At 40.9% G+C, this 57671-nt stretch carries 51 protein-coding genes and 1 tRNA gene (1 of these 52 running past the window's edge); 26 read left to right on the plus strand and 26 right to left on the minus strand.

Annotated features, from left to right (window positions below):
- Window positions 1–319: 319 nt before the first annotated feature.
- From H5187_RS09080 to H5187_RS09110, 7 genes are all read right to left on the minus strand, one after another.
- Complete coding sequence (locus tag H5187_RS09080; protein WP_182797796.1) at window positions 320–1408, minus strand: IS91 family transposase; 1089 nt, start codon at window positions 1406–1408, stop codon at window positions 320–322.
- Window positions 1405–2241: a tyrosine-type recombinase/integrase gene (locus H5187_RS09085; protein ID WP_182797797.1), complete on the minus strand. Its 837-nt coding sequence runs from the start codon at window positions 2239–2241 to the stop codon at window positions 1405–1407. The genes H5187_RS09080 and H5187_RS09085 overlap by 4 nt, the downstream gene beginning before the upstream one ends.
- Before the next feature lie 429 nt (window positions 2242–2670).
- The gene (locus tag H5187_RS09090; RefSeq protein ID WP_145235009.1) at window positions 2671–3222 is read right to left on the minus strand and encodes a cytochrome b; all 552 of its coding nucleotides are present in this window, start codon (window positions 3220–3222) and stop codon (window positions 2671–2673) included.
- A 318-nt stretch (window positions 3223–3540) separates the two neighbouring features.
- Entirely contained in the window at window positions 3541–4002 is a 462-nt protein-coding gene (locus tag H5187_RS09095; protein ID WP_182761168.1) for a GNAT family N-acetyltransferase, read from the minus strand.
- A gap of 187 nt (window positions 4003–4189) precedes the next feature.
- Window positions 4190–6625 (minus strand): ABC transporter permease, encoded by a 2436-nt coding sequence (locus tag H5187_RS09100; RefSeq protein WP_182797798.1) that lies wholly within the window; start codon window positions 6623–6625, stop codon window positions 4190–4192.
- 87 nt (window positions 6626–6712) lie between these two features.
- Window positions 6713–7450: an ABC transporter ATP-binding protein gene (locus tag H5187_RS09105; protein ID WP_182794633.1), complete on the minus strand. Its 738-nt coding sequence runs from the start codon at window positions 7448–7450 to the stop codon at window positions 6713–6715.
- 17 nt (window positions 7451–7467) lie between these two features.
- The gene (locus H5187_RS09110; RefSeq protein ID WP_182794632.1) at window positions 7468–8718 is read right to left on the minus strand and encodes an HlyD family secretion protein; all 1251 of its coding nucleotides are present in this window, start codon (window positions 8716–8718) and stop codon (window positions 7468–7470) included.
- Between the two features lie 344 nt (window positions 8719–9062).
- On the opposite strand from H5187_RS09110, the gene H5187_RS09115 reads away from it, so the two are divergent.
- The 4 genes from H5187_RS09115 (at window position 9063) to H5187_RS09130 (ending at window position 14650) form a co-directional block, all read left to right on the plus strand.
- Entirely contained in the window at window positions 9063–10412 is a 1350-nt protein-coding gene (locus tag H5187_RS09115) for a sigma-54 dependent transcriptional regulator (RefSeq protein ID WP_182768243.1), read from the plus strand.
- Window positions 10409–11704 carry a PAS domain-containing sensor histidine kinase gene (locus H5187_RS09120; protein ID WP_259398885.1) on the plus strand — a complete coding sequence of 432 codons (1296 nt, stop codon included), beginning with the start codon at window positions 10409–10411 and terminating at the stop codon, window positions 11702–11704. The genes H5187_RS09115 and H5187_RS09120 overlap by 4 nt, the downstream gene beginning before the upstream one ends.
- 227 nt (window positions 11705–11931) lie before the next feature.
- Window positions 11932–12315: a DUF1842 domain-containing protein gene (locus tag H5187_RS09125; RefSeq protein WP_182719468.1), complete on the plus strand. Its 384-nt coding sequence runs from the start codon at window positions 11932–11934 to the stop codon at window positions 12313–12315.
- A gap of 430 nt (window positions 12316–12745) precedes the next feature.
- The gene (locus H5187_RS09130) at window positions 12746–14650 is read left to right on the plus strand and encodes a hypothetical protein (RefSeq protein ID WP_182719467.1); all 1905 of its coding nucleotides are present in this window, start codon (window positions 12746–12748) and stop codon (window positions 14648–14650) included.
- A gap of 133 nt (window positions 14651–14783) precedes the next feature.
- Here H5187_RS09130 and H5187_RS09135 read toward each other — a convergent pair.
- Window positions 14784–14868: transfer RNA gene (locus H5187_RS09135), tRNA-Leu, on the minus strand.
- Window positions 14869–15129: 261 nt separating this feature from the next.
- Here H5187_RS09135 and H5187_RS09140 point away from each other — a divergent pair.
- Window positions 15130–15624: an RDD family protein gene (locus tag H5187_RS09140; protein ID WP_182719466.1), complete on the plus strand. Its 495-nt coding sequence runs from the start codon at window positions 15130–15132 to the stop codon at window positions 15622–15624.
- Between the two features lie 32 nt (window positions 15625–15656).
- Here the strand turns inward: H5187_RS09140 and lptG are convergent, their stop codons facing one another.
- A complete protein-coding gene (gene lptG / locus H5187_RS09145) occupies window positions 15657–16724 on the minus strand; it encodes an LPS export ABC transporter permease LptG (RefSeq protein ID WP_182719465.1) in 1068 nt (355 codons plus the stop codon).
- Window positions 16721–17833: an LPS export ABC transporter permease LptF gene (gene lptF / locus H5187_RS09150; RefSeq protein WP_149981256.1), complete on the minus strand. Its 1113-nt coding sequence runs from the start codon at window positions 17831–17833 to the stop codon at window positions 16721–16723. Before lptF ends, lptG begins: the two co-directional genes overlap by 4 nt.
- A gap of 264 nt (window positions 17834–18097) precedes the next feature.
- On the opposite strand from lptF, the gene pepA reads away from it, so the two are divergent.
- From pepA to H5187_RS09165, 3 genes are all read left to right on the plus strand, one after another.
- Window positions 18098–19609: a leucyl aminopeptidase gene (gene pepA / locus H5187_RS09155; RefSeq protein ID WP_145234985.1), complete on the plus strand. Its 1512-nt coding sequence runs from the start codon at window positions 18098–18100 to the stop codon at window positions 19607–19609.
- 174 nt (window positions 19610–19783) lie between these two features.
- Window positions 19784–20230 carry a DNA polymerase III subunit chi gene (locus H5187_RS09160; protein ID WP_145234983.1) on the plus strand — a complete coding sequence of 149 codons (447 nt, stop codon included), beginning with the start codon at window positions 19784–19786 and terminating at the stop codon, window positions 20228–20230.
- A 60-nt stretch (window positions 20231–20290) separates the two neighbouring features.
- Window positions 20291–23146, plus strand: a complete 2856-nt coding sequence (locus H5187_RS09165; protein WP_182794631.1) for a valine--tRNA ligase — start codon at window positions 20291–20293, stop codon at window positions 23144–23146.
- A gap of 97 nt (window positions 23147–23243) precedes the next feature.
- Here H5187_RS09165 and H5187_RS09170 read toward each other — a convergent pair whose 3' ends face one another.
- Window positions 23244–24506 (minus strand): outer membrane protein transport protein, encoded by a 1263-nt coding sequence (locus H5187_RS09170; protein WP_145234979.1) that lies wholly within the window; start codon window positions 24504–24506, stop codon window positions 23244–23246.
- A gap of 289 nt (window positions 24507–24795) precedes the next feature.
- On the opposite strand from H5187_RS09170, the gene H5187_RS24595 reads away from it, so the two are divergent.
- Window positions 24796–25137, plus strand: a complete 342-nt coding sequence (locus H5187_RS24595) for a hypothetical protein (RefSeq protein WP_149981258.1) — start codon at window positions 24796–24798, stop codon at window positions 25135–25137.
- Here the strand turns inward: H5187_RS24595 and H5187_RS09175 are convergent.
- The 11 genes from H5187_RS09175 to H5187_RS09225 all read right to left on the minus strand — a co-directional run bounded on the left by H5187_RS09175 (window position 25097) and on the right by H5187_RS09225 (window position 37442).
- Window positions 25097–26314, minus strand: coding sequence for an HD-GYP domain-containing protein (locus tag H5187_RS09175; RefSeq protein WP_182797799.1), 1218 nt, complete (start codon window positions 26312–26314; stop codon window positions 25097–25099). The two genes, H5187_RS24595 and H5187_RS09175, sit on opposite strands and share 41 nt — an antisense overlap.
- Before the next feature lie 209 nt (window positions 26315–26523).
- Entirely contained in the window at window positions 26524–26859 is a 336-nt protein-coding gene (gene rraB, locus H5187_RS09180; protein WP_182718447.1) for a ribonuclease E inhibitor RraB, read from the minus strand.
- Window positions 26859–27572, minus strand: coding sequence for a 1-acylglycerol-3-phosphate O-acyltransferase (locus H5187_RS09185; RefSeq protein ID WP_149981260.1), 714 nt, complete (start codon window positions 27570–27572; stop codon window positions 26859–26861). Before H5187_RS09185 ends, rraB begins: the two co-directional genes overlap by 1 nt.
- 158 nt (window positions 27573–27730) lie before the next feature.
- Complete coding sequence (gene parC, locus H5187_RS09190) at window positions 27731–30022, minus strand: DNA topoisomerase IV subunit A (protein ID WP_182794630.1); 2292 nt, start codon at window positions 30020–30022, stop codon at window positions 27731–27733.
- Between the two features lie 10 nt (window positions 30023–30032).
- Window positions 30033–31127 (minus strand): sorbosone dehydrogenase family protein, encoded by a 1095-nt coding sequence (locus tag H5187_RS09195; RefSeq protein WP_149981262.1) that lies wholly within the window; start codon window positions 31125–31127, stop codon window positions 30033–30035.
- On the minus strand, window positions 31120–33048 hold the full coding sequence (locus H5187_RS09200) for a GGDEF domain-containing protein (RefSeq protein ID WP_182718450.1): 1929 nt from the start codon (window positions 33046–33048) through the stop codon (window positions 31120–31122). The genes H5187_RS09195 and H5187_RS09200 overlap by 8 nt, the downstream gene beginning before the upstream one ends.
- 20 nt (window positions 33049–33068) lie before the next feature.
- Window positions 33069–34958: a DNA topoisomerase IV subunit B gene (gene parE, locus H5187_RS09205; RefSeq protein ID WP_145234966.1), complete on the minus strand. Its 1890-nt coding sequence runs from the start codon at window positions 34956–34958 to the stop codon at window positions 33069–33071.
- Between the two features lie 31 nt (window positions 34959–34989).
- Complete coding sequence (locus H5187_RS09210) at window positions 34990–35550, minus strand: YqiA/YcfP family alpha/beta fold hydrolase (RefSeq protein ID WP_182784129.1); 561 nt, start codon at window positions 35548–35550, stop codon at window positions 34990–34992.
- Window positions 35535–36326 carry a metallophosphoesterase gene (locus H5187_RS09215; RefSeq protein WP_182797802.1) on the minus strand — a complete coding sequence of 264 codons (792 nt, stop codon included), beginning with the start codon at window positions 36324–36326 and terminating at the stop codon, window positions 35535–35537. Before H5187_RS09215 ends, H5187_RS09210 begins: the two co-directional genes overlap by 16 nt.
- On the minus strand, window positions 36313–36771 hold the full coding sequence (locus H5187_RS09220; protein WP_145234962.1) for a DUF1249 domain-containing protein: 459 nt from the start codon (window positions 36769–36771) through the stop codon (window positions 36313–36315). The genes H5187_RS09215 and H5187_RS09220 overlap by 14 nt, the downstream gene beginning before the upstream one ends.
- 44 nt (window positions 36772–36815) lie before the next feature.
- Window positions 36816–37442, minus strand: coding sequence for an NUDIX domain-containing protein (locus H5187_RS09225; RefSeq protein ID WP_149981265.1), 627 nt, complete (start codon window positions 37440–37442; stop codon window positions 36816–36818).
- Between the two features lie 440 nt (window positions 37443–37882).
- On the opposite strand from H5187_RS09225, the gene tolC reads away from it, so the two are divergent.
- The 3 genes from tolC (at window position 37883) to H5187_RS09240 (ending at window position 40885) form a co-directional block, all read left to right on the plus strand.
- Window positions 37883–39226 (plus strand): outer membrane channel protein TolC, encoded by a 1344-nt coding sequence (gene tolC, locus H5187_RS09230; protein WP_149981266.1) that lies wholly within the window; start codon window positions 37883–37885, stop codon window positions 39224–39226.
- Between the two features lie 105 nt (window positions 39227–39331).
- Window positions 39332–40258: an LpxL/LpxP family Kdo(2)-lipid IV(A) lauroyl/palmitoleoyl acyltransferase gene (gene lpxL / locus H5187_RS09235; RefSeq protein ID WP_149981267.1), complete on the plus strand. Its 927-nt coding sequence runs from the start codon at window positions 39332–39334 to the stop codon at window positions 40256–40258.
- A gap of 54 nt (window positions 40259–40312) precedes the next feature.
- Window positions 40313–40885, plus strand: a complete 573-nt coding sequence (locus H5187_RS09240) for a TcpQ domain-containing protein (protein ID WP_145234952.1) — start codon at window positions 40313–40315, stop codon at window positions 40883–40885.
- Here H5187_RS09240 and glnE read toward each other — a convergent pair.
- A complete protein-coding gene (gene glnE / locus H5187_RS09245; protein WP_182797803.1) occupies window positions 40882–43680 on the minus strand; it encodes a bifunctional [glutamate--ammonia ligase]-adenylyl-L-tyrosine phosphorylase/[glutamate--ammonia-ligase] adenylyltransferase in 2799 nt (932 codons plus the stop codon). The genes H5187_RS09240 and glnE overlap by 4 nt on opposite strands.
- 73 nt (window positions 43681–43753) lie before the next feature.
- Here glnE and H5187_RS09250 point away from each other — a divergent pair, with 73 nt between their 5' ends.
- The 6 genes from H5187_RS09250 (at window position 43754) to ruvX (ending at window position 48067) form a co-directional block, all read left to right on the plus strand.
- A complete protein-coding gene (locus H5187_RS09250) occupies window positions 43754–44647 on the plus strand; it encodes a hypothetical protein (protein WP_145234948.1) in 894 nt (297 codons plus the stop codon).
- 30 nt (window positions 44648–44677) lie between these two features.
- The gene (locus H5187_RS09255; RefSeq protein ID WP_145234946.1) at window positions 44678–45151 is read left to right on the plus strand and encodes a hypothetical protein; all 474 of its coding nucleotides are present in this window, start codon (window positions 44678–44680) and stop codon (window positions 45149–45151) included.
- Window positions 45152–45256: 105 nt separating this feature from the next.
- Window positions 45257–45991, plus strand: coding sequence for a 16S rRNA (uracil(1498)-N(3))-methyltransferase (gene rsmE / locus H5187_RS09260; RefSeq protein ID WP_145234944.1), 735 nt, complete (start codon window positions 45257–45259; stop codon window positions 45989–45991).
- Between the two features lie 54 nt (window positions 45992–46045).
- The gene (gene gshB, locus H5187_RS09265; RefSeq protein ID WP_145234942.1) at window positions 46046–46999 is read left to right on the plus strand and encodes a glutathione synthase; all 954 of its coding nucleotides are present in this window, start codon (window positions 46046–46048) and stop codon (window positions 46997–46999) included.
- A gap of 27 nt (window positions 47000–47026) precedes the next feature.
- Window positions 47027–47584, plus strand: a complete 558-nt coding sequence (locus H5187_RS09270) for a YqgE/AlgH family protein (protein WP_145234940.1) — start codon at window positions 47027–47029, stop codon at window positions 47582–47584.
- Between the two features lie 36 nt (window positions 47585–47620).
- Window positions 47621–48067, plus strand: coding sequence for a Holliday junction resolvase RuvX (gene ruvX / locus H5187_RS09275; protein WP_145234938.1), 447 nt, complete (start codon window positions 47621–47623; stop codon window positions 48065–48067).
- On the opposite strand, the gene H5187_RS09280 is transcribed toward ruvX, so the two are convergent.
- The 3 genes from H5187_RS09280 to H5187_RS09290 are packed head-to-tail and all read right to left on the minus strand — an operon-like array spanning window position 48030 to window position 51133.
- Complete coding sequence (locus H5187_RS09280) at window positions 48030–48941, minus strand: hypothetical protein (RefSeq protein WP_145234935.1); 912 nt, start codon at window positions 48939–48941, stop codon at window positions 48030–48032. The genes ruvX and H5187_RS09280 overlap by 38 nt on opposite strands.
- 1 nt (window position 48942) lies before the next feature.
- The gene (locus H5187_RS09285) at window positions 48943–50073 is read right to left on the minus strand and encodes a PilT/PilU family type 4a pilus ATPase (protein WP_145234933.1); all 1131 of its coding nucleotides are present in this window, start codon (window positions 50071–50073) and stop codon (window positions 48943–48945) included.
- Between the two features lie 19 nt (window positions 50074–50092).
- Window positions 50093–51133 carry a type IV pilus twitching motility protein PilT gene (locus H5187_RS09290; protein WP_145234931.1) on the minus strand — a complete coding sequence of 347 codons (1041 nt, stop codon included), beginning with the start codon at window positions 51131–51133 and terminating at the stop codon, window positions 50093–50095.
- Between the two features lie 2 nt (window positions 51134–51135).
- Here H5187_RS09290 and H5187_RS09295 point away from each other — a divergent pair, with 2 nt between their 5' ends.
- The 8 genes from H5187_RS09295 to H5187_RS09330 form a co-directional block, all read left to right on the plus strand.
- On the plus strand, window positions 51136–51849 hold the full coding sequence (locus H5187_RS09295) for a YggS family pyridoxal phosphate-dependent enzyme (protein WP_310736240.1): 714 nt from the start codon (window positions 51136–51138) through the stop codon (window positions 51847–51849).
- Window positions 51850–51864: 15 nt separating this feature from the next.
- Entirely contained in the window at window positions 51865–52686 is an 822-nt protein-coding gene (gene proC / locus H5187_RS09300) for a pyrroline-5-carboxylate reductase (RefSeq protein ID WP_182718460.1), read from the plus strand.
- 57 nt (window positions 52687–52743) lie between these two features.
- Complete coding sequence (locus H5187_RS09305; protein WP_182718461.1) at window positions 52744–53277, plus strand: YggT family protein; 534 nt, start codon at window positions 52744–52746, stop codon at window positions 53275–53277.
- 51 nt (window positions 53278–53328) lie between these two features.
- Window positions 53329–53772 carry a DUF4426 domain-containing protein gene (locus H5187_RS09310; RefSeq protein WP_145234922.1) on the plus strand — a complete coding sequence of 148 codons (444 nt, stop codon included), beginning with the start codon at window positions 53329–53331 and terminating at the stop codon, window positions 53770–53772.
- Between the two features lie 3 nt (window positions 53773–53775).
- Entirely contained in the window at window positions 53776–54375 is a 600-nt protein-coding gene (locus tag H5187_RS09315) for an XTP/dITP diphosphatase (protein ID WP_182794628.1), read from the plus strand.
- Window positions 54372–55508 (plus strand): radical SAM family heme chaperone HemW, encoded by a 1137-nt coding sequence (hemW, locus tag H5187_RS09320; RefSeq protein WP_182718463.1) that lies wholly within the window; start codon window positions 54372–54374, stop codon window positions 55506–55508. Before H5187_RS09315 ends, hemW begins: the two co-directional genes overlap by 4 nt.
- Before the next feature lie 81 nt (window positions 55509–55589).
- Window positions 55590–57422: a DUF885 family protein gene (locus H5187_RS09325; protein ID WP_182718464.1), complete on the plus strand. Its 1833-nt coding sequence runs from the start codon at window positions 55590–55592 to the stop codon at window positions 57420–57422.
- 138 nt (window positions 57423–57560) lie between these two features.
- Window positions 57561–57671 carry the 5' portion of a hypothetical protein gene (locus H5187_RS09330; protein WP_182718465.1) on the plus strand. It continues 588 nt past the right edge of the window, so the window shows 111 of its 699 coding nt (coding positions 1–111); the start codon lies at window positions 57561–57563; its stop codon lies off the right edge, out of view.

Here is a 57671-nt window from a genome sequence, read left to right on the forward strand (position 1 = left end):
CTAACATTTTAGTATTTATGCGACACGCAGTTTGTGTTGCATAATCGCTTGTTGGACTGAGGCGCTACCTGCTCGGTGTGTCAGAGTTGGTGTTACTTATGCTATGGGAATTTGCTTTTTATGGCCTAAGCGATATCAAGCCAACTTTACTGGCGTGTCTATCGTATCTAAGCTATCCCTGCGTTACTCAGCGTTTATTATGCACCTATTAAACCTAATGTTTCACCGTTAAGCAATGATCTTTTTCTCACGCACAATCGCGAGTAGCCTGAGCAGTTAAGCAGGTTAACTCATTGATTTAATGCAGCAAGCAAAGCTGCTAACTCGTTCGAACTATTTCATTCGTCGAAATATCTGAGGTTATCACACCAATAAACCGTAAGATACCAACCTTACATGACTGACAAGGCCAATACGGTATCAATGGTTCTTGCTCTGTTTTGGGCTTCACCGCTTTGCATGCGGTGGATACATGAGCCCTTATCAGGGCTAACTTTCGCTTACGACACGCATTAGCTAAAAAACCATAGTGGCGAATGCGCATAAACCCTTTCGGCAATACATGTTGTAAGTAGCGCCGTAAAAATTCATCACAACTCAGTGTCATTACTTTATCGCGGTTGTTATCTGCATAATCGCGATATTTAAAGCTCACTGACTGCTCATTCACTGACACTAATCGTGATTCTGACATCACGCCTTTTCGGGTATAACGAGCAAGGTAACTAACTAGCTTTTCACTGTACGTTAAACAGGCTTTGCTATACACGCACCATTTGGTTGGCGTGTTTATCTTCGCGAATGAACTATCGCATTCATTGAGCGCCGCCAGCATTTTTCCTCTAAAGACTGTTGATAACGCTTTTACGGGGTATAAATAGTCTTTTTCTATTTCATGCCAGTGCGTTTTTTCAAGTGCACCTGCGGGTATCAAACAATGCAAGTGGATATGCTGACTTAAGTTCTTCCCCCATGTATGCAGTACGCTTGTCATGCCTAACTGGCCATGCATCTTTCGTTTCGCAAATTTACACAGCGTTTGCCATACGGCTTTAAACAAACACTGGTACAACACACTTGGGTTATAGTGAGCAATGATATTCAACTCATGAGGGAGCGTAAAAACAAGGTGGAAATACCGACACGGTAATAAATCCTCTTGCTGTCTTCGCACCCACTTAGCCGTGGCCATGCCTTGGCAACGCGGACAGTGACGGTCTCGACAACTACACCCAATCTGCTGCGACTCCCCACAGCTATCACATTGCCATGCTTGATAACCGAGCTGACCTGTTCTGCATGATTGAAGGTGCTGACAGACACGCAGTTGTTGATAGCTCATCGTATGATGTTGCCGATAATTCTCAAGATTTGAGTTTAAAATATCAGCGAGGTGCAAAGCGCTCATTGTTTACTCCAACTCGCAAGCAAATCAATGCCGCCATGCCCTAACTCAGGTAACCAGTGTAAGTAACTTTGTGTCGTTTTAATATCACTATGACCAAGCTGATGTTGCAATTGATGAAGTGGCATTCCTGATTCAAGTTGATGTGTTGCATAAGCATGGCGTAGTGCATGTGGATTACAGTGTTTTAAACCACACGCTTGTGCGTGTTTTCTCAATGGCTTCCTGAAGGTCGATGCTGACATAGGTTTATCCATTAACAATCGCGAGTAAAACATCCAACCCGTTGGGTGATACATTTTCCAGTAACTGCGTAATTGGTTTAGTACGCTATCTGAAACTACAACATACCGTGACTTATCCCCTTTACCTTGTTCAATTAAAATGGTTTTACGCTGGCCATCGATGTCTTGCACTTTGATACGTAACAATTCGCCAATACGTAAACCGCACCCATAGCAAACCACTATTAACGTTTTTAGTCGCATATCATCCGTACAGCTTTCTATCAGCCGCCGCATATCATCACGTGATAAATAGGTAGGTCCGCGCGACTTCGCTTTTGGCAGTGCAATATCTAAGTTCAATGGCCGATGTAAAATATTCTTAAACAAGAACCAAATACTGTTTATTTGTATTTTCTGACTTGCTCTAGAAAGTTTACGAATAGCGGGATCGTTAAAAAAGGCGTTAAGCTCGTCATCCGTAATCGAGTCAAGCGGTTTATTAAAATAGTGACTGAGTTTAAGTAAATGTTCACAGTAGCTTTTACATGTACTTTGCGAATAACCTCGATAGGCTATTTCAGTTTTGACTTGTTCAATGAGTGTATTCATGACTTACCTCCAAGTTATGGGATAACCCCAAGGTAAGTGTGGCTCAAATGGTCAGAATAGGATCTCCGCGTAGCGGCTTAGTTCAACAATTTTATAGTGCGCGAAGGGCGGATCTTTCTACTACGACCACGCTCATTTTTTACTTTATATAGTTTTAACAAATTAGCTAAGGTATTACTATCACTAAGTTTTCTATTATCTTTAAGCAAAACTAAATAAAACAATATACACGCGCCGCACATATCCTTGAATATGTGCGCAAACAACAGTTTGAGCACTTAATTAGCTATTATATTTAGTCAATTTCAATTTCCTGTGATCACTTTTAGCCGAACTTCGTCAAAGTGGCAATAGCGTTAAGTCAAACAGAAAGTAGCAAAATTAAAAAAGGGAGACTGAATCTCCCTTTTTTAAAATTTTTATTCGCTGTTATTTTTTCGGCAAACGCATTCTTGCAACCGTATTATCAGATAAAACATAATGGTGGAATAAGGCGGCGGCGGCATGTAATCCAATCAAGTAATAACCAACTTCCCCTGCGGTTTCATGCAGCTCTTTGATGGTTTTAGCCAAGTCTAAATCTTTACTGGCCAATGGCGGCAGCTCTAGACCAAAAAACGGAATTGGTTTGCCTGCCGTGCTCAAAATTAACCATCCAGCAATAGGCATAGCAAACATGAAACCATACAAAATAACATGCACTAGTTTGGCCAGGTTATTTTGCCACTTAGCTGGTTCTGGTTTTATATCAGGAGCCGAGCCACCCACTACGCGAGCAATTAGCCTAACGCTTACTAAAGCTAAAACCGATAAACCAAGCATAAAATGCCACATTTTAAAGGCATCTCGGGTTGTAGTCCCTTTGTCGAATAATTCGCGCAGTTCAATACTTGCGTAAACAGCGACTATCAATATGAACATAAGCCAATGCAAAGCAATGGAGAGCGTATTGTAATGAGTTGTCGTGTTTTTTAAATTCATAATGCCTCTCGAAAAATGAAACGTCTCAACCTACCTCTTATGTTTTGAGAGCTTGAAGAGGTAACCTCTACCCTTGTACGTATTAAATACTCCACATACAGTAACCTATCGTTACTAAGTATTTAGTGATCTAAAACATAAAATTTGTATTTCAAAAATCATGTTTAAATATGGTTGGTTAAGCGTAAACAGTAAAACTTAAGTGATTGGCATAACAAAATAACAACCGTTGGTTACCTTTCGATAAGTATTTGCTAGTTAAACTAATAATTGAAAAGAAATTGAATTTACAACGTTTTTTACACTGTGGCTTTTGAATCAAACAATGCCAGTTCGAAGCATGGCCAGCTTTTCAATACCGTGTTCGGGCGTCCATCTTTTAAACTCAACAAAGTCATGCTTTTTATATAACTTAATAGCGGGCTCGTTAACTACTGCGGTTTCAACTATCGCTGTTGATGCTGTTTCAATAAAGTTAGTTAACGCATAGCGGATTAACTTATCGGCGATGCCTTTTCTAAAATGCTTTGGGTCAACCGTTAAGCTATTAATTTCTAATCGCTCATTGATAATTACCAGTTCAATAACCCCTGCAAGCTGAGTATCGTCATAAAATCCATAAAAAAGCGTTTGCGAATTGTGTATGTCATTAACAGTGCGCGATAAAGGCGGAAAATTCTGCGTACCTATTAATTCAGCTTCTATTTTATAAGAGCGTTGAAAGGTGGTGTAAATTTGCTTTGCGACTGCCTCATTTGCATTATCTAACTTTGCAATCATTGACTGAAATCCCTGTTGTAGCATTTTTAGTTGTATAGACTGCAGATAATAACATTCAGCCCGTACCATCTTTATAATTATTATTAACTTATCAACGTGCCAAATTTTATAAAGTGTTTTTAAAAGAGCTAGTTGAAGGAGCTGATTTAAGCCTTTTACTCAATCAGTCCCTCCTAAACTACACACTTTACTGTTGTGATCCTTGTACACCGTAAATTGCAGGGCGCTTTAGCTGGGCACTTAAAGGTAAATAACACGCCAGTGCGCCAAGGCCAATTACAAACAATAAAGTCATGAATAACATACCAAGCTGCATAATTTGCGGTACTCCATCCGCAATCAGTTGTAGTGGTTGTTGTAAAGCCAGCAATAACGCAATACTGAGTATTATACCCGTTACGATTGCGCTGCCCTTTTGCTTAAATACTAACAAAAACAATGCCAGTGGCTTTGCGCCAACACACAAATGAATACCAATTTCAGCACGCCTTAATAACACTGAGTAGCGCATAATACCTATCAAACCAATACTGGTTAAGGCAATAGTGGCAGCAATGATCATCAGCGTTGTCGCCGATACTACATATTGACGAAACAGTGCTGTATCGCGCTGTGCATTTAATGGCGCTAATTGATGAACTGATAAGCCTGAATCAATAGATTGTAATAAGGTGTTAAGCGTATTTTTTGTTAAGTGCTGAGCATTTTTAAACTCGATAATAAATGAATTATAACCAGCACGAGTCAAATAAGCTTTAGGCTCAAGCGACGTTTTCCCCGGTATAAGCATTGTTTTAACTATGCCTATTATTACTAAATCATTTTCGCGCCCTGAAGTTATATCAAAACTCAAATGCATACCCAATGCATTACCATCATTTGATAATTTTTCTGCTAGTACATCATTAATAATAATAACATTCGCATTACTTTTAGTATCCTCGTTTGTAAAACCACGTCCTTGTAATACGGGTTGTTTAAGTAATGAAAAATACTGCTCATCAACTGATTTACCATAAGGTAATACGTTTTGATTGCTTGCTACCTCAACCAATGACCAAGTAATTAAATTATCGTTTATAGGTGATGATGAACGACTTACTTGCCTAACCTCTGGCAGTAAAGCAAGCTCGTTAGCTACTTGCTCTAATAGCTGATTTGCTTTGTCTCTATCAGCCGCCACATGGCTTGCTACATTAACCTTTAAACTCGTTAATTGCTCAAGTGGCAGTGTGAAAGCCTCGTCAATATTACTTTTATTAACGCTAAAAACTAAAAAGTTAATAAACAATAATGTACACGCTACAGCTACTTGAAAAGCGACCAAGCCTTGCCATACGCGCTTGCCCACCTGCACTGTCGTCCCTTTTCCTGCTGACTTTAAACTACTTATCAGTTGTTGGTAATTTACTATTCGCGTACATAAAAAAGCGAACAGCGTCGTTAATATTAAGCCGCTAACCAGTGTGATAAGGAATGATACTGCATTAATAGAAAGCTCATTGGCGCGCGGTAATATTGCCATGGCAAAATCGCTTAAGGTTGCTAAAAAAATCGCCGCTAACGCAAGGCCTATTATACTTGCTAAGGCTATTAGTAAGGCAACCTCCAGCCAAAACTGTTTAAACAAAGTAAACCGTGTTGCGCCCAGCGCCGCACTCAGTGCTAATGTGTGTTTACGCGCTGCAGTTCTTACAATAAACACGTTACTAATGTTTACACAGGCAATAATAACCAACCCCGTTACAGCTAAAATGAGCCAATAAATATTCTGCGGTGTCTCTTTTAATATTACTGTTTGCAAGGTGTTTAGCTCAAGTTCGATATGCCAACCTGCAAAGAATGCTTCGGTCGTAATATGCTGTTGCCATACATCATCCACATACTGCGATAACCTTTTACTCGCCTGCTCAATGCTTACATCGCTTGGTAATTTAGCCACAAAATGGCTGCGCGAGTAACGGTTCCACCAAAATGGTTTAGCCTCTGCAGAGGTTAAATTATAATCCCACGGCAACCATACGTCAGTGACCTGCCCTGTTTTGATAAGTGCAGGCGATTTAAAGTTGGCTGCAGCCACACCTATAATTTTGAATTGCTGAGCGCCCACACTAAGTGTTTGACCTATTATGTTTTCTTTACTGGCAAAGTCATTTTGCCATGTTCGATAACTTATAACGGCAACGGGGTTAAAACTATCAAGAGCTTCAGTTTGCGTAAAACCTCGTCCTAAATGTAGCTTAATTGCAAACATTTCAAACCACTGAGGGGTAACAAATGAGGTGTTTACTATGGGTAAGCCCGCTACATCATCAAGGCGTTGTTCACCGTAATACACCAACGCAGCTTGCTCAAATAATTTATGATTTTTATATAAATCAATCAGTGCAGGGTAATTAAAAGCGCGGGTATTAAGCGCCCCGGTTTGGTCTATTTGAGCATATTCAGCTTTTACTAACCGCATTTGCTCAGGGTATGGCAATGGTTTTAACAGCATAATATAGGCAAGTGTTAATACAGTAATTAATGCAGCTAAAACAATACTTAACGTCGCTACAACACTTAAACTGTAAACTTTATGATTAGTTATATTAAGTAATGCATTTTTTAAATTATAAGTCATTATGGCACTCCGTTAAGTTATCCCTTAATAGCCATTGACGTTTTATTATTTTTGGATATTCCATTTTACTCTCACTAAACAGGTTATTTAAGCACTTAGCTGATCTTTTATACCCACAGCCCCTAGCATCTCACCATCCAATAGCTTTAGTTGCCTTGTAGCCATATCACAGTAACGCGGGTCATGTGTCACCATGCAAATAGTGGTGCCGGCTGCATGTAGCTCACTTAATACATGCATAACTTGATCTCCCGATTTTGAGTCTAAATTACCCGTTGGCTCATCAACTAATAATATTGCCGGTTCAGTCACCAGCGCTCGGGCTATCGCCACGCGTTGCTGCTGTCCACCAGATAATTGGTTAGGTTTATGACTCATACGATGCCCAAGCCCTACTTTTTCAAGGCACGCTTTTACTTTTTCAGCAATTATTTGCTTGTTTGGTTTATAGTGGTGATAACGCAGTGGTAATGCCACGTTGTCGAACACACTTAACTCATCAATTAAATTAAATGATTGAAAAATAAATCCTATTTTTGCATTGCGAGTTTCAGCAGCCTGATTCAGCGAAAGTGCAGAGACGTCTTTACCGTCAATTAAATATTCACCGCTGGTTGGCATATCAAGTAAACCCAATAATGAAAGTAATGTTGATTTACCACAGCCAGATGGCCCCGATATCGACAAGTATTCACCGCGATAAATACACAAATCAATACTACGCAGTGCATAGGTTTGTAACTCTTGGGTTTCAAATACCTTACTAATTCCTTTCATTGCTAATACGACATCGGCTTGGGTGTTCGTTATTTTTTGCTCTGTCATTATTTTTATCCTGTTCATTAGTTAATTAGAATTTCGCTATTGCTGCGAGTAAGGTTGGTTAAATCTGAAATAATCAATTGCTGATCTAACTGTGCGCCGCTTAGTATTTCGATAAAGCGCCCAGCCTCGCGACCAAATTTGATATCAACCAAGTGTGCGCTTTGCTGCTGTGAGTTTACCTGATACAGATCTCTTACACTGTGCGGTTTTACGTTTGCTGGGCGCTCGATATAAGTAACATCTTTTAGCTGTGCGACCTTAATATTGGCATCGACGGTTAATTGCGGCCGAACATTTTCAGGGAGCTCTTTAGGCAACGATAACTCTACCTCTACTGTATTATTACTCACCACAGGGCTGATGCGTGACACCTTTGCCATAACAACACCGCGGCGTGTATCTACTTCTGCGAGCTGCCCTAACCGAATATCATCTACTTGATTTTGTGGTACTTGAATAATTGCAATTAACGAATCAACCGAGCCGATAAGCGCAACTTCTTGCCCTGCATTTACGCTTTGCCCAAGCTCAATCGGTAAACGCTGTAATACCCCATCCATTCCCGCTACTACAGATAGATTGGCCAATTGTGTTTGTGCCATAACTACTAACCCTTGTTGCTGTTTAATTTGCTCAAGCTGAATGTTTTCAGATTCTATGTGCACGGCTTTTAGTTGCTCTGAACGTTGCTTAGCTATTGCTAATTGCTGGCGAAGTTGTTGCTCGTCTAACACGCTACGCTGATAATTAAGCGTTGAGACTATGCCCTGTTCAACCAAACTGGTTTCAGCTTTTAATTTTAGTTTGGCATTTTCGTAAGCGGCATGGCTTTGCGCCACATGAGAGCGCTCGTTTAATAACTCGCGAGTATTGTTTAATCTTAACTGGCGTAAGTTAGCATTGAGTTTATTAAGTTCTTGCTGCGCATTTTCGAGCTGTTGCTCAAGCGCTGGATTGGCTAACTGCACAATCACTGAGTCACTGGTCACTATTGCGCCTGGTTTTAATAAAATAGCCTGCACAGTGGCCAACGTTTTTGCCGTAAGCAATTGCTGCTGCGCAGATTTAAGTTCACCATAACCTGTAACCGTAATCGCAAGCGCGCCTTGGCGTACATCACTAATAATAATATTACTGCGCGATACTGACACACCTACTTGACTGCTGCGCTGATAAATCACTGCCACAATTAAAATAACAGCCAGTAATAAAATTAGCTTATGCCAAAGCGATAACTGCTTGACTACTTTTGTTTTTACTATGTCCATATTGCACCGCATTATGCTTTGTATATCTAAGCTATAGCGAAACACGTGCCAACATTAAAAATCAATAAATACAAACAATTACAAGTATGTACTATTTAAAAATTCTTATTGAGCGGCGATACCGGACTCCTCAGTATCAATTTGAGACTGGCCCTAGTTAAAGGCTTTCACTTCGACAGACACGCTAACCCAAAATCGGACGCAAGCAGTCCGTAATCGGACTGGAACACCTACTGAAATCACCTTTAAATAGCTAACAAGCTGAAATACAAAAATAAAATCACTGGCATAGAAATCGCTATACGCTACAATCAACCTGTGCTTATTCACCTATTTGGAAGTTTATGCCTGCCACTATTTTGATCATTGAAGATAGCCCCGAAATCCGCCTAAGCGCGCGCTTTATTTTAGAAGATAACGGCTACCAAGTGCTCGAATGCGACTCACCTTTTAGCGCGCAAGCAGTAGTTAAAGATAGCCAAGCGATTGACCTTATTTTGCTCGATATGAATTTTACCCGCGACACCACATCAGGTGACGAAGGTTTGGCGTTTTTACAGCACTTACATAAACAACAGTTAGATATCCCTGTCATCGCAATGACTGCGTGGTCGAGCGTAGATCTAGCGGTTCGCGCTATGCAACACGGTGCGTGTGACTTTATTGAAAAGCCATGGCAAAACCAGCGCTTATTAAAATTGCTCGATCAGCAACTCACACTTAAAAAGTTAAACAAACAAAATCAAAAGTTGCTGCAACAGCTTAACGATCGTGCCTCGCCTGCATTTGTGTATCAGTCACACGCTATGCAACAACTGATAAGTCAGTTAGCTAAGGTGGCTAAAACCGATGCTAACATTTTACTAACCGGTGAAAATGGTACGGGTAAGAGCCAATTAGCACAATGGCTTCATCAGCAGTCAACGCGCCATACACAACCGTTTATTGCAGTGAATATGGGGGCTATTGTTGAATCGTTATTTGAAAGCGAAATGTTTGGTCATAAAAAAGGTGCGTTTACTGATGCTAAAAATGAGCGCATTGGCCGCTTTGAACTGGCCGATAACGGCAGTTTATTTTTAGACGAAATAGCCAATATACCACTACCACAACAAGCAAAATTATTACGGGTACTCGAAAGCCAAGAGTTTGAGATGGTTGGCGCGAGTCACACTAAAAAAACCAATGTACGCTTGATCAGTGCCACCAATGGCGATATTGCCACACTGATAAAACAAGGCCAGTTTAGAGAAGATTTATACTATCGGATAAACACTTTGGAGTTTGTAATACCGCCACTACGCGAACGCATTGAAGATATAGTGCCTTTGTGCGAGCACTTTATAAATTTACATGCTAAAAAATACTCAAGCACCATACTTACATTGAGTGAATGCGCTAAACAGGAATTAAACCACTATACTTGGCCGGGCAATGTACGCGAGCTAAGCCATGTGATTGAACGGGCAATATTGTTAGCAACAACCGACACATTGACCGCCGATGACTTAAACCTGCACAGCAGTCAAATCAATAACACATTACCACTAATGACACTAGAGCACGCAGAGCGCCAATTAATTGATTTAGCCCTCAAGCAGACCCAAGGCCATATTCCTAACGCCGCTAAATTATTAGGTTTAGGTAAATCTTCTATGTATCGTCGCCTTGAAAAATACAGGATTACCGTATGAAAAGCAGTATGACACTTAGTTGTCTTTATCACTCATCGCTGGAACGCAGTTTAATTGGCTTTGCATTTTTTAGTAGCACTTTAGCAGCGTTGGGGTGCTATTTTATTGGCCAATATTTTGCTTTATCTGTTGTTACTTCTGCCGTTATCTCAATCCTATTTTTAGCTATTTATCTTAAGCTGTTTATTCGTACCTATAAAAAAGTGATCAACAGCTTTAACCGCAATTACGCCCACCTAGATGCCATTTTAAACGAAGATTATAACCAGCTCGTTAAGCCCAGCTATCAGGCGGGGAGTATTCACCAATTACAACAAAGCTTGATTGAGTTAAGTGAAGAGTTATTTAAAAAGAAGTCGCGATACGATCAGCATATTTTTTTGGTGTACCAATTAATTGAGCATTTTAATGTGCCGATCATGGTGCTCGATCAATATAATAAGCTCAGTTATGCCAATAATGCGTTTAGCGAATTTAAACAGACTCAATGGCAAACCTTACGCTATGCAAGCGCTGAACAATTAGGGCTTACAAAGCAAGACGCACATTGGCAATTTAGCGATGTTATTACAGCCCAGCAATGGCAAATACGCCACAGTGAATTTATAGAGCAAGGCAGCTGTCATCAACTTATTGTTATGATCGACATCACCTCAGCCCTTCGCGAAAGCCAACTGCAAGCATGGCAGCAAATTATTCGCGTACTCGGTCACGAAATTCGCAACTCACTCACACCAGTTACTGCAATGGCTGAAAATCTCGCCGTGAAGCTCACCGAGCCACGACAAATACAAGCACTTAATGTTATAAGTGAGCGCTGTAATTATCTTAATGAATTTGTCACGCGCTATGGCGATATAAATAAACCACTGGCACTTAATATAGTAGCAATAGACACCGACACATTTTTAAAACAAGTGTGCGCAATATACCCTGACGTTGCATTTAGCTGCGTAACAGACGCCGCAACTTTTAAGGCCGACCGCACGTTTATTCATCAAGTCATGATCAATCTAATAAAAAATGCCATCGAAGCAAGCACCCCGCCCGTTAAAATAACATTAGGTGTGCATAAGCAAGGAAAAGTAAGCTGCATCACCATTGATGATAACGGCCAAGGCCTTGCCAACCCCGATAACATATTCGTGCCGTTTTACACCACTAAACAACAAGGTCAAGGGATTGGTCTAAGCTTTTGTCGCAACGTGATAGAGCAGCATCATGGTAGTTTGAGCTTAGCGAATAAAGAAAAACACCAAGGTGCAGTCGCAACAATACTATTGCCAGTGTAGCTAGCTTCGAAAAGAAATACTAAAAAGAACATTTAGTTTAATCAGCGAATACTTTGTAAAAGCAACCCCTATTCTAAAAAACAACGATAAAAAAACCTGTACGCCCTCAAACTCAACTTCATGTAATACGCTGTAATATGTCTTTTGTGGTGGTCATTCTACAATTTCACTCGGTTACTTAGTATCCATATAACAGTGCGAATGCAATCTACAAAAGGAACAAGAAAATGTCTGATGAAAGCTTATATCTCGTTAAATTACAATTTCAATCTGGTGTTGTTGGTGGTGGCTCTATGGAAATTCAGTTTGCTGTAGATCCAAAAACAGGTTCATTAAATGGTCGAGCGAATGGCAGCATCCAAGAAGGAACGCAGCATTCACCTCATTTCACCGCTAGCGCATCGGGCCATATGCATGCAACTGGCTATAATGATGTAACTAAAGTTGGCGCGCTAACAGGTCAAGCAGTGGTGTCTTTTCCACCACCTGCAATTGGTAGTTACCAGTCACCTTTTACGGCAAGCTTTGGCGTTGATAACCAATGGAATGGCAAAGGCAGTTTTTCAGTGGGTGATAATACCTACCAATGCAAAGTGAGTCTAATCGACTAAGCTGATTAAAAATAGTTTTTCTATTAAATGGCATTCAATCCAGTTGAATGTCATTTAATAATTCACCAAGCAGCGTCATTACTACCCTTCTTCAAGCTCTCGCCAAAGCTTATGGCTTAGCACTTTATTTCAGGCATAAAAAACCGACCAATTTGGTCCGCTTCACGTTTATAAAAACGTTGAAAAACAGTGTCGACTTGCTTTGCTATGATTTAATTAGGATTGCCTAACTTTTTTATCATTTGTTTAAGCCTTTGTATTCATTTAACTAGGCATTCATATAACTAGCTTTAGTAGCAAAACTTCAATAGAAGAATCTTCAACAAAGCGCTTAATGACTTAAAGCATTTCCTTCTTAACTTTACCTACGTTTGGTCCATTCAAGTTAACCATCTGATATAATCGCATAAAATATTAAGGAAAATTAGTGATGAAACTAAAAACAACAGCTGTCTGCCTTTTAACCTTACTACTTTCTGCCTGTGGTGGGGGAAGTAGCTCTGAAGAACAACAAAAAGCAGCAAATAACAAACCTACTATAGCGGGTGAGTTCAGTTTTGAACTCGCTGCGGGATCTAGTTTAGAACATGCACTTACTGTAAGCGATAAAGACAACGACACAGTAACTGTCTCTGTAATAAACAAACCTGATTGGCTAAGCTATGAACTAAGTGAAAATACACTAACGCTCAGTGCTTCGCCTACTTTTTTTGACATAGCTGAACATCAAGTCGACCTATCAATTAGTGATGGTAAAGAGTCGAACCAGTTTAACCTAAGTATTGACGTTCACTATGATGCCGTTAACTTTCCTGGCGAAGCAATTACACTTGCAGATAAAGAATTAATCGGCACGTGGACTACAGCTGACTCTAGCTCACTATTTCATTTTTCAGCTGACCAAACAGGTTTTGCAAAAATTGACAGTGACAACTTTATGTTTAACTGGAATAACCCAGATGATGTTGAACTGCATACTCAAGAGTTTGAATGCATTGCAAATTGCATGCGTTCAAAGTTTATACCTCTCGAGATTTTAGCTAAGAAAGCTAATTCTATCCTAGCTAAAAAGTACATAAGTGAAACCGAATTCACTTGGCTTACCCTGATTAAAGGCGAGAAAAAAGCGCTTAGTTTTGATACTTATAGCGATCAACGCCAAGAGCAAACACTTAGACTAAGCCAACTAGGTAATGAAGAAGGCGTCAAATATACTTTCTTTGCCAATGTAGCGATTAAAGCAGAAGGTTACACTCAGTTGGCTGGATTTCACGAGAATGTAATTCTAACTGACGGTATATATCAATTTATTGAGCCTGAAGAGAAAGGTAATAGTATATTTGGGCAAGACTATACAAAAACGTTTCAAAATACTGATGGCTCATATCAACAAATCAGTTTTTCTGTTCAATTAAAACAAGCCGAACTCATTGCAAGCTTAGATGATTTTGCTGTTTTTGAAGTCACCTATCATTTTATCCCTCAAACATCTCAAGATACGGCTAATTGGCCTGAGCTTGAAAAAGAGCTTGTTGATCGCAAAACCTATAAAGTATTTAGAGGTGTTGCAGAGGCGCCAGTTCCTGAATTTTCAGCGGGTGATGTGTTATTCGGCTTATCTCCATTGTATTCAAGTGTGCAATTAGCTGATGGAAGTTCCTTTAAAATAATCAATGCACCTATCACGGTTGATTCAGAAACTTCAGGACATTACTCAGTGAAAGACGCACTTACTGGTGAAGAGTCTACTTATGATATTACGTTCAGCAACTTGGGCGATACTTTAGAATTCACCATAGGTATTGAAACTAGAAATGTACGCTATGTAAAACTCTACGATAATCGCATTGCTACTGTAGACGATTTTTACTCCAGCAAAAAACAATCAAGCTACTCTTACGCTAATCTAGCCCAAGCAGATACTACCTATAATGCGACTCAAGAAGATTATATGAAAACCTTCTATGTTAACGATTTAAACTTGTTAAATAACAACAAACATGCCGTTATAGAGCCTCACGATAACGGTACAGCCATTGTTTATAGCGGTGGTATTTTTGGCCCTAATGGCCGTTGGCAGTTTGAAGAAGACAATAGCATGAGCTTCGTAACTCCTTGTAGTCAAGATGAAACAATAAGCAGTTGTATCGATAATTCTGAAGAAGTTGATGTGATCAACTACAAACTTTTCAAAAAGGAAAAAGCCGGCTATTGGTTTTTAAGGTCTCATAGCAACCAAGACAAATACTCAGATGGAAAAATAGCCCAATCAGTAACACAAAGTATTCAATTCTTAAAACTATGCGATAGCGTCTGTATATACAGAAGTAATTAACTAAAAATCAAACGATTAATGCAGATTATACGGTATTAATCGTTTGCCACATCATATGGCTATAAACTAACAACTGACCACTTTATTTCAGGCATAAAAAAACCCCGACCAATGTGGTCAGGGTTATTAAAAGTGGTACCAGCGGCCGGACTTGAACCGGCACGCCTTGCGGCAGGGGATTTTGAATCCCCCATGTATACCAATTTCATCACGCTGGCATCATTTTTCTTTAACCTTCTAACATGAGAAGATAAAGAAAAACCACTTTAGAGCTAGGACTTATCAAGCTGTCTTTGTCTCTATGCCATGCATTATACAAACAATAAGAGGAGCAGCAAGCGTTTTTTACAAAACCACGATCAACCGCTTAACAATTGAGCAACCATTAACATTCACTCATAAAAGCTACTAACTGTGCGGCTAGTATTTGTCTCGCTATTTGCTAAACTAGCGCGCATATTAACTTTGTGAGTTTGTTTATGTCTGCTGAATTTCCGCGTGCGAGCTTTTGGCGTCGCTTTGCCTCTTTAATTTACGACTCTTTAGTTGTGATTTCGCTATCTATGCTTACTGCCATACTTTACTTTGCAGCCATTCAGGGGTTAATTGGCTTAGATCTAATTATGCAGACAGAAGATCCGGCCGCCTTAATTCAGGACTCTCCATTGCTGTACGGTATTCGCAGTGCATTATTCGTTGGTGTAAATATTATATTTTTTGTCTATTTTTGGACTAAGAGTGGCCAAACGATTGGTATGCGCGCATGGCGTTTAAAAGTACAAACTCGCGATGGTAAGCTAATTAGTTGGCCACAAGCCGTTATTCGCAGCGTAACCGCATTACTTGGCTTAGGTAATTTAGTGGTATTAGTTGATTTTAAAAACAAACGAGCGCTGCAAGATTACCTGTCTAAAACCGAGGTTGTTGCGCTAACAAAAGAAGAAAACAAACGAATTTATCGTTCTTTAGATTAGCAATAAGGAGCTAGGCTGCTAGCTCCCCGTTATCAATTTCGCTTATTAAGCAAGTAAGTCGCAAAACCTATAAATATTATGCTTGGTAAAGTCGCCCCGATTATCGCAGGGATTTGATACACCATCACCACAGGACCAAATATTTCATTGGTTAGGTGAAATGCAATACCGGTTACTACGCCCATTACAATCCGCGCGCCCATCGTCACCGTACGCAGTGGGCCAAATATAAACGACAGCGCCACTAATAACATCACCGCTATCGATACTGGCTGCATAATCTTACGCCATAAAGCAAGCTCGTAGGTGCTAGTATCTTGCTCATTTTGTTTCAAATAACCTAAATATGACCACAACCCTGTAAATGACAGAGACTCTGGTTTTACCGATACGACACCCAGCTTTTCAGCTGTAAGTTGTGATTCGTAAAACTCTTCTTTTTGCTGCTGTGTGCTGATCAACTCTTCACTGAGTTGCACTTTATTTACATCTCGAAGTAACCAACCGTCTTTACGGCCTACCGCTTCGCGGGCTTTGGTAATTTGTGTAAGTTGTAGTGAACTATCAAAATGATACATGTTCACGCCATGTAATACGCCGTTTTGGTCAACATCTTCTATATTAATAAAGTTATTGCCATCTTTGGCCCATACACCTTGCTGAGCGTTAAATACATCACCACCATGTATTGCTTGATTACGCATTTCTTTCGCTTTAAGTTGTGTCGCTGGTGCGCCCCACTCGCCTAATGCCATCATACAAAGCGCCATAAATATTGCGGTTTTCATTACTGAGAGAATAATTTGCAAACGCGACATACCGGCGGCTTGCATCACCACCAGTTCACTATTTGATGCAAGTGCCCCAAGCCCCGTTAAGCCACCAATTAAAGCGGCCATTGGGAAGAACACCACAAGATCATCTGGCATGCTATATAAGGTATATAGCAAAGCAGTTCCAATATCGTAGCTTCCGCGACCGACTGATTTAAGCTGCTCAATAAATTTAATCAGGGTACTGATCCCAACTAAGACCATCAAAGCAAAACCGGTGGTTTGTAAAACACTGCGGCCTAAATACCAATCAAGCGTTTTCATCATGCGCCTAACTCCCGCTTAGTTAATACTGCTTTTAACCATGCGCCGAGCGGTCGCCCTTTGATAATCAAAAAGCCGCCAATAAATAAAGCGCTTAAATGGATCCACCACAGGCCAATTGAAGGCGGAATTTTACCATCCTCAATCGCAAACTTTGCAGCATTCAATAAGATGAAATAACCTAAATACAAGCTGATGGCAGGCACTAATTTAGCAAACTTACCTTGGCGCGGATTAACGACACTCAATGGTACTGCTAATAAAGTAAGTAGTGGAATAGAAAGCGGTATAGCAAGACGCCACTGCCACTGAGCAATCGCGTCTGTCGTTTTCATCGCAAACAGATCTATGGTCGGCACAGCTTCAAGTTTACGGCGTTGATGTTCTATTTCTTGCTCACGAATTTGTACGCTATAGCCATCAAATTCGGTTAAATTTAGCGCAGGGGTTTTGCCGTCGGTTTCGTAACGCTTACCGTCACTGAGTACCAATTGCTGCTCACCGCTTTCTTGCTCGATCACTACACCCCGCTGCGCATATACTAACCGTGCGAGATTATCTTTTTCGCTGTCTGGTAGTTGCGCTACAAATACTTTGTGTAGTTCTTTGCCGCCTTTTTCGATGTTATGAATAAACACCACCGCTTTTTCGTTACCTGTTTGTTGAAAGCGCCCAGCCCGCAGCGCTGATAACCCGGCATCCGCTTTGGCTTGTTCTTTCAATTGATATTCTTGCTCACTCGCCCATGGGGCTATATATAAAGTCAGTACTCCTGCCAATAGCGCCAATACCACACTAGAAACTAAGGTTACACGCACTACGTACCATTCACTAACACCACAGGCTTTGAGAACGGTCATTTCACTGTCGGCATAAATGCGACTATAGGCGAGAATAATCCCTAAAAAGATACTTAGCGGTAATATTAATGATGCCAATTGCGGTAACTTTAGTGCAATCATTGACAGCACTAACTTAGCAGGAATGCCGCCTTCAGAGGCATCGCCAAGAATAACAACAAACTTTTGCGACAAAAAAATTGTCATCAAAGTTAAAAATACGGCGACCTGAGACTTTAAAACTTCAGTGGTCAAATAACGGAAAATTAGCAATGATCGCCCCTGTTAAACATGATGTTTTACTTCAAGAGTAAGAAAATTTGAGTAAACTTAGGGTTTTATTATATGTCATCAACATTAAATATCATACCTAGCAACTCGATATATTGTCGCATTAGTGGTATTGATGGCTACAAAAGTATAAAGTTCAAATACACATAATGAGTCAGCGTTTATAAGCTAATATTAAGCTAGTATCTGGATTTTTATTTTATTACCCTTATTTAAGGGTTAAATGACTCAAAATTAGGAGTGACAATGGAATTTAGCGTAAAAAGTGGTAGTCCTGAAAAGCAACGTAGCGCATGTATTGTAGTTGGCGTTTATGAGCCACGTCGTTTATCCCCCATTGGTGAACAACTCGATAAAATCAGTGATGGTTATATCTCTAATTTATTGCGTCGCGGCGACCTTGAAGGCAAGCCGGGACAAGTGCTGTTATTGCATCATGTACCCAATGTGTTAAGTGAACGCATACTATTGGTCGGCTGTGGTAAAGAGCGCGAGCTAGACGACAAACAATACAAACAAATTATTTCAAAAACTATCAATACCTTAAATGAAACTGGGTCGATGGAAGCGGTATGCTTTTTAACTGAGCAACATGTTAAAAGTCGCGACACCTACTGGAAAGTCCGCCAAGCGGTCGAAACCACCCAAGACTGCTTGTACACATTTAACCAATTAAAAAGCAAAAAAAGTGACCCGCGTCGCCCGCTGCGTAAAATTGTGTTTAACGTACCAACTCGCCGCGAACTTACCATTGGTGAAAGCGCCATTGAACATGGCCTAGCGATTGCTGCAGGTAGTAAGTTATGTAAAGACGTAGCGAACATGCCACCAAACATATGTAATCCTGCATATTTAGGTGAACAAGCGCAAGAACTTGCAGCTAACTTTGACAACGTTACGGTTGATATAATTGGCGAAGATAAAATGGCAGAGTTAGGTATGAATTCATACTTAGCAGTTGGTCGTGGTAGTGATAACGAATCTATTATGTCGGTAATTAACTACCAAGGCGGCGCGAAAGATCAAGCCCCAATCGTGCTAGTTGGTAAAGGTTTAACCTTTGACTCAGGTGGTATTTCACTCAAACCAGGCGAAGCCATGGATGAAATGAAATACGACATGGGCGGTGCAGCCGGTGTTATTGGCGCAATGCGTGCTTTGGTGCAAATGCAATTACCGATTAACGTAATTGGTGTACTCGCAGGTTGTGAAAACATGCCAAGCTCGAATGCTTATCGTCCGGGTGATATTTTGACCACTATGTCAGGGCAAACAGTTGAAGTACTAAATACCGACGCTGAAGGCCGCCTAGTATTATGTGATGCACTCACTTATGTCGAGCGCTTTGAACCTGAAACCGTGATTGATGTCGCTACTTTAACTGGCGCTTGTATTGTTGCCCTTGGCGCTCATGCAACGGGGTTATTATCTAACCACAACCCACTGGCACATGACTTGTTAAAAGCATCTGAGCAAAGTGGCGACCGTGCGTGGCAGTTACCACTGTGGGATGATTATCAAGATCAACTAGAAAGTCCATTTGCTGATTTTACTAACTTAGGCGGCCGCTCTGCGGGAACGATAACAGCAGCATGCTTCTTATCTAAGTTTACTAAAAAGTATAACTGGGCCCATTTAGATATCGCAGGCACTGCTTGGCGCAGTGGTAAAAACAAAGGCGCAACAGGTCGACCGGTGCCAATGCTTACGCAATATTTACTCAACCGTGCCGGTGTAAGCGAAACCAGCCAAGATTAAACCCCGCGTTTAACAATACATTGTAAATTTAAATAAGGCGCTTTTTAGCGCCTTATTTATTCCCCACTTATTAACGTATAAATTAGCGTATTAATTGAAGCAAAACGCGTTATATGGCAAAATCCCTGCTTTGATTTAAGTATTATTTTCAATACTGTGGGAAGCCCCGATACAATGAGCATGAACGCCCAGTTTTTCGTTCTAAAGCAACAAGATGAGTCATTAGCCAAGGCTGATGATCACTTTAGCTTAGCGGCTGATATTGCTGCTGAACAGTATCGTCTTGGTCATCGTATCTTTATTTACGTTGATGATCTTGAAATTGCCCATGCCATTGATGAAACTATTTGGTCATTCGACCCCGACAGTTTTGTGCCTCACAATCTCCAAGGTGAAGGTCCAAAAGGTGGTGCGCCCGTTGAAATAGGTACTACCCCGCCAGTCGGTAATCGTAAAGTTTTAATTAACTTGGCTGCACAATTGCCGGACTTTATTCGTCGGTTTAACCAAGTTTTTGATTTTGTGCCCGTTGAAGCCACTGCTAAACAAGCTGCCCGTGAGCGCTTTAAAAAGCTACGCCAACTCGGTGCTAATATCACCACGCAAGATATTAATAGCTAACATACCTTTTGTATAAATAGCTAACTAACTCATTTAAGTACTTATTTAAGGTTCTGTGTAATGGATAAAACCTACAATCCGCAAGATATTGAACAGTCGTTATACCAAGACTGGGAACAAAAAGGCTACTTCAAACCATCAGGTAAAGGCGATGCATATTCAATTATGATCCCGCCACCCAATGTCACTGGTAGCTTACACATGGGCCACGCTTTCCAAGACACCATTATGGATACCTTAACGCGTTTTAAACGTATGCAAGGTAATAACACATTATGGCAAGTAGGTACTGACCACGCAGGTATTGCTACGCAAATGCTGGTTGAACGTAAACTCTCTGCTGAAGAAGGTAAAACACGCCACGACTTAGGCCGTGAAGCTTTCATCGACAAAATTTGGCAGTGGAAAGAACAATCTGGCGGGACTATCACAAAACAACTTCGTCGCCTTGGCGCATCGGTTGACTGGGATCGTGAACGTTTCACTATGGATGACGGCTTATCAGAAGCAGTTAAAGAAGTGTTTGTACGCTTACACAAAGAAGATTTAATTTATCGTGGTAAGCGCCTAGTAAACTGGGATCCAAAGCTACACACGGCTATCTCTGATCTTGAAGTTGAAAACAAAGACAAACAAGGCCACATGTGGCACCTACGTTACCCATTGGCTGATGGTGTTACAACCCAAGACGGTAAAAACTACATTGTAGTGGCAACGACTCGCCCAGAGACCATGCTTGGTGACTCAGGCGTTGCAGTAAACCCAGATGACGAACGCTATCAAGACTTGATCGGTAAAGAGATTTTACTGCCGATTGTTAATCGTCGAATTAAAATTGTTGCTGATGAACATGCCGATAAAGACAAAGGCACTGGTTGTGTAAAAATCACGCCAGCACACGACTTTAACGATAACGAAGTTGGTAAGCGTCATCAAATGCCGTTGATCAATATCTTCGATAAAGATGCCGCAATTCTAAGCCAAGGCGAAACCTACACCTTTGATGGTAAAGAGCTTGAGTTTGATGCACCAATTCCTGAGCGCCTGCATGGTCTTGACCGCTTCGATGCACGTAAAGCAATTGTGGCTGAATTTGAACAATTAGGCTTACTTGAAAAAATTGAAGATCACGCTCTAACCGTACCTTACGGCGACCGCTCTGGTGTGGTTATTGAACCGCTACTTACTGACCAATGGTATGTACGTGTTGCACCACTGGCTGAGCCTGCAAAAGACGCAGTAAAAAATGGCGATATTCAATTTGTACCTAAGCAATACGAGAACATGTATTTCTCGTGGATGAACGACGTACAAGATTGGTGTATTTCGCGCCAGTTGTGGTGGGGTCACCGCATTCCAGCTTGGTACGACAGCGAAGGCAACGTTTTTGTTGGCCGTGATGAAGCAGAAGTACGTCGTGAAAACAACATTGCTGATAGCGTAACACTTAGCCAAGACGAAGATGTACTCGATACCTGGTTCTCATCAGCACTTTGGACTTTTTCAACCCAAGGCTGGCCTGCGAACACAGATGATTTGAAAACTTTCCACCCGTCTGACGTATTGGTAACTGGTTTTGATATTATCTTCTTCTGGGTAGCGCGCATGATCATGATGACCATGCATTTCATCAAAGATGATAACGGCAATCCACAAGTGCCCTTTAAAACGGTTTACGTTACGGGTCTTATTCGCGATGAAAATGGCGATAAAATGTCAAAATCTAAAGGTAACGTACTTGATCCAATCGATATGATTGACGGTATCGACCTTGAAAGCTTAGTAACAAAACGCACCAGTAACCTGATGCAAGAAAAAGTCGCTAAGAAAATCGAAAAAGATACTCGTAAAACCTTTGATAACGGCATTGAAGCCCACGGTACAGATGCACTGCGCTTTACTTTAGCGGCAATGGCATCGACTGGTCGTGACATCAACTGGGATATGAACCGCCTTGAAGGTTACCGCAACTTCTGTAATAAGTTGTGGAACGCCAGCCGTTATGTACTAATGAACACCGAAGAGCAAGATTGTGGCTTTACAAATGATGCAGTTAAAGAGTATTCACTTGCTGATCGTTGGATCTTAGGCCAATTTGAAGCAACTGTTAAAACCTATACTGAGCACTTAGATAACTACCGTTTTGACCTTGCAGCAAATACGCTTTATGAGTTCACTTGGAACCAATTTTGCGATTGGTACTTAGAGCTGACAAAGCCTGTATTATTCAAAGGCAATGAAGCACAACAACGTGGTACGCGTCATACACTGATCACTGTGCTTGAAAGCCTACTGCGCTTAATGCACCCAATGATGCCATACATTACCGAAACGATTTGGCAACGTGTTGCGCCACTGGCAGGTCTTGAAACAGCGAACACTAGTATCATGGTACAAGCCTTCCCTGTTTACAATGAAGCTAACGTTGATGCAAAAGCAATGGATGATTTAGAGTGGGTTAAGCAATTCATTTTAGCCATTCGTAACATTCGTGGTGAAATGGATATTAGCCCAAGCAAGCCGTTATCAGTATTACTAGCAAATGCATCTGCGGATGATGTACGTCGTATTGAAGAAAATAAATCTTTCTTAGCATCACTTGCTAAAATTGAAGAATTTACGCTGCTTGATAACAAAGATGACGCACCTGCATGTGCAACATCTTATGTTGGTAACCTTGAGATCATGATCCCAATGGCAGGTCTAATCGATGTTGACGCCGAACTTGCACGTATTGCTAAGCAGCTTGAAAAAGCCGAAAAAGGCCTAGCTCAAGTGCAAAATAAACTAGCAAACGAAAAGTTTGTTAACAATGCACCTGAAGCAGTCCTTGCTAAAGAAAATGAGAAACTTGCAGAGTTCTCAGATGCGAAAGCAAAACTACTTGAGCAAAAAGCCAAGATCGAAAACTTGTAACTAGATGCGGGGAACCCCGCACAGCTAGACACAAAAAAAGCCGCGTTAATAAATAACGCGGCTTTTTATTTGCGCGGGATAAACCCGCGCCTACAAATTAAAACGTGTAGTTATACTGCGCACCAAATAAGTATGCATGGCCTTTTGATTCAAAGCCCCACTGCTGACCTAAGCCATCAGATTCAGTAAAGTTTTGTGTTTTACCACGGAGAATACTCATACCAATATCTAGGTTTGCTTGTTCGCTCATGGTGTAGTTAACACCAAACGAGTACCAAAAACGGTCAGTATCAGGGATAGAAATTGACAGGTGTTTTTGATCGGCTGGTGATTCATCATAAGCAATACCAGCACGTAATAGTACAGCATCGTTAAACTGATAATCGCCACCGATTGAGTAACGCATTGAGTTTGAGAAGTGCTCATCTTTAGAGAATACAGGTGTATCTTTGCCTGGAACATAAGCTTCTAGCTTTTGGAAACTATCCCAACCAGTCCATAATACACTGTAGTGTAAGCCTGTTTTCTCATCTAACTGGTGTGTACCAGAGAACTCAGCAATCGCAGGGAGAGTGATTTCAACACTTCCAGGTACACTTACGCCAGCTAGGCCACCGATTTGTGCAGGTAATTGGTTAGAAAACTCGCCATCAAATGTGATATCTGTCTCGCTACGATAGTTAAAACCAAAGCGACTATTTTCATCAATCTGATAGCTAGCTCCTAAGTTCCAACCAAAGCCAGTATCATCGCCTTCTAAATGTACTGCTTGAGTTTGTGCTGGTAAACCTAATGGATTGGCACCAAAGTTACGAATGATTTTCGCATCTGCATAAACATAGTTTAAGCCAAGGCCAACACTAAATTGCTCATTGATTTTGTATGAACCACTTACGTTCATATTTACAGTAACAATCTCTGTTTCACCTGCAAGCTGGCCTGCAGGGTAATCTGCTTCAAATTCAGTTGATAAACCAAAATTTGAAAACGCACCAAAACCAACAGCAAACTTGTCATCGATAGGCATTACAAAATAACCTGCAGGAACAAAAGCGGCTGGCGCAATACTGCTGTCGTTTAGTTGACCAGGGTTAACTGATTGATTACTAGCTTCAGTGCCACGAAGGCTGACATCTGGAATGACAGCAATACCTGCAATACTTAGCTGCTGCTCTTTAAATACAGACATAAGAGCTGGATTACGCGCAACTACAGAGGCATCATCAGCCACTGCTGCTTCACCAGCATATGCACGCCCTAAGCCAGAGGCATTTTGCTCTGCAAGCTGGAAAGCCGCTGCAAACGTATCTGCAGACATAACAGCAAGTGATGCTGCAATTAAAGTTTTTGTAAATTTCATTGTGTTTCCTTAACCAAACAAAATGCTTGGGTTCCCATGTGTTGTCTCTAATTATTAGGAGTAAGTTACTTCAAAACCTTTGCACAGTACCTTACTTTTAAATAAAAAACTGTAACAAAGCGTTAAAAAACCCCATAAAAACCATTTCTTAACAGCAAAGTAACAGTTTTTTAAAACTCATCGGATAAGCTGCTGCGAAAAACCAATTTGCAATTAATTATCATTTAGATTGACTTGTTTAATATGCACTATTAGACTGCCAAACAGGACTAGCAAAGGAGATGAAGCGGTGGAAATAGGATTAATTATTGCTGCGTTGGCTTTTTGTGGGGTAAGTGTATATTGCTTTTGCAAAGCTAATTTTTGTGCCTGCACTAGAGCTGGTGAATGCGATAACCCTGTTAACCATTATTGGTTAGGTGCTATTGTTTGTGCTTTAGTCGCACTAGTGTGCTGCTGCAGTGCGTTACATTCAGAGAATGGGACTTTATTGTGGCTATTATTAATGGTGAGTTGCTTCAGTGGTGCGCTATTATCGGCTAAGCAATCAACTAAAAAACACTGTAACAAAGCAATAACCAAAAAACCGCTTAAACCAACAGATGCTCTTTTAACAAACGAGCCAAATTAAGCTGATAATCTAATGGTTTGATACTCGCTAAAATCTTTAAGTCATGATCTGGTGAAGTTAAATCAACATCTTTTGCCGTAATATGATGACTATGCTTAGCATTATAGAAAACTTTAACTTTAGGTTGAATGGGGTTCTGATGATTACCTTCGGTTACTAATGCCAACCGTTCATTAGTTAATTTAACAATCGTGCCGACTGGATGTACACCTAAACACTTAATAAACCGCTGTACTAGCTCGCCATCAAACATGTGTTTATTAGCAAGTAAATAGCGCAGTGCGTTGACCGGTTCATCACCTAATTGATGGGGCCTGTCCGCTGTCATGGCGTCATACACATCAACTATCGCCATAATTCGTGCTGGTCGACTAAGTTTTTCACCCAGAAGACCTCGAGGATAACCACTGCCATCTAAGCGCTCATGGTGATTAACTATCATATCAAGCATTAATGGGGTAATGCCTTTTTCGCCTTTTACCAATCCTAAACTTTGCGCTACATGCTTTTTAATCGCTTGCATCTCAAGTTTATTTACTTTTTCAGATTTAGAAAAAATCCCTTGTGGTAATTTAGCTTGTCCCAAATCGTGCAGCAAGGCACCCATGGCCAGCTCTTGCACAACACTTTCTTTGTAACCTAAGTACTTGGCAAATACAGTGACAAAAATGGCGCAGTTAGTCATATGTCGCCAGTTGTACATATGCTTATCTTTAATGCGGGTTAAAATAGTCATTGCATTATGATTACGAAATACCGATGCCACAATATCTTTAGCTATACCATCAAGCAGTGCGATATTCATCTTTAAGCCTGAGGTAACGTCGCCATATAAACTTTGTAAATTACGATTATGTTGCTCATAGCTCACACTCGCTTTAGCAAACTCTTGCTCAACTGAAATAACCTTTTTTATCTTTAATTTATTAGGGTTATTGGCCGTTGCAGCAGCGACTTCAGGTTTGAGCTGATATTTGGCAGGAACACTCACATCACTTTGCGTAAAATCTATCAGCAGCTCTTGAACTCCTTCGGATACCAAGCGCTTAATGATCGATTTATCGCGAACTAGGCCGCGAGTTTTGATTTTTATACTATCAACCCCCTCAAACTGCTTGCTAACACTGTCAACAAACATTCCTGGTACGAGTTCAGAAATTGGAAGGGTAATAAGCATATAAAGTGATTAATTCATTTCAAAAAATAATAATTACTGATTATCAACGATCCACTACAAATGTCTATAACAAAAGTAACGAATACGAAATAAGCACTAGGAAATGATGAATTGGTGAGTTGGTGAGTTGGCGAGTTGGCGAGTTGGCGAGTCAATAATAGTTATGGATTACACTAGGTCCTAGTGGTTAGGACCTAGTGGCTAACACATTACTCTTGGAAGTAAGTGCCCCAGCCGTCGTATTCTACGTCGGTGTCGATCGCAAGTTGTGCTAGTTTATCAACATCTTCCATTATTACCTCAACATCTAACTCAGCTTCAACAACGATGTCAAAGCCCCAAATCTTACTGCCGTCTTCAAGCTCAAGCTCTGCAGGCTCTTCAACGTCATAGCCTAGTTTAAACGCAGCGAGTGCAGCTTGCTCAAGCTTGACAAAGTCTTCGCAAACAAAGTGATGTTCTACTTCGTATAAGATCTCAGGATCAGAACCATCTTCTAATAACGAAGTTACAATGTCTTCACTAATTTCACGCCAATTTTCCATTACTTTTCTCTCACTTGAGCATCTAATTCAGTTATTCTAGCAGCCATTTTGCTATGAATACGCTTTGCGTGTTCACGTGCTCCAATCGTTTTATCAAGTGGTTCTGGCGCTAACATGTCTATGTAGATTATACCATTGTCCCAGCGATTTAGCTTAATGGTTTTATATGTTGTGCTCATACATACAGGTACTACAGGTACATCCGCATTTAAAGCCGTGTGAAATGCACCTGTTTTAAATGGTAATAAGCCACGTCCGTAACTGCGGGTTCCCTCTGGGAAAATCCACACTGACAGGCCTTTTTGTTTGATTTTATCGGCCGATTTAGTGATCGTGCCAGCCGCTTTAGAGCGATTACCCCGATCAATTAGAATATTGCCCGAAAGCCAATATAGCTGTCCAAAAAATGGGATCCACTTAAGACTTTTTTTACCTAAACTGACACAGTTTTTTGGTACCGCCGCCGGTAAAGTGAAAATATCGTAATTATTTTGATGGTTTGCAACATATACTGCAGGGCCACAACTTTGCGCGTCAGGATGGCGTGTAATAACCACGTTTACACCAAGCATTTTAGCCACTGTACCAAACCAACTTGAAATAATATGTACATTATTTATATGAAAAGGTTTTACTAAACAAAGGAGTAAACCAAATACACAGCTTAATAAAATAAACAATGCCATAATAACAATACGAATAATAGCTAACAAAGAAAACGCTCCAAAAATAATAACGTCGGCATTATAGCGTTATTTTTACCGCTAAACGAGTGTTTAGCGAACACATGTAAGCTTAAAATAATTTTCTGCTTTAAAAACAAACGACCTGCAATAGCAGGCCGTTTTATTCATAGATATAAAAAAAATACTTACTCAGTTTCTGTCGGCTCAATGTCATCATCAATCGCCGTCAACTCTACAACCGCTTCATCGACACGCTGTAAACCACGCGGTAATTTATTACCTCGACGACCACGCTCACCATGATAATGCTCTAAATCACTGGGTTTAAGAGTCAGCTTACGCTTACCTGCATGCAGGGTAACACTGGTACCTTCAGGCACCACTGCCAGCACTTTAACAAACTCTTCACGCGCTTGTACTTTGGCACTTGGGATAGAGATTATCTTGTTACCCTTACCTTTACCTAGTTTTGGTAAATCACGTAATGGGAATAACAACATCCGGCCTTCATTCGATATCGCCATACAGTAATCGTTAGCAACATCATTAACCCTAATTGGCGCTAATAATTGCCCACCTTTAGGCACACTAACCAAGGCTTTACCGTTTTTGTTTTTACTTACTAGATCTACAAAATCAGTAATAAAACCATAACCTGCATCTGATGCCATTAACAGTACTTGTTTGTCTTCGCCCATCACTACATGCTCAAAATTAGCACCTGCAGTGAGGTTAAACCGCCCTGTCATTGGTTCACCTTGGCTTCGTGCCGACGGTAACCCATGCGCATCAGTGGCAAATGCACGCCCAGCAGAATCTAAGAACACCGCAGGTTGATTACTCTTACCACGGGCAGAGGCTTTATATGCATCGCCAGCTCGATAACTGAGCCCTTCAACATCTAAATCATGGCCTTTACCAACACGCGCCCAACCTTTTTCAGACAACACAACGGTTACTGATTCTGATGGGATTAAATCTTTTTCGCTTAATGCTTTCGCTTCAAGACGTTCGACAATCGGTGAACGGCGATCGTCACCATACAGCTCTGCTGCTTCTTGAATCTCTTTTTTTAGTAACGTCGACATACGACGTTCAGAGCCTAAAGTCAGCTGTAATTTATCGCGCTCTTTGGCAAGCTCATCTTGCTCCCCACGAATTTTAAACTCTTCAAGTTTCGCTAAATGACGTAGTTTTAATTCAAGGATTGCTTCGGCTTGGATGTCTGTAATACCAAAGCGTTCCATTAATACCGGCTTTGGCTTGTCTTCGGCACGAATAATTTCGATCACTTCGTCAATATTTAAGAAGGCTGCCAATAAACCTTCTAAAATATGTAAACGAGCCAATACTTTATCTAAACGGTATTGCAGGCGACGGCGCACTGTTTCACGGCGGAACACCAGCCACTCAGTTAAAATGGTTCGTAAATCTTTTACCTGCGGACGGCCATCAAGGCCAAGCATATTGATATTAACGCGGTAATTTTTTTCCAAGTCTGTAGTGGCAAATAAATGAGCCATTAACGGCTCCACTTTAATGCGATTAGAACGCGGAATGATGACAATCCGGGTTGGATTTTCATGATCTGATTCGTCACGTAAATCAGCCACCATAGGCAGCTTTTTGGCATTCATTTGCGCTGCGATTTGCTCAAGTACTTTACCACCAGAACATTGATGTGGCAGTGCAGTAATGACAATATCGCCGTGCTCCTCTGTATAAATAGCGCGCATTTTTATCGAACCACGGCCGGTTTGATAAATTTTACGAATATCCGCTTTTGAAGTAATTATTTCAGCTTCAGTTGGGTAATCGGGAGCTTGTACATGCTCAAGCAATTGATCTAGTTCAGCTTTAGGGTTATCCAATAGCAAACAACAGGCACTGGCTACTTCGCGTACGTTATGTGGCGGAATGTCAGTTGCCATACCCACTGCAATACCCGTAATACCATTGAGTAAAATATGTGGTAAGCGTGATGGTAATACTTGTGGCTCGTCCATTGTGCCATCAAAGTTTGGCGTCCAATCAACAGTCCCTTGGCCAAGTTCTTTTAACAGTACTTCTGAGAACTTAGATAAACGCGCTTCGGTATAACGCATTGCCGCAAATGACTTTGGATCATCTGCAGCACCCCAGTTCCCTTGCCCATCAACTAATGGGTAACGATAAGAAAACGGTTGTGCCATTAACACCATGGCTTCATAACAAGCGCTATCACCATGAGGATGGTACTTACCGAGTACATCACCAACGGTACGGGCTGACTTTTTATATTTAGCCGTTGCCGATAAACCCAGTTCGCTCATGGCGTAAATAATACGACGTTGTACTGGTTTTAGACCATCGCCAATATGTGGCAATGCCCTATCCATGATCACATACATGGAATAATTCAAATAGGCGTCTTCGGTAAAACGCCCCATTGTTTGTTGCTCAATTCCTTGCAATAGCAAGGTATCTGTATCACTCATCAAAGCCTACCTAATTTTTTTTATAGCTTACACGGTAGATCACATTGGCATAATCATCGGAGATCAATAAGCTGCCATCGGCAAGTTCTGCAAAAGCAACCGGACGACCCAATGTTTCTTCGTTTTTCATAAAGCCCGTAATAAACGGCGTGTATTTTATCACACGTCCTTGCTCAATAGTGGCAACTGCCACTTTATATCCAGATTTTTTACTACGGTTCCAAGAGCCGTGTTCAGCAACAAATAATTGTTGCTTATAATTAGCAGGAAATTGTTTACCTTGATAAAAATGAATCCCTAATGGGGCTACATGCGCACCCAAGGCTAAAGCTGGGGCACTGTAATCGGCAATATTTTTACCTTTACCAAATTCAGGATCTAAGATGGCACCTGCATGCACATAGGGAAAACCAAAATGTTCACCTTCGGTTGTTAAGCGGTTTAGTTCATCCGGTGGAAGATCATCACCCATCATGTCTCTGCCATTATCACTAAACCACATAGCTTGGGTGCTAGGATGAAAGTCAAAGCCAACAGAGTTACGCACACCTTGTGCTAACGTGGTCATTTGTTTGGTGTTTACATCCAATGAAAATATTCGCCCATAGCGCTCATCTTCAGCGCAAATATTACAAGGTACACCCACAGGAATGATCAGCTCGCCGGTTGGTGAGAAGCGTAAAAACTTCCAACCGTGATGACGCTCTGTCGGTAATGCGTCGTAAACCACTTCATATTTAGGTGCTTTCAATTGTGTATCAATATTTTTGAAGCGAATAATACGTTGTACTTCAGCAACATATAAGTCGCCATCTTTGATCGCTAAACCTGAAGGCATAGTTAAACCACTGGCCACCAAAATTTGTTTATCAGCAACCCCATCACTATTGTGATCAATCAGTGCATACACATTTCCCGCGTTTCGCGAGCCAACATACACAATACCTTTTTTAGATACTGCTAATTGCCGTGCATTTTCCACATCACTGGCAAATATGTTTACAGTAAAGCCATCAGGAACACTGAGTTCTTTAAGGATTTCTTTTGCTGCTAAGGGAGTACTTAGCAAGCCTAATGTTAATACAGAAACTAGTAATTTATTCATCGATTTCTACCCTATTACGGCCATGATCTTTTGCGGCATATAACGCTTTGTCTGCTTTTTTAAATAAATCTTTAAATGAGCCTAGTTGCGCTTGCTTTTGCGCCACACCAAAACTTGCAGTGACTTTGATCTCATTTCCATCACTGATTATACGTTCTTTTTCAATCTCAGTTTTAATTCGATAAGCAATTTCAGTGGCTTCAGCTAAAGTGGTATTGTTGAGTACCACTAAAAACTCTTCGCCACCAATGCGCCCTAGAATATCATTCTCTCTGATCGCTCGCAGAGATGTATTCGTGATCGCTTGTAACACTAAATCCCCTGCCGGGTGGCCAAAATCATCATTAATGTTTTTAAAGTGGTCTAAATCAAAAGCAATCAAACAAAAATTGTGATCATCTTTTTTTAACTGTTGCCACTGTAACTGAGCAAACTCTATTATTTTACGTCGATTAGCCACACCAGTTAAAACGTCCGTATTGGCTAGCACACTAAATTTGCGCTTTAAACGATATTGTCGCCATGAAAAGATTAACAGCAATAAAAATAATAATAGTACGCTTAGCATAATGGTTTTTTGTAATGCTTGCTGTTGCTTAATTTCTTGTAATGCAAATTCGCTAAGTTCTTTATCTTTTTCAAGCAGCTGTCGTTCAATTTCTACTTGTTTAGTATCAAACTGAACTTGATAGCGAGAACGGGATAACTCGCGCACTTTATTATAATGTTGAGCATTTAAAGCGATAAGATCTTGCTGATGTAAGTACGCCTGCTGATAATCTTGTTGCTGCACCGCAAGCTGAGTAAGCAAGCGGGTTAACTTCAATAGTGATGTGATACTGTTTTCTATCGGAATTTGCTTCGACAACTGCTGCGCTTTAGTTAAGGTTATCGTGGCTTGCTCAGGCAAATTCAGTGCTAACTCAATACCTGCTTGAGTATAGAAGTGGTTAGCAATGGTAACTACATCTTCAAGCCTGTCAAAATATTGATTACTCAATGACAAATAATGGCTAGCTTGAGCCATATCTTGTTCTAATAAATATGCTTCCGCTAAGATAATATAACCGTAGTACACTAATTTTTCATTGGCTAACTTTTTGCTCAACGTCAGTAATTTCTGACTACTTGCAATCGCCTCTTGGCTGCGCCCCATCTTTAAATAAACTTTAGCTAAATGAAAATACGACACTAAACTGTCAAACGCTAAGTCATGTTTTAAAAAATAATCTAATGCCTTAGTTTGCACTTCAATTGCTTTGTTGTAATCAAACAAATATTCGTACGATTTTGCCATTGTTGATTCTATGTAGGCTAAATCAAGTAAACTTCCACTACGCTTAATAATTACATAACTTTTATAGAAGTAATCTAATGCCCGAATATCATCATGGTTATACACATAAAAATTAGCTAAAGCGCCATATACATCACTTTTTAGCTTATCATTATCAAGTTGTTCAACTAGCTCTTTAGCTGTCATTAAAACTGCTAATGATTTTTCAGTTTGCCCAGTAAAATTGTAAATATCCGATTTTACTAAGTAGTAGCTTATCAGCGCATCACTACTTAGTGAGTTTAGCTGCTTCGCTATTTGCTGTTCCAATTCAATGGATTTAGTTATTTCACCATTTAATAAGTAATTTTCAGCTAAATTGAGTTGTAACCTTGTGCGTTGTAACACTGTTAAGCGACTCGTATGCTCTACTAATAATAGCGCTACAAACTCAATGGCTTGGCCTGGATCCTGAATGCTTTTTTCGTGGGCGGTATGCAGTTGTGTTGTTAACCATTGCTCATCAAAAGCGGTTTTTTGCTGTGCTTTTAAAGGTGCGCAGTACAAGTACAAACAAGTAACAAGAATCGTTAATAAAACTAAACTGTTTAAATGTTTAAAACAACTCCCTTGCTGTACTTGCATGGCATTACACCCTTGAAAAATCACACTTGAGCACGATTACCGTGGTCTTCTAACCATTGACGACGATCTGATGAGCGCTTTTTCGCCAGCAACATATCCATCATTTCCATGGTTTCAACTTCATCTTCTAAGGTTAGCTGGACTAAGCGGCGAGTATTAGGATCCATGGTCGTTTCGCGTAGTTGCAGTGGGTTCATTTCACCCAAGCCTTTGAAACGCTGTACGTTTACTTTACCGCGTTTTTTCTCTGCTTCAATACGCGCTAGGATGCCGGATTTTTCATCTTCATCAAGGGCATAATAAACATCTTTACCAATGTCGATTCTAAACAACGGCGGCATAGCTACATATACGTGACCCGTTTTCACCAACGTTGGGAAATGACGAACAAATAGTGCACACAACAAAGTCGCAATATGCAGTCCATCGGAGTCAGCATCCGCTAAGATGCAAATTTTATTATAGCGTAAAGAAGAGATATCAGTTGAGTCAGGGTCGATACCCAGCGCCACAGAAATATCGTGCACCTCTTGTGATGCTAAAATTTGCCCTGATTCAACTTCCCACGTATTCAAAATTTTACCACGTAGTGGCATTATTGCCTGAAACTCACGATCACGTGCTTGTTTAGCTGAGCCACCAGCTGAGTCACCTTCTACTAAAAATAGCTCGGTACGGTCGTTATCTGCAGCGCTACAGTCGGTTAATTTGCCCGGTAATGCGGGACCTGCGGTAACACGCTTACGCACCACTTTTTTGGCTGCGCGAAGACGTTTCTGTGCATTAGAAATACATAACTCTGACAGTAACTCAGCAGTATCGGTGTGCTCATTTAACCATAAACTGAATGCATCTTTTACCACCCCAGATACAAATGCCGAGCACGAACGAGAAGATAATTTCTCTTTGGTTTGACCGGCAAATTGTGGATCTTGCATTTTCACTGATAAAACGTAGCTACACCGTTCCCAAATGTCATCGGGGGTGAGCTTAACGCCACGCGGCAGTAAGTTTCTAAATTCACAAAACTCACGCATAGCCTCGAGTAAACCTTGTCGCAAACCATTTACGTGAGTACCGCCTTGCGCAGTTGGTATTAAGTTAACGTAACTTTCAGCTATCGATTCACCGCCTTCAGGTAACCAAACAACCGCCCAATCAGCACCTTCCGTTGAACTTGAAAACTCACCGGTAAATGGGTCTTTTGGCAGTACTTCGTAACCTTTAACAGCTTCGTTTAAGTAGTCTTTAAGGCCTGTTTCGTAATACCACTCTTGGGTTTCTTTGGTTTGTTTATTAACAAACTTAATACGTAAACCTGGGCAAAGTACGGCTTTAGCTTTTAATAAATGATGTAATTTAGTCAACGAGAAATTAGCTGAATCAAAGTAGCTTACATCAGGCCAAAAACGTACAGTTGTACCTGTATTACGTTTACCTACGGTGCCTATAACATGAAGATCTTCAACTTTATCACCGCTTTCAAACGCCATCATGTATTGTTGTGCATCGCGGCGCACAACCACTTCAACGCGCGTTGATAATGCATTAACCACGGAGATCCCTACCCCGTGCAAACCACCTGAAAATTGGTAGTTTTTATTAGAGAACTTGCCACCAGCATGCAGCTTGGTAAAAATCAATTCGACCCCAGGAATACCTTCTTCTGGGTGAATATCGATAGGCATACCACGGCCATCATCGCTAACTTCTAGCGAATTATCTTCATGCAAAATGACATCAATTCTAGTGGCATGTCCGGCCATGGCTTCATCGACACTGTTATCAATAACCTCTTGTCCTAAGTGATTAGGACGGGTGGTGTCGGTGTACATACCAGGGCGGCGTTTAACAGGTTCTAACCCATTTAATACTTCAATGGCTTCGGCGTTATAATTTTGCTGACTCATAGTTTTTATCTTTTATGCGCTTAGCTAAGTTTTACGTGATTTTAAGAAAATCTACAATACTAGCAATGGAGTCATCAAAGCCAACAAAGCTATGATCACCACCAAATTCTATCTGTTGCTTGCATTGTGAATAATATTTAACGGCCTGCTGATAATCCAGTACTTCATCACCCGTTTGCTGTAATAAGTACAGTAATGATGGGCGCTCTAAGCTAGGTATCGACAGTGATTTTAACGCGTTAATATGACTATTGTTGAGCTCGTAATGGCTATCCTGATAGGGATTATAGTTCGGCCCTAACAAAGAACTCAACAATAAATAAGGCTTAACCGCAGGGTTTATAACCACTGCTGGTAACTGATATTTTTGCGATAAATAAGTGGCGTAAAAACCACCTAAAGAACTGCCAAGTAATACAGTATTTGGCGTTAATAATTGTTCAATTTGAATTATCGCATGAAACGGTTCATGGCTTAGCCGTGGCACACAATAATCAACGTCATAGTGTGCCATATACTCACCAAAGCGGACAGCTTTAAATGAATGTTCACTGCTATTAAAACCATGAATATAAATTACTCGTTGGGCCACATCAGTTCCGAGTTAATTAATAGTTTTGCACTGTTTGTTGGCTTTGATATTGTCAACAATCGATAACCAGGCCCCGCATTGTGTTGCTGCCAGTCATCGGTGTGTTTAGTAAACTGCACTGAGCTTGCTGGCGTGGCAAAAATCTCAATACTTCTGAATTTAAATTGATAGTCATTGTGAACATGACCATGAAATAACTGCCTTACTAGCGCGCTATTATGCAATACATTAAGTAGTTGCGGGCCATTTTCGAGCATATGCTTGTCTAGGTAACCATTAATAGGTAATGGATTATGGTGGCAAAAAGCCACGCTCGGCGACTGTGTAGTCGCTAATAAATCAGCGAGTTCATTTAAATCGGCTTCGCTTACCCAACCTGCTGGTGTTGGCCCTTTAGAGCTAATTAACAACACTTCAAAGCCATCGGCAATTAACCGTTTTGCACTATTGATTTGACCACCAGAAATACGCTGCATCGCACTGATATCATCATGATTACCAGGCAGCCAAAAAACAGGGCAAGTAAGCGCTGAGTCGGCAATCAGCTGAGCAAACAACAAATATGATGCAAAACTGTGATCTTGGGTTAAATCGCCACCAAAGATCACAGCGTCTAATGACTGGTGTGCCATATCAGCAAGCGCGCGAGAAAAGTGCTCAGCGGTATTGACCGCAAAATACTCCCCTTGTGGGTCTGCAAATAAGTGACAATCGGTAATATGCGCTAAGCGCAGCTGAGTATTATTGAACTGCGCCGACTCATCAAACCAGGCCATCATTTATATCCCAGTTAAGTACCGCTCGACCACTTTCAACACACGCCACTAACCAATCATACAAAAACGCATTAAGTTGATATTTTTCATCTTTTTGATGCATTTGCGGATTAGGGTAACCATATGAAGGTTTGATCCTTTGATGGTAATCATGGTGAATTATTTCAGCAACTTTTGCATCGTGATATAAACGCACAGTTAAAAACAGCGGATTAAACCCTTTTAACATACCGGTTAATTGGGTTATTGAAATATCCATCGTGTATTTAGCACAGCCATCCACCTTAATTACAAACTGGTTATTACCCAATTGTACTTGACGTGTATTGCCTTCTTTGCGCTCATTGGGCAGCAATTTTAAAGCACGTAAGTAGTTATGCTCACATAACGTCAAGTATTTAGGAAGACTCTGAATATATCGTTGTTTCACTGCAAGTGCTGTCACATTACCGCCATAAAGTTAGAGGTTAAGGGTAGTCTATTACTATTTTAGCTGCGCTGATTAATTATACGTTCGCGATTAAGCGCTAACCACTGCAATGAAATTACCGAGGCAGCATTATCTATCTCACCGGTTGCTAAACGCGCCATTGCATCATCAAAACTGAGAATATGCGTTTTAATATCTTCACCTTCAGTTGCAAGTCCATACACGTCACTTTGTAGCTGACTTAAATCAGTTTTTGCAAGATAAAGATGTAACCGCTCAGTAGTCCCTCCTGGGCTTGACAGGTACGATAGCATAAATTCCAATTCGCTCAGTACTAAGCCCGCTTCTTCAAATGCTTCGCGCCTAGCGACATCTTCATAATTAGTACTGCCATCGGTCATGCCTGCTATACATTCTAATAACCAAGGTGACTGTTTAGTTCTTATCGCGCCAATACGTATTTGTTCTATCAATAAAATACTATCTGCTATGGGATCATACGGTAAAACTGCAACCGCGTCACCGCGTTCGAGTATCTCACGACGGATAGTCTCTGATTGACCCCCCGCAAATAATGCATGTTCAAACTGATATAAGTTAATATTAAAAAAGCCGCTATAAAGTACTTCTATAGGAGCAATTTTAACGTCTTGTTTGGTAAATTTTGTGAGCTTTTCATCAGCCATGAAGTTTCCTATTACACATGCTATTACTTGAATTTAAACCTAGATACTTACTATCATGTCCGGGGATTATACCCAAACCACCTCAAGATGCAGAATCCAGCGTTTCACAGGGGCTTAATATCAAGGCGTTACTTTGCAACAATGGCAGTCCCTTTTAAGAAGTAACAACGATGAGAGTAAGTTCCTGTGAAACGCCCAGGGGGTTGGTTTAAAAGCGATTTATACTGCGTTATTGATTTTAATAATAGAACCACTATAACTTACAATCAATGCCTTGCCTAAATCGCTTTTAATTCCAACTGAAACTGACATATTGAGGTGGTTTGGGTATATATTCTGTTACACTTGTTTACGCTGTTTTACGCAAATTTTTTTTTGTTCTTAAGTAAAACAGGTTACCATGCTTTTAGAACGTAAATTGTCTAAGGACTGAACGAATAATGAAAAAAAACATTCTTGCTGCGCTGATTGGTATATCTTGCGCATTAACTGCCACAGCGTCAAATGCTGAAGACTTATTACAAGTTTATGAAATTGCCACAGCTAACGATCCTACTGTTTTAAAAGCAAAAGCCCAAGCAAACGCACAAGCTTATAACAGTGACCGTGCAATGAGCGCATTATTGCCACAAATCGGTTTTTCTATGGGGTATGATAAAACCGATAGCACATCATTTAATGGTACTGATGCGGCAGGTTACACCAAGGTCGATAGCGATTCAGATACATTCAGCCGTGGTCTTAAACTAAGCCAGACACTGTTTGATTTAGGTGCATGGAATTCACTCGGTATTGCAGACAAACAAGCGTTGCAAGCAGCTGCTCAATATGACTTTGCCAAGCAAGATCTCATTGTTCGTGTTGCTGATGGCTATTTCAACGTATTAAGTTCGATTGATAACTTAGAATTTGTACAATCTGAAAAACGCGCTATTGAACGTCAACTTGAGCAAACCAAACAGCGTTATGCAGTAGGCTTAACGGCAATTACCGATGTGCATGAAGCGCAAGCACAATTCGATAACTCGGTTGCCCGCGAAATCGTTGCCAGAAACGGCGTTGAAACCGCCCGTGAGCAGCTTCGCGAAATCACCGGTAAATATCACGCTAAGCTGGATATGTTAAACACTGAGACTTTCTCTACCGTTCAACCAGCAAAAAAATCACCCGATTATATTAAGCTTGCAGAACAAAATAATTTAACTCTGCAGGTCTCTAAAGTAACGGTTGATATCGCTAAAGATCAAATTGATTTAGCACAAGCGGGTCATTACCCTAAGCTGACTTTAGATGCCAGCTACGGTGATACACTAACTGATAGCAATAGCAACACTGCGCGCCCACGTGGTGATAGTACAAATATTGGCATTAACTTTAGTGTGCCAATATATTCAGGCGGTGCTACTACTGCAGCGACTGAGCAAGCACGTGCTTTTTATGTTGCTGCAAGTGAAGATTTAGAAGCAAGTCTACGTGGCGTAACCCGTTCGGTGATCACCTCTTATAATCAAGTAGTATCAGATATTGCGACCTTTAAAGCCCTTGAACAAGCAGTAGTTTCTGCTGAAAGTGCATTAAAAGCCACTGAAGCTGGTTTTGAAGTGGGTACTCGTACTATTGTTGACGTACTGGTCAGTACACAAAACTTATTTAACGCCAAACGTAACCTCGCTGATGTACGCTATCGCTACGTTGTATCAACGCTACGCTTAAAACAAGCAGCGGGCACGTTAACAAGTAATGATTTACAAGCCATCAACCAAGGTTTAAAAGAAATCCAATAAAGATAAGCTTAACATTACTCATTTAAAAGCCAGCAACTTGCTGGCTTTTTTGTATTTTTTTATTCATCCAGTTAAACTAGCTTCTTTTGCATATGAGATACTTCTGTGGTCAACAACTCCCCATTTAAATGGTCTTTCTTGGGCCCTCGTTATTGGTTTACTTGGTTTGGCGTATTTATTTTGTATATAATTTCTTGGCTACCGCAGAAATTACAACTTGCATTGGGCCGACTGCTAGGTCGCTTAGTCCATCGTTTTATGAAAAGTCGTCGCCATATTGCTGAAGTCAATATTAAACGCTGCTTTCCAGATATGCCCGCAGCCGAACAACAAGCATTAGTACTTTCTAACTTAGAAAATACCGGTATAGGTATGATTGAAACAGCCATGTCATGGTGGTGGCCTGATTGGCGTGTAAAAAAAGTTTGCGGCTCGGTTAAAGGGCTTGAATACTTTGAGCAAATACAACAATCTGGTAAAGGGATTCTAATGATAGTCCCACACATACTGCATCTTGAAATGGCAAGCCGTGTCATGGGATTACACTATCAAGGTATTGGTTTTTACCGCCCCCATAATAATCCGCTAATGGAATATTTTATTACTAATGGTCGTTTACGCTCAAATGAATTTGTGGTTGGCAAACGCGATGTTAAAGGCCTACTCAAAGCCTTAAAAAATAAAAAATTATGTTATTACTTACCCGATCAAGATTATGGCCGCCAACGCTGTGAATTTGCACCTTTTTTTGCAGTTCAAGATACCGCAACTACCACTGGGACTTTGCTATTTGCAGCCAGTAAGCACTGTGAAACCGTCAGTCTTATAAGTCGACGTGACGAACAGGGAAAATATCATTTAGAAGTACGCCCTATGCTTGAAAACTTTCCATCTGGCGATAACCTCGCCGATGTGACTCGTGTAAATCAACGCATTGAAGAAGCTATTAATGCCGCACCAGAACAATATATGTGGGTTCATCGACGCTTTAAAACTAGGCCGGATGAGAACGCCCCCTCTTATTACAAGTGACAACGCCGCTGTAATATGCTTTTATTAGTAAATATAAATACAAGAGTATGAGCCATGTGGTTTTGGGTTAAGCATTTATCACTAGCTGCTATTTTAATTGCCGCAGCGATTTATTTTTTATTAGGTCATGGCCCAGTCATGGACATGAAAGATACTAAAAATGCGGCTGCGCAAGGTTTATCACGTTTTTATTCATCGTTACGCAACCAGGTAAATAAAAGCAATGAACGCGATAAATACGTACTTAAATTAGCTAATCCGGATATAAATATAGATGCGGCGCTGACCGAGCGCGCTAAAGTTGTTGAACCATCCTCACCAAATTGGACTGGTGAGTTAATGCCGAGACGCTTTGAAAATGGCTCGACTTTAAAAAAAGTATTAACTGATTACGCACGCGATGAAGATATCGTTCTGTATTGGTATTTAAGTAAAGACTATGTGATCAAAGAACACTTTCGAGTGGATAGCAATTTTAATTCAACGCTTTATCAAGTTGGCCGGGCGATAAATGATGACTTTGAAAACGAAGTTTATACCTTCTTTTGTTTTAAACAGCGAGCAGCCGTGATCACCGAGCTGCCCTCTGAATATGTGCGCGAAAACTGTAAGCGCCTAAGAAGTTAAGCGCTTAACTCAAATATCTGCTGCCATGCTTGTGTAACAAATGCGATGTCTTTCGCAAATTCAGCTTTTGTTACACAACGTCCCTGCTGATCTAGACTCAACACATGATAACGCGAGCGATAATCAATATAGGCTGTAATAAGCCCTTGCTTGATCTCATCACTAATACAACCAAGCCTTGCTGCATCGGTTAAAATCCTTACGTTGTCTGAGTAAGTAGTTAGTTGCTCCAAGCTATAAGCGTTATCAAGCACTAAATATTGAGTCAGAAACTCAATATCAGCAATGCCGCCAGTATCTTGTTTTAAATCAAACTCAATATCGTTGCCTTTCGCTAAATGTGTGCGCATTTTTTCACGCATGGTGATCACATCGTCTTTAAGCTTTTGCGGGTCGCGCTGCTGGCACAAAATGCCTAAGCGAATTTGCGCAAAGCGCTGCTGTAATTCGGGTTGCCCAAAAATCATCCGAGAACGCACTAGCGCTTGATGTTCCCATGTCCAAGCTTGCGTTTGCTGATAGTGGTTAAAGCTCTCAAGATTGATTGCCATTAACCCTGAGGCACCTTCTGGGCGTAACCGCGTATCTAGTTCATATAAAATACCCGACGCCGTTCGAGTATTAAATAAATGCATTAGTCGCTGTGCTAATTTTAAATAAAACTGCCGTGAATCAATCGCTTTAGTGCCATTAGTTTGCTCTGAGCCATCACTATTATGTACAAAGACTAAATCGAGATCAGAATCATAACCCACTTCAAAACCACCGGTTTTACCATAAGCTATTACGGCAAAGCCCTTGTGCTCTTCATCAGTATTAGGCGGAATACCAAAACGCTGCGCCATTTGCTGCCAAGCAAGGTTCACCGCTTGCTCAACTATCGCTTCGGCTAATGCTGTTAAATGATCGCTTACTTTCATTACATCTAACACACCGGTTGCATCAGCGGCAGCAATACGTAGTTGATGGGTTTGTTTAAACTGACGCAGTGCTTCCATTTGCTGTTCTAAGTCTGCGCTATCAATACGTAAAAAATACTGTCGTATTTCGTCTTTATATGCAGTCAGTGGTGTAGGCTTATACAGCACCGCAGGATCGATAAGCTCATCAAGTAAAATCGGGTAACGCGAAATATGCTCACCAATCCATTTACTATGACAACACAACGAAACAAGCTGTTTTAACGCGCCTTGGTTTTCAAACAGCAACTCTAAATAGGCTGTTCGTGAAATAACCTTGCTTAATACTTGGCAGATCATACTAAATACGTCACCACTTGCTTGACTGTCTGATAGTTGCTTTAGCATTAATGGCATGAGTTTATCGAGAATATCACGGCCACGATGACCAATTTTAGTTTTCGTTAAGCGGGCTTTAAAATCTTCTAATGGTATTTGCCATGCATCATTTGGGTCGGTTAAAACACTAATATCGGTGTGTTCCCAAGCACTTATAAAAGCACTTTCGCAAGGATCGACTGGCTCACTTTCATAACCAATAACTTGTTCAAATTCACTGTGGATGCCAGCCATTATGTCATTTATTTGCGCTAAAGATGCGCTGAAGTCACTCTGCTCTAACAGGTAATTTAGCCGTTGTTGGTTCAGGCCATCATCTGGCAATGTTTGCGTTTGTTGATCTGCAAAAATCTGCAAATATTGCTCAACTCGCCTTAAAAACAAATAATTGTGGCGTAATAGTTTTGCTTCATCTGCGCCAATAACTTGAATATTTACTAATTCAGCTAACGCTTTTTGTAATGATTGTGTTTGTAAATTGGCTTCACGCCCACCTCGTACCATTTGCAATGCTTGCACCACAAACTCGACCTCACGAATCCCACCAGCGCCTAGTTTTATATTGTTGGTTAAGCGCTTACGGCGTACTTCTTGAGCTATCATTTGCTTCATTTTACGCAGCGATTCAATCACTGAAAAATCGATATAGCGACGATACACAAAAGGCTTTAATAACTGATAAAATTCATCACAGTAGCGCGTTTGAGGGCCAATTAAACGTCCTTTGAGCATCGCATAGCGTTCCCACTCACGGCCTTGATCTTGGTAGTAATCTTCCATGGCATTAAAACTCATCACCAAGGGGCCGCTTTCACCAAAAGGTCGCAGCCGCATATCGACCCTAAATACTTGTCCATCAACCGTTGTTTGATTAAGTGCGGCAATCAGCTTTTGTGCCACTTTAGTGTAAAACACTTGCGCTTCTAAAGAGCGCCGCCCACCTTGAGTTTTTACACTACGCGGATAAGAAAAAATTAAATCGATATCTGACGAATAGTTAAGTTCTTGGCCACCTAACTTACCCATTCCTAATACCAACATCGCCAGTGGCAGTTGTTGCTCATCGAATGGTTGCCCATTAATCTGAGCAACCTGGGCAAATGCCCAGTTATTGGCACTATCAATTAGCTGATCGGCTAAAGCCGAGATATAGCCAATACTATCGGCTATATCATTGCTGTAACATAAATCTAAACACGCTACTTTTAGCCAATAGCGTTCCCGGTAACGGCGTAAAATTTTATGGCACTGCGCTTCATCAACCTCGGTAAGATTTAAGTCTTGAAATGGGTTAGGACTATCTCGCAAACTCATTTGAGTATCACTGAGCAACATCTCAATTAACTGCGGCTGAGATTGCAGGCAACGCCAGGCAAAGTCACTCAAACCTAACAAATTAATAATTAATTCATTAGCAGGAAGCTCTGGATATAGCTGAAAAAAACGTTCGCTGCCTAAGCCATGCAGTGCTGTTGGGAGTTGTTCGCCTGGTGTCATCAAATACTCTCTTTTATATCAGTCGTAACCGTACTAGAATAGTTAACATAATAATAACCACCCTAGGTTCTCAATGTCATATTTATCTTTATCTAACACTAGTTTACTCGCGATTGCTATCTGTTTTATGGTTATTTGTTTAGCTGTTATTTGTTTGCGGGTAGTAAGTCAACTCAAGGCTAAACAAGCATTAAAAGAAGAACTTGCTCAACATGACAATTTTGCTCTAGGAATTAGTTTTGCGTCAGAAATTAGTGTAGTGATCGCGACTGTAGCATTTTTATTTGATGAAATTAGTATCAGTGCAGCCCAATCAAACCCGCTTAAGATGATTGTACTGATAGTACTGTTGTTTACTTTTATTAAAGTAGGCCACTTGATCCACCGCAAGTGGATCTTGCACCGCTTTAATGAAGAAGCCGCCATACTAAAACAAAATGTCTGTGCCGCGTTGGTAGATTCAGGCATGTTGATCGCTAACTGTATTATTACATTAGGGCTATACAGCTGGTCTCATACCCAAGGGTTTAGCAGCTTACTAATTGCTTTTGTCAGCTTCTTTTTACTGCAAACTATTTTTGCCTTAGACAGTAAATTCCGTGAATATCGCTTTGCTCGCGCCAATCAAGGGGCGTCATTACAAAGTAACTTTAATTTAGAAAACACCTCTATTGGCATTCGTTATGCCGGTAAATCCATTGGCCTTGCATTAGCTATCTATGCGGGTCTTGCCAGTGCCACTTTTCACAGTGGTAAAATGGTTGAGAATTTATTCACATTAGCTTTACATTGCGGCACTATGTGGTTATTACTGTATCTATTAACGACTATAATCAAGTTCATCTCTTTGCCAAACATTGATACTGAGCTTGAAATTGATCATCAGGATAATATTGGAATAGCTTGCATTGAATTTGCTGTTTTCAGCGCTATAGGCTATTTACTAATAAGTATGTTTTCAATTTAATATTGAAAATGACGTAATACGTGGGGCCTTATGCCGTTTGAAGTAAATAACTATCTACTGATCGATAACGACAGTGAATTCAGCCGGCAATTCACTGAACATTATTTTGCTCAGCCACACGGCACCAGTCCAAGTACCCTTGTTGTTGCTGGTGCAAATACCCGTCACTTGGTTAAATTAATGTTTGACCAGTTGATCAAAGATTATTGCTACTGCGACTTTAGTAATGAAATTAGCGTGTCAGAACTGGCGAGTTATTTACATGAACACCATGATATTGCCGGTGTACTATACAATCAAACGGATTATTTATTAGCTGATGATAAACAACGATTTATATTCAATTCATTACATTCTGTACGATTTTTAATTAAAGAGATTGATGATGGATACCTGTTTGAACCAGTCACAGACTTAGCACAAAATAATCACTTATCATGCCAAACCGAAATAGCCGAAACACCGCAAAATTTAGACGCATTATGTGAAAAGCTTAATAATTAGTTAAAATAAAACTTAACTAATTATCACTGACTCACAATAAGTATTTGCACCGAAGAGATGACTTACATACCATAACGATATTAGCTATTTTTGTTGAAGGTCATCATGAGAGTTCCTCATATTTATCAAGCAAGTCCTATTGTAATTGCCACTGCACTTCAGTTAGAAGATGATGCAGCAGGCCACATAGGTCGCGTATTACGGATGAAAGTCGGTGAGCATATTTCATTATTTAATGGCCAAGGCGGCGAATATCTTTGCGAACTCATTGAAGTAGGAAAAAAATCAGTCGTTGCAATGCCGCTTGAATTTAATGAAAAAGATGTTGAATCACCGCTGAGCATTCACCTAGGGCAAGGGATTTCTCGCGGTGACAAAATGGACTTTACCATTCAAAAGTCTGTTGAATTAGGGATCACTGAAATCACCCCTATTTTCAGTCAACGTTGTGGCGTTAAATTAAGCGCCGAGCGACTTGCAAAAAAACACCAGCAATGGCAAAAAATAGCGATTGCTGCAGCAGAGCAATCTGGTCGTAACCGGATCACCACGATTCATCCACCGATAGACATCAGCCAATGGCTTGCACAAAGCAGTGATGAAATTAAGCTTACCCTACACCCTCGTGCAGAGCACAGTATTAAAACAATCGAAGTACCTAGCGCTGGCGTGCGGTTTTTAGTTGGTCCTGAAGGTGGCTTCACTGATGATGAAATTGCCCAGACCAAACAACAAAATTTTGTTGATATCCGTATCGGCCCACGCGTGCTGCGCACTGAAACTGCCGCTTTGACAGTCTTAAGTGCACTACAGCTACAATTTGGCGATTTAGCTAATTGAAATTAGTAAAACCACCCTCATATCAATAGCAACAGATTCAGTAAGGCAACGAACATGGCAATTAAGTTAGGTATAATTTCAGATCCGATCAGCGGATTCAACATCAAAAAAGACACCGGTTTTGCAATGATGATGCAAGCCCAAAGCCGTGGCTATGAAATTTACTACATGGAAATGAATGATCTTTCATTGCGTAAAGGCAAAGCGTATGCCACAGCCGCAAAAGCAACCGTGTTCGACGATACAAACCATTGGTATGAGCTGGAAGAAAAAGCCAGTATCGCACTTGCTGATTTAGATGTTATTTTAATGCGTAAAGATCCACCGTTTGATACTGAGTACATTTACGCAACCTATATTTTAGAACGCGCCGAACTTGAAGGCACGCTTATTATTAATAAGCCACAAAGCCTGCGTGATGCGAACGAAAAGTTATTCACCGCATGGTTTAGTGAGCATACACCTGACACTTTAGTAACCCGTTGTAAGCACCAGATCCGCGCATTTTTGGCTGAACATAAAGACATCATTCTAAAACCTTTAGATGGTATGGGTGGCGCCTCTATTTTCCGTGTGACTGAAAATGATGCCAACATTGGGGTTATTTGCGAAACACTCACCGAACACGGTAGCCGTTTTGCCATGGCACAAAACTATATCCCAGAGATCAAACAAGGTGATAAACGCGTATTGGTGGTCGATGGCGAAGTGATCCCATATTGCCTAGCCCGCATTCCACAAAATGGTGAAACACGTGGTAATTTAGCTGTTGGCGGTCGTGGTGAAGCACGCCCAATCAGTGATTCAGATCGTAGAATTGCCGAAGCCGTTGCACCAACATTAAAAGCTAAAGGGCTTATTTTTGTAGGTCTTGATATCATTGGTGATAAGCTAACAGAAATTAATGTTACAGCGCCTACCTGCGTAAAAGAAATCGAAGCTGCCTATGATATTTCAATTACTGGGCGCTTATTTGATGCCATAGAAAGAAAACTGAGCCATACTTAAATTTACTAACAATAAAGGGGTATCGTTATGCAATCATTAGAAAATCATTTTTTAATCGCAATGCCATCAATGCAAGACCCTTTTTTTAAACGTGCTGTCGCGTATATTTGTGAGCACAATGAAGACGGGGCTATGGGGCTGGTGATCAACCAGCCGATCAATATTACTGTCGGCGACTTGCTCGACAAAATAGAGATTGATAACGACAAATCCACCCACGCAGCAAGTGTTGCAGTATTTGCTGGAGGACCTGTAAAAACCGATCGTGGTTTTGTACTGCATTCTCCAAAAGCAGGTTATAGCGCAAGCCAAGAACTTAGCAGCGAAATCATGATAACCACATCCAAAGATGTGTTAGCAAGTTTAACCACAGCCCAAGCACCAGAACAGTTTATTATTACACTGGGCTATGCGGGTTGGGAGCAAGGCCAGCTCGAACAAGAGCTACTCGAAAATTCATGGCTAATTATAAAAGCCGATCCTGAGATTATTTTTAACACACCGATAGAGCAACGCTGGGAAAAAGCAGTCGCGACGCTCGGTTTTGATATTAGCCAATTAAGTTCGGAAGCTGGCCACGCATAAGCGTGGTCACCCACAATTTTAAAGCACAGAGATAGCATGACTAAAAAACAACTAAAGCCCAAAGGTGAACGCACCGTGATGGGCTTTGATTTTGGCACCACCAGCATTGGTGTTGCTATCGGCCAAGAACTAACAGGAACCGCATCGAGCCTAAGCGCTATCAAAGCCAAAGATGGTATTCCAAATTGGGATTTTATTAAAAAGCATGTCGATGAGTGGCAACCTGATTTACTGGTGGTTGGATTACCGCTTAATATGGATGGCACAAATCAAGAAGTCACCTTTAAAGCTAAAAAGTTTGCCAACCGCTTACATAATCACTATGGACTGCCTGTAGAGACCCAAGACGAACGTTTAACCACAGCAGATGCAAAAGCACGATTATTTGAGCAAGGCGGTTACCGTAGCTTAGGTAAAGGAAATGTGGATAATATGTCGGCTGTTATTATTTTGGAAAGCTTCTTTGAACAAGCTTACGGGTAAGCGGTAGGTTTATAATAAGCTGCTCACTCAGTTCAGGAATAAATCCAGCTTGGCGATAGGCTTTTTCTATCGCACCTTGTTCTCGTAATATCTTTAAGCCTTTTTGCAACGCTTTAAAAGCCTGAGCGCCATCAGGATGGCGTTTTGATATTACAAAATGACGACTATCATCTAATAATATCAGCACATTAGGTACCGCTTGCAAAACAATATCTTCAAGTACATATTGGTTACCCATCTGTGGCATCAGTGGCATTAACATAAAATCAATCCATTGCATCGATACCATACGCACTTGACTGAGCCATTCATCCTCTGCAACTAGATCTTTTAATGGTAATTGCGATAAAGTTTTCCAATCTGTACGCCAACGCGGCGTAGACACACTAGTTAGTTGATTAAAATCTGACAGGTGCTGCAGCTGAAATACTTTTTTATTGTTTGGAGAAGTAAAAATCCCCGCAAAATACTCGCCTTTACGGATCAGCTCATCGCTGATATACACTTTATCTGCTAGTGATTTGGCATCTTCATACCAATAACTATCAAAGCTGATCAGTAGCTCACCTTTTTCTAACAGTTTGGTATTACGAAAATTAATTTTACCAATTTGATAACTGAAAGTTTTATTAAAGCCCCCCAAGTACAAGGCTTGTTGGGCAATGATCATATCAACTACATCGCGACGTATAAATCGACCACTAAAATCAGTAATATCCTGCGGTGCTCTACCGGCTAAAAAATGTGTGTAATCATAATGCACGTCATCTCGGATAAAAATAGCAATCGATTGATCTGTCGCCATCGCAAAAAATGAGTTACTAACAACATAAAAACTAACTGTTACAAGTAACCATTTTATGCGTTTTTTCATACTACTGACCTTTAGGTTCTAACCCGTCAATTGTTACTCCCTGTAAAAAACCAGCCCCTTGCTGTTCATTATTTCGAAGCTTAATCATCAAACGTAAATCGTTAGGTGAGTCAGCGTGATGCAAAGCATCTGCATAGTTGATACGTTGCTGTTTATAGAGCTCAAATAACGCTTGATCAAAGGTTTGCATACCCATATCTTTCGCTTTAGCCATGGCTTCTTTAATGCCGCCAATGTCGCCTTTTTTGATAAGCTCGCCGATAATCGGGGTATTTAATAAAATTTCGATAGCAGCTACTCGACCATTGCCATCGGCTGTAGGCACTAGTTGTTGTGCTATGATAGCTCGTAAGTTTAAGGATAGATCATATTTTAGCTTATCGTGCTTTTCTTTAGGCACTAAATGCATAATACGGTCAATTGCTTGGTTAGCGTTATTGGCATGTAATGTAGCAACACATAAATGACCGGTTTCAGCAAAACTAAGTGCGTATTCCATGGTCTCTTGCGAACGTATTTCACCAATTAAAATGACATCGGGGGCTTGGCGTAATGAGCTTTTTAACGCCGCCTCAAAACTTTCCGTATCTAAGCCAACTTCACGCTGAGTAATAATACTTTTGCGATGTTCATGGACAAACTCAATCGGGTCTTCAATAGTCAAGATATGCCCACGTTGATTACGATTACGGTAACCTAATAATGCAGCCAACGACGTTGATTTACCGGTGCCAGTACCACCGACAAACAGCACTAAACCACGTTTAGCCATGATCACATCAGTCAATGTCGACGGTAGACCAAGCTCAGCAACATCAGGAATTTGCGTAACAATACGGCGAATAACCATACCCGCGCAATCTCGTTGCCAAAATGCCGAGATCCTAAAGCGCCCTTCATCGGTAGCTATGGCAAAGTTGCACTCTTTAGTATTATGAAACTCTGCTTTTTGTTTTTCACTCATCGCTGATTCAACTAATTGCAGCGACTCTTCGTCTGATATTTTTTCGTCGCCAAGTGCAATTAGTTCACCATTAATCTTTGCGCTGACTGGCAATTGGCTCGATACGAATAAATCCGAACCTTGCTTTTCAATCATCAAATGTAAAAAGTAATCAAGAGAATGTGTCATTACTGCTCCTTACTCGGGCCTAGCCGCCGAAATTATTTTTATCTTGTGCTTTAGCACGCGCTTCAGCATTGGTAACAACACCGTGATTCACTAAATTAATTAAACACTGATCCATGGTTTGCATACCATGCGATGCGCCAGTTTGAATCGACGAATACATTTGCGCAATTTTATCTTCGCGGATAAGGTTACGGATCGCAGGCACTGCAATCATGATTTCATGTGCTGCGACTCGCCCGCCACCAATTTTTTTCAACAGGGTTTGTGAAATAACTGCGCGTAATGACTCTGAAAGCATTGAGCGGATCATACTTTTTTCTTCACCAGGAAACACATCGATAATACGGTCAATGGTTTTCGGGGCTGACGTAGTATGCAATGTACCAAATACTAAATGGCCGGTTTCAGCAGCAGTCATGGCAAGGCGAATAGTTTCTAAATCACGTAGCTCACCAACCAAAATCACGTCTGGATCTTCACGTAAAGCACTGCGCAGTGCATTAGAAAAACTATGCGTATCGCGATGCACTTCACGTTGATTAATTAACGATAGTTTATTGTCGTGCACAAACTCGATGGGATCTTCGATGGTTAAAATATGATGATGCTTGTGTTGATTTATATGATCCACCATCGCAGCCAATGTGGTCGATTTACCAGAGCCTGTAGGTCCTGTTACCAACACTAAACCACGCGGCGTATCTGAGATTGTTTTAAATATATCTGGCGCACCTAAATCATCAAGCGTCAGCACTTCACTGGGAATGGTACGAAATACAGCTGCGGGGCCTCGATTTGAGTTGAAGGCATTAACACGAAAACGTGCTAAGTTCGGCACTTCAAACGAAAAATCCACTTCAAGGTTTTGTTCATAGTCCTTGCGTTGATTATCGTTCATAATATCGTAAACTAGGCTGTTAACATCTTTGTTTTCCAGCGCTGGTATATTAATACGTCGCACATCACCATCAACACGGATCATTGGCGCAACCCCTGATGATAAGTGTAAATCTGATGCTTTGTGCTGCACACTAAAGGCCAATAATTCGGTAATATCCATTTATGACTCCACAACTAACTGATAATTATATGGTTACAATAGCAGAACGACTTAAGTCCGCCTATGCTAGAATTGCCCTAGCGGCAAAAAAACATCATCGTAATGAGCACGATGTCTGCTTGTTGGCAGTATCAAAAACCAAACCTGCTGATTTCATTCTAGCGGCTTATCAACAAGGTCACCGAGAATTTGGTGAATCATACGTTCAAGAAGCTGTTGATAAAATAACCCAATTAGCAAATTATAGCGATATTGTTTGGCATTTCATTGGCCCTATTCAATCAAATAAAACCGCCCTTGTTGCCAGCCACTTTGATTGGGTGCAAAGTATTGAACGTGAAAAAATAGCGCAACGTTTAAACGATCAAAGGCCCGCAGATAAAGCCCCTTTAAAAGTACTGATCCAAGTAAATATCAGCTTAGAGGACTCAAAATCAGGCTGCCACCCCGATAAACTTGCAAGCCTCGCTGAATTTATTCACCATTGCCCGCATTTAGAATTGCGTGGTGTCATGGCAATCCCAGCAAAAACTGACGATCCACAGCAACAAATACAATATTTTGAGCAATTACGTGCTTGCTTTGATAGACTTAAAGCCCAATATCCTCAAATAGACACCCTGTCGATGGGGATGAGTGGTGATGTCGAAGCTGCGATTGCAGCAGGCTCAACCATGGTACGCATCGGCACGGATATTTTTGGCCAACGAAGCTAAGGTGATAACTAAGATATGTCAGATAAAACAATTGCATTCATAGGCACAGGTAATATGAGCTACGCCATTATTGGCGGCATGGTAAAAAAAGGATTTGCTGCATCGAGTATTATTGCAACAAATCGTAACCAAGAAAAACTCGCTAAGGTAGCAGCGGATTTCGGGGTTAAAACCACCGCAGATAACAACGAAGCACTGCGCGATGCCGATGTTATTGTGTTGTCTGTAAAGCCGCAAATGATGGGTGATTTATGTCAATCATTTCAAGATTCGGGTATCGACTTTAGCGATAAGCTATTTATTTCTGTCGCCGCAGGCTTAACGGTTAAGCGGTTACGTGAAATGCTCGGACAAGACGTTAAGATGGTACGTTGTATGCCAAATACCCCGTCTTTATTAGGGCGCGGTGTATCAGGTTTATTTGGTGCCGGCGAAACCGAGCAAGAACATACTTTTGTGCAACAAGTATTTGAATGTACAGGTATTGCGGTATGGGTTGAGCAAGAGTCACAAATTAACGATGTTATTGCTGTTACGGGGTCATCACCGGCTTACTTTTTCTTATTTATGGAAGCCATAGAAGAAAAAGCCAAAGCACTTGGCTTTAGCGATGAAGACGCGCGTCGCTTAGTACAGCAAACAGCATTAGGTGCAGCTGAAATGGCGGTATCACAACCTGATATTAGTATTTCACAATTGCGTGCTAATGTGACATCAAAAGGTGGCACCACGCATGCAGCTGTTGAACATTTAAAAGCACACGGTCTGACTAACACTGTCGCCGATGCAATGGATGCCTGTATTGCTCGCGCGGAACAAATGGAACAAGAACTTTAAAAGCACTTTGCTGCTTTTAGCCCTATTTATGTTTAAGGTTTTTAATTAAGGTACGTTATGAACGCCATGCAATTTTTAATAAGCACACTATTCGATCTATTTTTAATGGTCGTATTAATGCGCTTTTGGCTACAAGCCGCCAAGGCTGATTTTTACAATCCGTTGAGTCAGTTTGTGGTCAAAGCTACTTCATTTGCTGTTAATCCACTGCGTAAAATTATTCCAGGGTTAGGTGGCCTAGACTTAGCTTCGTTATTACTGGCGTTCATTGTCGCTGCTGCAAAAATTACTGCGCTGATATTTTTAGTAGGCGCGACATGGGAAGTTGGATTTGTACTTTTAAATGCGCTAGTAACGGTGATTAAAGAAGGCTTAAACTTACTGTTTTGGGTATTAATTATTCGCGCGTTATTAAGCTGGGTAAGCCAAGGCAACAATCCAGTAGAAGCGGTATTTCAGCAGCTAACTGAACCAATGTTAAGACCTATTCGTAAAGTGTTACCGCCACTGGGCGGCTTAGATCTATCAATTTTAGTGTTAATTATCGCGCTGCAATTTGCCCAGTTTTTGTTTATTGATTTAGTCGGCTAACCTTATCATTAACACAGAGGCCTACTAGGCCTCTTTTTTTAAGAGTCATTTATGAAAAAGCTCGCAAGTATTTTATTCTTTGCATTAGCAGGTATTACCTTTAGTGCCCACAGTGAACAAATGCAAGGCGCACAATACAAAGAACTCGGCCCATGGCAAGTACATTACATTGCATTTCCGTCAACCTTTATTCAACCACAAATAGCCAAAACCTATGGCCTAGAACGTAGTGGTTATAAGGGCATTGTCAATATTTCAATCCTTAAAAAAGATACCGATGCCACAGCGCAAACGGCCATTCTTAAAGGCACTGCTAAAAACCTACTTGGTAATAAGCAAACCTTGGACTTCAAAGAAGTCATCGAAGGCGATGCAATTTATTACCTCGCGCAAGTTGATTTTACTAACGAAGAAATTCTGCGCTTTGAAATTGAAATACAACAAGGTAATCAATTTCAAAAGCTGCAGTTCCAGCAAAAATTTTACGTAGATTAATTCATGAAAAAAACTTTAGTGTTAGCCACTGGCAATCCGGGTAAAGTCAACGAATTAGCGCAGATGCTAAACCCGCTTGAAATAAACGTTGTGCCACAAAGCGATTTTAATGTGCCAGAAGTAGCAGAAACAGGCACCACCTTTGTTGAAAACGCTATTATCAAAGCTCGCCATGCTGCAAAAATAACGGGGCTACCAGCTATTGCTGACGACTCAGGGTTAGAGGTTGATGGCCTTAACGGCGCCCCTGGCGTTTACTCAGCTCGCTATGCCGGAGAAGGCGCTAGCGATCAAGATAATATTGATAAATTATTAAGCGAACTTGCTAACAACCCTAACCGCAGTGCGCGCTTTTGGTGTGTGCTGGTATTAATACGTCATGCTGATGACCCTACTCCACTGATTTGCAGTGCGAGCTGGGAAGGACAAATTACGCAAAGCCAAGATGGCCAAGGTGGTTTTGGTTACGACCCTATTTTTTATGTGCCAGAACTTGAATGCACCAGTGCGCAATTAACTAAGCAGCAAAAAAATGCAGTAAGCCATCGTGGTCAGGCATTACAACGTTTATTGTCTGAGCTTAAGCTCAAAGGCGGCCTGTGAATTTACCACCATTAAGTTTATATGTGCACGTCCCTTGGTGTGTGCAAAAATGCCCGTATTGTGATTTTAATAGTCACGGTCAAAAAGGTGAGATCCCTGAAAAGGAATATGTGCAGCATTTAATTGATGATTTAAAAACCGATCTGCACTTAGTGCAAGGACGTAAAATTCATTCAATCTTTATCGGTGGTGGCACGCCTAGCTTATTAACCGGTGAGGCCTACGTTAATTTATTAACGGCGGTGGATTCATTAATTGGCCTAAGTGAAAACTGCGAGATCACCTTAGAAGCTAACCCCGGTACGGTTGAAACAGGACGTTTTAAAGACTATGTGGCAGCTGGCATTAATCGTATTTCGATTGGCGTGCAAAGCATGCAAGACGACAAACTCAAAGCGTTGGGGCGTATTCACGGTGCCGATGAAGCCATATATGCCGCAGAGCAAGCTCATGAAGCAGGTTTAAATAGCTTTAATCTTGATTTAATGCACGGCTTACCGGGGCAATCTGTTGCTGATGCGCTGAGCGACTTGAAAAAAGTCATCGCCCTTAATCCGCCACATATTTCGTGGTATCAGTTAACGATTGAGGCCAATACCCAATTTGCCTCTAAACCGCCAACGTTACCGGCCGATGACACCTTATGGGATATTCAAGAGCAAGGCCAAGCCTTACTTACTGAGGCAGGTTATCAGCAATATGAAATTTCCGGCTATGCAAAACCGGGTTTTCAATGCCAACATAACTTGAATTATTGGCGCTTTGGCGATTATTTAGGCATTGGTTGTGGTGCCCATGGTAAGGTAACCGATGCTAAAACAGGCATCATTACCCGCACTGAGAAAGTAAAACATCCTCGCGGTTATATGGATTTAGCTAAGCCGTATTTATTTAAACAGTGGCCAGTTGAACAGCACGACTTACCGTTTGAATTCTTTATGAATCGCTTACGGTTATTTGAAGCCTGCCCAATTAGTGACTTTACAGCCTTAACTCAGTTACCGCTGCAAAGCCAAGCAGATGCGCTGCAACAAGCCATTGCCAAGGGTTTGCTTAAGCAAACGGATAGTCACTGGCAGGTAAGCCAAAAAGGTCATCGTTTTTTAAATGACCTGCTAGAATTGTTTGTGTAATAACGACCCAAACTTTACTAACAAATACACACTAATAATAATTAATAACCTTCAATGGTTTCTAACAACAAAAGGGAAAACATGCGTAAACTAACCTTTATCGCCGCCGCAGTGAGTATTGCACTGCTAGGTGGTTGCCAGCAAACACCAGAGCAACAAAGCACGCCAACTGTACAAGCACAACCGGTACAAAGCGAAATAGACAAAGCGAATGCGTTTTTCGAAGATACTTTTAACCGTGATGTGATGAGCAGCCCTGTTTATCAAACATACATGGGTATCAAACAAGACTACGACAAATGGGATGACGGTAGCGAAGCGCGCGTACTGAAAGATCATCAACAAACAAAAGATGATTTAGTGGCATTAAACGCTATTAACCGCGAACTCCTAGATGACACCACAAAAGTTAGTTATGACCTTAAAAAGCAAGACCTTGAAAACAGCATTGCTGATTTTAAATGGCGCTATCATAACTACCCAGTGAACCAAATGTTTGGTACTCACTCGATGATCCCGGCCTTTTTAATCAACCAACACCAGATTTCTGATGTTGCCGATGCCAAAGCCTACATCTCGCGTTTGAATGGCGTAACCACGGTTATTGATCAACTGATCACTGATTTAGAAGTACGTGCTGATAAAGGCATTATCGCTCCTAAATTTGTATTCCCACATGTGATTGATTCAAGCAAAAATATCATTCACGGTGCGCCATTTGAACAAGGTGATGATTCCACCTTACTTGCCGACTTTAAACGTAAAGTTGCGAAGCTTGAAATTGCTCAAGCTGATAAAGACGCGTTAATCAGCGATGCTGAGAAAGCCCTTAAAGCGGCTGTAAAACCTTCTTACTCTAAGTTGATTAATTATTTAGCACAGCTTGAAAAACGTGCTGATGATCGTGATGGTGCTTGGAAATTTCCTGATGGCGAAGCGTTTTACAACAACGCATTAGCGCGCACGACTACCACTGATTTAACGGCTAAAGAAATCCACACCATCGGTTTAGCTGAAGTATCTCGTATTCATGACGAAATGCGCCAAATCAAAGAAAAAGTTGGCTTTAAAGGCGATTTAAAAGCCTTTATGCAGTTTATGAAAACCGATAAGCAATTTTACTTACCTAATACTGAAGCAGGTAAGCAGCAATACCTTGACGAAGCCACGGCACTTATTAACACCATGAAATCACGCTTGGATGAGCTATTCATTGTTAAGCCTAAAGCCGACATGATTGTTAAGCGTGTTGAAGCCTTCCGTGAAAAAGCGGCTGGTAAAGCATTCTACCAACAGCCTGCACCAGATGGTTCACGCCCGGGTGTTTACTACGCTAACCTTTACGACATGGAAGCAATGCCAACGTATCAAATGGAAGCGCTGGCTTATCACGAGGGTATTCCAGGTCACCACATGCAAATTGCAATTTCGCAAGAGCTTGAAGGCGTGCCTAAGTTCCGTAAATTCGGTGGCTACACAGCCTATATCGAAGGTTGGGGCTTGTACTCAGAGTTATTACCAAAAGAAATGGGCATGTATGCAGACCCTTATTCTGACTTTGGCCGTCTATCGATGGAACTATGGCGAGCATGTCGCTTAGTGGTTGATACTGGTATCCACGAAATGAAGTGGACTCGCCAACAGGGTATTGATTACTACGTAAATAACACGCCAAACGCGACGTCTGACGGCGTTAAAATGGTTGAACGCCACATTGTAATGCCTTCGCAAGCAACGGCTTACAAAGTAGGTATGCTGAAGATTCTAGAACTTCGTGAAGCTGCCAAGGTTAAACTAGGTGATAAGTTTGATATCCGTGAATTCCATGATGTGGTACTTAAAAATGGCGCAGTGCCACTAAACGTACTAGAGAACTTTGTTGATGAGTGGGTTGCAAGCAAACTAGCAGCTTAAGCATCCTTACTTTATAACATATACAAAGGCCGTATCTACGGCCTTTTTTATTGCCTGAAAGATAGATAAACACTTGACCAACAAGTGCTTTACGCTAGGATAAAGCACTTGATATACACGTAACGTATAGGATTAACAATGGATACATGTATCAGTCAACTAAACCAACAGATGCAGCAGCATCAGTTGCAAGCCATTGTTGATAGCTTTGCCAGTTTATCTGCAATACAACAAGCCATGCAGTTACAG

Origin of the sequence: Pseudoalteromonas sp. SG44-1 (genome assembly GCF_014164315.1) — a bacterium.
GTDB classification, from domain to species: domain Bacteria; phylum Pseudomonadota; class Gammaproteobacteria; order Enterobacterales; family Alteromonadaceae; genus Pseudoalteromonas; species Pseudoalteromonas rhizosphaerae.

Bases quoted from the DNA above. Each gene is read 5' to 3' on its own strand.
- H5187_RS09080 (WP_182797796.1), bottom strand. From the start codon at position 1,408: ATGAGCGCTTTGCACCTCGCTGATATTTTAAACTCAAATCTTGAGAAT.
- H5187_RS09085 (WP_182797797.1), bottom strand. From the start codon at position 2,241: ATGAATACACTCATTGAACAAGTCAAAACTGAAATAGCCTATCGAGGT.
- H5187_RS09090 (WP_145235009.1), bottom strand. From the start codon at position 3,222: ATGAATTTAAAAAACACGACAACTCATTACAATACGCTCTCCATTGCT.
- H5187_RS09095 (WP_182761168.1), bottom strand. From the start codon at position 4,002: ATGATTGCAAAGTTAGATAATGCAAATGAGGCAGTCGCAAAGCAAATT.
- H5187_RS09100 (WP_182797798.1), bottom strand. From the start codon at position 6,625: ATGACTTATAATTTAAAAAATGCATTACTTAATATAACTAATCATAAA.
- H5187_RS09105 (WP_182794633.1), bottom strand. From the start codon at position 7,450: ATGACAGAGCAAAAAATAACGAACACCCAAGCCGATGTCGTATTAGCA.
- H5187_RS09110 (WP_182794632.1), bottom strand. From the start codon at position 8,718: ATGGACATAGTAAAAACAAAAGTAGTCAAGCAGTTATCGCTTTGGCAT.
- H5187_RS09115 (WP_182768243.1), top strand. From the start codon at position 9,063: ATGCCTGCCACTATTTTGATCATTGAAGATAGCCCCGAAATCCGCCTA.
- H5187_RS09120 (WP_259398885.1), top strand. From the start codon at position 10,409: ATGAAAAGCAGTATGACACTTAGTTGTCTTTATCACTCATCGCTGGAA.
- H5187_RS09125 (WP_182719468.1), top strand. From the start codon at position 11,932: ATGTCTGATGAAAGCTTATATCTCGTTAAATTACAATTTCAATCTGGT.
- H5187_RS09130 (WP_182719467.1), top strand. From the start codon at position 12,746: ATGAAACTAAAAACAACAGCTGTCTGCCTTTTAACCTTACTACTTTCT.
- H5187_RS09140 (WP_182719466.1), top strand. From the start codon at position 15,130: ATGTCTGCTGAATTTCCGCGTGCGAGCTTTTGGCGTCGCTTTGCCTCT.
- lptG (WP_182719465.1), bottom strand. From the start codon at position 16,724: ATGATGAAAACGCTTGATTGGTATTTAGGCCGCAGTGTTTTACAAACC.
- pepA (WP_145234985.1), top strand. From the start codon at position 18,098: ATGGAATTTAGCGTAAAAAGTGGTAGTCCTGAAAAGCAACGTAGCGCA.
- H5187_RS09160 (WP_145234983.1), top strand. From the start codon at position 19,784: ATGAGCATGAACGCCCAGTTTTTCGTTCTAAAGCAACAAGATGAGTCA.
- H5187_RS09165 (WP_182794631.1), top strand. From the start codon at position 20,291: ATGGATAAAACCTACAATCCGCAAGATATTGAACAGTCGTTATACCAA.
- H5187_RS09170 (WP_145234979.1), bottom strand. From the start codon at position 24,506: ATGAAATTTACAAAAACTTTAATTGCAGCATCACTTGCTGTTATGTCT.
- H5187_RS09175 (WP_182797799.1), bottom strand. From the start codon at position 26,314: ATGCTTATTACCCTTCCAATTTCTGAACTCGTACCAGGAATGTTTGTT.
- rraB (WP_182718447.1), bottom strand. From the start codon at position 26,859: ATGGAAAATTGGCGTGAAATTAGTGAAGACATTGTAACTTCGTTATTA.
- parC (WP_182794630.1), bottom strand. From the start codon at position 30,022: ATGAGTGATACAGATACCTTGCTATTGCAAGGAATTGAGCAACAAACA.
- H5187_RS09195 (WP_149981262.1), bottom strand. From the start codon at position 31,127: ATGAATAAATTACTAGTTTCTGTATTAACATTAGGCTTGCTAAGTACT.
- H5187_RS09200 (WP_182718450.1), bottom strand. From the start codon at position 33,048: ATGCAAGTACAGCAAGGGAGTTGTTTTAAACATTTAAACAGTTTAGTT.
- parE (WP_145234966.1), bottom strand. From the start codon at position 34,958: ATGAGTCAGCAAAATTATAACGCCGAAGCCATTGAAGTATTAAATGGG.
- H5187_RS09215 (WP_182797802.1), bottom strand. From the start codon at position 36,326: ATGGCCTGGTTTGATGAGTCGGCGCAGTTCAATAATACTCAGCTGCGC.
- H5187_RS09225 (WP_149981265.1), bottom strand. From the start codon at position 37,442: ATGGCTGATGAAAAGCTCACAAAATTTACCAAACAAGACGTTAAAATT.
- tolC (WP_149981266.1), top strand. From the start codon at position 37,883: ATGAAAAAAAACATTCTTGCTGCGCTGATTGGTATATCTTGCGCATTA.
- H5187_RS09240 (WP_145234952.1), top strand. From the start codon at position 40,313: ATGTGGTTTTGGGTTAAGCATTTATCACTAGCTGCTATTTTAATTGCC.
- glnE (WP_182797803.1), bottom strand. From the start codon at position 43,680: ATGACACCAGGCGAACAACTCCCAACAGCACTGCATGGCTTAGGCAGC.
- H5187_RS09250 (WP_145234948.1), top strand. From the start codon at position 43,754: ATGTCATATTTATCTTTATCTAACACTAGTTTACTCGCGATTGCTATC.
- H5187_RS09255 (WP_145234946.1), top strand. From the start codon at position 44,678: ATGCCGTTTGAAGTAAATAACTATCTACTGATCGATAACGACAGTGAA.
- rsmE (WP_145234944.1), top strand. From the start codon at position 45,257: ATGAGAGTTCCTCATATTTATCAAGCAAGTCCTATTGTAATTGCCACT.
- gshB (WP_145234942.1), top strand. From the start codon at position 46,046: ATGGCAATTAAGTTAGGTATAATTTCAGATCCGATCAGCGGATTCAAC.
- H5187_RS09270 (WP_145234940.1), top strand. From the start codon at position 47,027: ATGCAATCATTAGAAAATCATTTTTTAATCGCAATGCCATCAATGCAA.
- ruvX (WP_145234938.1), top strand. From the start codon at position 47,621: ATGACTAAAAAACAACTAAAGCCCAAAGGTGAACGCACCGTGATGGGC.
- H5187_RS09280 (WP_145234935.1), bottom strand. From the start codon at position 48,941: ATGAAAAAACGCATAAAATGGTTACTTGTAACAGTTAGTTTTTATGTT.
- H5187_RS09285 (WP_145234933.1), bottom strand. From the start codon at position 50,073: ATGACACATTCTCTTGATTACTTTTTACATTTGATGATTGAAAAGCAA.
- H5187_RS09290 (WP_145234931.1), bottom strand. From the start codon at position 51,133: ATGGATATTACCGAATTATTGGCCTTTAGTGTGCAGCACAAAGCATCA.
- H5187_RS09295 (WP_310736240.1), top strand. From the start codon at position 51,136: ATGACTCCACAACTAACTGATAATTATATGGTTACAATAGCAGAACGA.
- proC (WP_182718460.1), top strand. From the start codon at position 51,865: ATGTCAGATAAAACAATTGCATTCATAGGCACAGGTAATATGAGCTAC.
- H5187_RS09305 (WP_182718461.1), top strand. From the start codon at position 52,744: ATGAACGCCATGCAATTTTTAATAAGCACACTATTCGATCTATTTTTA.
- H5187_RS09310 (WP_145234922.1), top strand. From the start codon at position 53,329: ATGAAAAAGCTCGCAAGTATTTTATTCTTTGCATTAGCAGGTATTACC.
- H5187_RS09315 (WP_182794628.1), top strand. From the start codon at position 53,776: ATGAAAAAAACTTTAGTGTTAGCCACTGGCAATCCGGGTAAAGTCAAC.
- H5187_RS09325 (WP_182718464.1), top strand. From the start codon at position 55,590: ATGCGTAAACTAACCTTTATCGCCGCCGCAGTGAGTATTGCACTGCTA.